Here is a 44,573-nt window from a genome sequence, read left to right on the forward strand (position 1 = left end):
GAAGAATGAGGGCTACAGCAAATAGCGGGACTGCAAGCCCTAAGAAAAACTATCCTTTAGTTTCCAGGCAAAACCGGCGATTTGGTTTATTTTTTGGAGCGCAATGCTTCTGCAAGAAAATAACGGACTTCCTGTGTTACGCTTGTACGCTTCGGGCATCGTTCCTCAGCCCTGCAGGGTACCGCTGCACCCAGGTCTAACTGGCGAAGACAGTATTTCATTTTGAGGTTTTAGAGGCGCAAACGCTGTGCGTAAACCTGATGGCAGCTGCAGCCCCGAAGAATGAGGGCTACAGCAAACAGCGGGACTGCAAGCCCTAAGAAAAACTATCCTTTAGTTTCCAGGCAAAACCGGCGATTTGGTTTATTTTTTGGAGCGCAATGCTTCTGTAAGAAAATAACAGAGTTCCTGTGTTACGCTTGTACGCTTCGGGCATCGTTCCTCAGCCCTGCAGGGTACCGCTGCACTCAGGGCTAATTGGCGAAGACAGTATTTCATTTTAATGGTTTGCAAACCGCACAAACGTTGTTCATAAACCCGATGGCAGCGGCAGCCCCGAAGCATGAGGGCTAAAGCGAACAGCGGGACTGTAGTCCGCCATGAAACGCAGTCCTTTCATTTCCAAAAAACTTGAATTATTGCGTTATTCACCTAACTACCTATAATAATCTCTTTAATCATGTTTCACGTGTAACCTCGTTATCCTTTGTGTAGTCTTACTACTAAACATGGAGCAAAACACTACAGATTTAGCGCTGATCCAAAAGGTATTGAACGGAGAAACCGATCAGTATACTTTATTGGTGAAACGCCATCAGCGGTTTGTGTTTACGCTTGCTTTAAGGTTTTTGAAAAACAGGGAAGACGCAGAGGAAGTTGCCCAGGATTGCTTTGTAAAAGCATATAAAGCCTTGGGCACTTTTAAACAAACGGCCAAGTTTAGCACCTGGCTGTATACCATTACCTATACCACGGCCATGACTTTTTTAAGGAAAAACCGGTTAGATACTACTTCTATAGATGATGAAAGTGCTGTTTTGCAACTCGAAAATCAGACCTCCGATTTCAATGCGAATGGATACGAGAAGCAAGACAGCCATACTTTTTTAAACATAGCCATTGCCCAGCTCTTACCCGATGATGCCGCCATTATTACCCTATTTTATAAGGGCGAGCAGAGTTTGGAAGAAATTGGCCAAACATTGCATATGGAGCCCAACACCATCAAAGTAAAATTGCATAGGGCCAGGCAAAGACTTAAAGAAAAATTACAATTTTTGTTAAAAGATGAAGTAAAGGAGTTACTATGAATACGATAGAACAGCAACTTTGGGATTATATTGATGGAAATCTCGATGAATTTTCGAAAAAGGCGATTGAAGAAAAAATTGAATCCACTGACGAAATTAAAACCCAGTATGAGGAACTGCTAAAACTGAATTCGGTTTTTAATGCGCTCGATCTTGATGAACCTTCCCTGTCTTTTACCAGAAATGTGATGGAAAGTGTGGCCTTAGCGCCTGCCCCTGTAGCGATGAAAACCAAGGTCGACAAAAAGATTATTTACGGAATTAGCAGCTTTTTCATTATCTCATTGTTGTTCTTATTAGGCTATGTGCTTTACAGCTCAAACCAAAGTATGCCTAAATTGGGATTTAATATCAATACGAACTTTAATTTCAATCAATATATCACGCCAACTGTTCTATATAGCTTTTTATTTTTCGATCTGGTGATCGGACTGGTATTTCTTGATCAGTTTTTAAGGAAAAAATCGCTTAGAAGTAAGATCGGCTAAACAGTTCCCGCAGATCAAAATGATTTACGCAGATTTATATCCATCTACGCCTTTCACGAAATTTGCGGGAACTCAACAGAAAAAATGTTAACCAAAGGTTTTTAAAATCTCCAACCCCATTGGCCACTCTCCAAACCCTGAGGCGGAATTAATATGTCCGGCATTACCAATATTGATGAATTCACTTCCCCAATTTTCGGCAAAAAACCTGGCCCTTTCTAAGGGGACCCACTCATCGTTTGAGCTGGCCACAACAATACTTTTGAAATGGAGTTTATCTAAAGGGACATGGTCAAAACCAACGGTATCGAAGGTGTAACGTGGCGCTTCCAAATCGCTGGGCGCAACCAGTAATGCACCTTTTATTTTCTTTTGGTACTCTTTTGCCCAGTTTGCAATTGCGGTACAGCCTAAACTATGACCAATTAAAATTACATCGGCCAGATCATAGCCAGCAAGGGTCCCATCAATGGTTTCAATCCAGTCTTTACTGGCCGGTTTATCCCATTCAAATTGATTGACACGCATAAAGTTGTCTCCGGATTTCTCGAAATGCGTTTGCCAATGATCAGGGCCTGAATTACCCAAACCAGGAATAATAAAGTAGTAGCTCATAAGTGGCGTTATGAATCCAGGTAGAAATGAAATAAAAAAGGCCGCCATCGCAAGAAAGCAGCCTCCTGTGTAAATATGATAAATAAATTAAATTACTTTCACATTAACGGCATTTAAGCCTTTTTTACCGTTAGCAACTTCGTATTGAACTTTGTCGTTTTCACGGATTTCGTCGATAAGACCTGTTGAATGAACAAAAATTTCGCTATCGCCATTCGCAGGGATAATAAAGCCAAAACCTTTAGTTACATTGAAGAATTTTACTGTGCCTTCTTGCATTGTATTAAATATTAAAATTAAGCATGCAAGGTAAGTTTTAATTTTTAAAATCAAAATAAAATTTTAACATTTTTTAACGTTAAGATTTTGTAAATAACAGATTACTAAGGCTTTTTATTTTGCTTTTCCAATCATTGTCAAGGTAATTTCGCTGTTGTGCGGAATCTCTAACGTTGTTCCCGGCGCCACATCAAAAAGGTTTCTAACATAAATATCGGCTATCCCCTGGGCTACCTTTTTTTTGGTCTCAGCATTTTCGGGAAGCACATTATAAACCGTTTTTACATGTATGCCTCCCTGAAAATCGACAATAGCCGAAACCTGGTAAGCAAAATCCTTATAGGCACGATCTATCCGGATAATATATTGTGGAAACATGTAATCGTAAGCCTCTGTTCTGTTATTTGTCCGGTCTACCGTACTGATTTTTTCAACCCTCGCAATTTTGCTTTTAGGGATAAACTGTACCGGGCTTGTAGCGGCAAAAGCACTATCGCTGCTGGCATTAACTTCTGCCGAACGTTTCTCTATAAAAGCAGTGTCGGCTTTGGTTGGTTTTTGGAGTTCTTCGGCTTTCGCTTTTAATTTATTTTTGATATAATCCTGAGCATAAAAAGTCATGTTTACATCCGAACGGATATCCGAGGCGATCACCCTTCCGTCAACCTGGATTCTTTGAAAAACCAAACTGTCTTTACTGATGTGTTTTACCTTAAAAAATTCGGCTGCGAAATTATATACATTGGCGTGATCGTATTGCAGGTAAAAATTCTGCATTCTGTTTTTCTGAGGGCTCCAGGCGGCCATGGTGTCTTCCCTTACCACCTCAATAATCCACGATGGCTTTTGCATAAAACCTTCCCGATTAAAAGAATATCCATCTTTAAACCGCCGCTTTACTTCCACATAACGGATACCCTTTACCGGCTCGAAAGTAAAATCCCTTAATGTTGGGTTGCTGGTTTTAGCACCGTAATTACAGGCAGAAAGTATCAGTACAATAAAAATAAGGTATATTGTATTTTTAATCATTTCAACAAAAATATTGGCTAAAATAAGTTTTTTTACCCAGAGGCAAACATGATTGTTAGGGGGCGCATCTTTATTTATTGACATGTTTTTTCACTAAGATAACATTGGCAACCTTACGCTGTCCTCCATGATCCCATTTTTTATTATCACTTGGATAGTTGATCACGCCACCATCGGGCATTCCATTTACCCATAGAGAGGTAGAACCGCCTCCATCAAAATTCAGGGCGCTTTTACAGCCCAGCCAACGCATTAATTTGGTTAACTCGAACAAACTCATGCCTGCCGAATTTTCATTTCTTCCATCAACTGTCAATAAGATTACCCTACCGTTTGGTTTGATGCCTACGCAGGTACGTGGATGCCGCAAGCGATTAAACCCGGCGGTATCTAAAGTCTCATCAATATTGTTCAAAGTCAATAAAGGCCCGTTTAGCAAAACATTTTGCTCGCTCAGTTTGCTTTCCCAGTCCGTTGTTCCATCCCACTTTTTGATCAAAATTTTTCCGTTATCAATCACTATCGCCGCCTCCTGATGTCTCGCTCTATTTCCATTTTTATCCAAACGATTGGTATTGATCGTTTTTCCTTCCACACGCACGAAATCTACAGCACCTCCGTTTTTTACATCGAAAAAATTACCGTTTATCGCAGCAATAGCGGTATCCCGTAATCCAAAATTACTGGTGGTAAGTAGTTCTTTTTCTTCAGCTCCGATAGCAAAAACGGCCCTACGACCCGTATTTTTTATTTCCAAAAAAGAAATATTTTGATTTGCCGCAAAAAGATTTTCCCGATCAAAGTGGTGACGGAATAAAACCACCTGCCGGGCAATTTTATTTTTACGCCATTTAGCTTTTACTAGGGTAATGGAATCGGCATTTTGGCCAAAGGCTGAGAAACCTGCGGCAAAGAGTGCAAGTGCAAAGAATAGTTTTTTAAACATAACCTGGTTTTGGCATAAAATTAAAAACTGTTAGGTGGTTTAAGTTAAAGCATCAAGAATTATACAAAGCGCTATTTAATAGCGCCGTTATTGCGATCAGCGTGAAACGGAGTCGAGAACCCGAAGGCTTAGCGAAGCTAAATCTACCAAGACAGACCTCTCCCCGCCTGTACGGGCAGCTATTCCACCGCGTTTCAGTCGAGAGGACGAATCGTGAAGTTTGGTGTAAATAAAAAGTGGAGCAATCAATTTAATGATTTGCTCCGCCTTTTTGAATTTCGAATGAGTGAATGCACAATCGCTCTTGATTATTCTTTCATTTTTATTCTTTTATAATTTAATCTCTATTTACTTTTTCGGGTCCAAAATATCTTTAATTCTGATATTTAAATCTTCGTAATGTGCTTTTGTAATGGCATCGCCAGCGGCCGCCCTGGCTCTGGTGGTAGCCAATAAGGTTTTCAATTCTTTTCTAACCAATGGCCTGATATCAGATAAACCAACATTAATTGGGGTTAAGCCATAACTAGCAGCATACTCTGCAGGGAAACCAACCGGAAGTTCATTCTCTTTAGTCATTAAATCCTGTAAACGATCTACATAGGCACGTTGTAAATTACGCTTAAAGGCATCTGCTCTCCCGGCAACAAAAACTGAAGAACGTAAGTCGGTGAATAACTCAGGCAAAGTATATGCTTTTGCTGTACCGTTTTTGGTCTCATTATCTAACAAGCGTGCAATACGGGATGCTGATAGCAAATTTCCTAAAGTATTTGTTTGAACACCTTTAATGCGGTTCAGCAACACACCGTTATCAAATTTGCTTAATTGGTCGTTACTGATTAACCAAAGTGGTGTAGTAAATAATTGCTGATTGAAAAAAGCAACAGCTTCTTTTTGTTTTGCTTTTGGTAAATAGGCGTAAACCGGGCCTTTTTGGTCGTAAGTTTTAAAATTTTCACTTAGTCCACCAACATTTGTAGCCACATGCCCCATGTAACGGTTAAACTGTCCAACAATTTCAGTATAGATCTCTTTTAAATCGCTATAATCTTTTCCTTTTTGATAGGTCCATTTTTCGACGTTTGGAAGGATACGTTTCAAATTAGCAATACCATATGTACTGGCTTTCATCGCATTGTCGCCCAAATCTTCGCTCTGCAAACGAGGGTCTAATGACGTTCCCTGGCGGCCGTAGAAATACAAAGGATTACCCGCATTTTTTAGGGTCCACTGGTCTAAAATTTCTTTTTCCTGTTCTGCGGTTTTGCCTCCAGGGATCCATGAATAGCCCCATTTTACGGCCCATTTATCGTATTCTCCTATCTGAGGGTGAAGTTTCGTTACACCATCGCCAGGTTGTGCGATATAATTGAAACGCGCATAATCCATAATGGATGGTGCTGTACCGTGCTTATCTGTAAACGTTTTTGAACGTAAGGAATCAACCGGGTATGCATAGCTTGAGCCAAAGTTATGTGGCAAGCCTAGCGTATGGCCAATCTCATGTGAAGAAACAAAACGGATCAGTTCACCCATCTGTGCATCGGTAAATTGCGCTTTACGCACATCAGGATTAATGGCTGCTGTTTGTACGAAATACCAGTTACGCAACAGGTTCATCACGTTATGGTACCAACCAATATGCGTTTCCAGAATTTGCCCGGTGCGGGGATCACTAACGTGCGGGCCGTAAGCATTTGCAATATCTGATGCAAAATATCGCACCACCGAATACCTGGAGTCTTCTACACTAAACTGAGGATCTTGTTGAGGTGTTGGTGCTTCTTTACCCATAATGGCATTTTTGAAACCTGCAGCTTCAAAAGCTACCTGCCAATCGTTAATTCCCTGAATTAAATACGGCACCCATTTTTTTGGCGTTGCAGGATCGATATAGATGATAATAGGCTTTACCGGCTCTACTAATTCGCCCCGTTTATAGGCATTTGTGTCTTTGGGAACTAAATTCCAGCGGTGAATGTAGGCTGTACGTTCCGCTTTTTGCGCATTGCTTCCGTAGTCGATTTGAGATTGACCAAAATAACCGACCCTGCTGTCCATTATCCTGGCTTTTACAGGAGTTTTTGGCAGTAATAACATCGATGTATTAAATTCGAAAGTAACGGCACCATTACTGTTATCCGTTGGAGATTCTGCTGCTCGATAGGTTTTAGCTGTTTTTACCTCCACGTTGATCGGGAAGGTTTTTATCGTATCAATGTAAGATCTTGAACCATCGTATGCCATTACTTTATATGCTTTACGGATCTGATCGGTAGCACCAATGGCCATAATATCACCGTTATAAAAGTCGGTAACATCAATTACAACGCCTGTCGTATCTTTATTATAGGCTTTAATTTCAAAACTGGCTAGAATCTGCGCAAGATTAGAGTTTTGTACCGATTCGTACATATCGCTGTTCTGATCGGCTTTAGTTGAATAACTAGGTACGCGGATGTAAACCTGTTTACCTCTACGCTCCCATTTCCATACCTGCTCATTTAATTCTTCTCCACCATATTGCTGGTTGCCCACTTTTACACCGGCAGGTGCTTTTGCCAAACGGGTAACAACCAGCATCTCGCGGTTAATCATCGAATCTGGTATCTCAAAATACCATTTATCGTCAACCTTATGTGTTTTAAATAAACCGTTTGTTGTTCTCGCCTTTGCAGTAATTACCTCGGCAAACGGTTTAATCCCTTCTTTTTTTTGTGCCGCCGCCGGAGCTGCCGTTGGTGTTGTTGGAGTGCTTCCCTTTGTTGTTTTAGATTTTTTCTGGGCATATACCGAACCTGTTCCGGCTACCCCAATTGTTACGACACCTGCTAGGGCAAGTACCTTAAAAATTTTATTCATGCGTGTATAAAGTTAGTTTGCTTGGCGATAAGAGGTTAAAGTTAAAGCGTTGTTACACCACAAATCATTTGTAACACGAAAATTACGCTGATCAGATTCTTTTTTCGAGTCGAACCACTTTAAAATAGACCTGATTATTCCTAAAAATTTCGAGAATGATATTGCTGCCTGCTTTCGACTTAAACATTTCATTAAGATCGTTTAAATAATAGCCATCGATACTTTTAAAGTTTACCCCGATAATTTCGTCATCGGAATATAAACCTGCCTTTTCTGCCGGACTGTTTTCATCTATTTCTCCGATCATTACTCTTTTATATGCTTTCTGATCTAGATACAACACCATCCCCGCCATATCGTGTTCAAAAGGGATTTTCCTGAATCGATTGGATTTAACATAAATAAAACCATCCTGATAGTTAAACTGAATGTTAAATTTCCGAAGAAGATCGGCTCCTATATTTCCATTCCTTTTGGACAAATCGATTTTAGCTGCGATGCGCTTAAAATCAGGGAAGCCGGCAACAACATTTTGAAAAACATGGCCCCCGATATTAAACCTGTTTACACGGCCAACATATCCCTTAATCTGGCCGCTTAAGCTCATCCCTAAATTCGCTTTGATTTTTTTATCCGGTAAAGGGAATGCTGTGCCATTGAGCATTTCGAGTGATAGCGCATGGCTGGCGCCGGTATCCATTAAAAACCTCGCTTCAACTGTTTTTCCGTCAGGAACGTCAATTGTAGTTAAAACATAAGGTTTCTGATTCTCTATTTCGATAGGGATTTTTTTCCCGCGGTACTTAATTTTGGCGCCGCGATCGTAAACAATCAGCCTGTTTTCACTATACCTGATATCGACAATAAAACTATTAAAAAAGCTGAAGCCTAACAAGCCATAAATTTTCAGCCCTAAATGTCCTGAAAGGTTAAATAAGTCTTCTTTTAAAATCGCGGCTGGTATATATTTAATGCTGGCACTGCCTACTTTAACATCAAGACTTTGAGAAACATAAGCATCCACACTTTCCAGGCCAAGGCCGGAAACCTTAATTTTACGGAGCTTACCAAAATTCAACGAATCGATAACAGAGGGATCTGTAATAATCATGGGGCCAACACCGGTATCAAGTACAAAATCATACGGTCCTTTTCCATTCACATACACCGGAATTATCATGAGGTTTTTAATACACTTAAAAGCAATAGACTGTTTTTGCTGGTTTCTTTTCAATAGGAATTCCTGGCCAAAACCAGAAAAAGCAAGAAAGACAAGCACCAGGCAAATGGTCAGTTTGAGTAAACAGATTATTACACGGAGGTTATATTTGGCTAACATTCAACTAAATTTAATAAATTAGTTAATCTTTATGTCTCCTAAATTTAGCACATGTTTCCTTTAAAAAATTTTAATTTTATTTTTATAGCCTTTGTTCTATCACTTTGCTTGTCAACAGGCTGCTCAACCGATAAAATCATTTCAAAAAAAGTAGATTGGGAATTCAAAAATTCACCGGTCATCAAACAATATCAGGTTGGCTTTGCGCTTTATAATCCAACAGATAAAAAAATGATTTTTCAGAAGGATGCAGACCGGTATTTCACCCCTGCTTCTAATACTAAACTGTACACTTTTTTTGCGAGCCTAAAAATGTTGCCTGATTTGATGCCTGCTTTAAAATATACTGAGCGGAATGACTCGTTGGTTTTTTGGGGAACCGGAGACCCTGCTTTTTTACAGTTTGCAGTAAAAGACAAATCCGCCTACAACTTTCTTCTGGCATCAAATAAAAAACTGTTTTTTTCCCCGGGACGATATTCCGGCAATTTCTTTGGCGAGGGCTGGGCCTGGGATGATTACGATTATTATTACCAGCCAGAAATTACCGAAATGCCTATTATGGATAACATGGTTACCTCTACCTATGCCTCCCCTAATAAAATCAATATTGAGCCAAAGGTTTTTATTCCCTGTTTCGAATTAGATTCTACCCGGAGAACTGGCGGTTTTCAGGTAAAAAGAGATTTTTTAACTAACCGCTTTCACTACCCCGCAGTTGCAGTAAAGCCCGGTTATAATCAGCAAAACCCCTATAAAACCAGCGCGCAGGTTACTGTGGAGATACTGGCTGACACTTTGCACAAACCAGTTGGCATCGTAAACTTAAAGATACCACAGGATGCTAAAACCTTACCTGGTGCAAAACGTGATTCGGTTCTAAAGCATATGATGCTGCCTAGCGATAATTTTATTGCCGAACATTTGTTATTGGTTTGCGCGAACCAGATTGGCGATACATTGAGTACCGCAAAAGCCATTGATTACATAACGAAAAACTACCTTTCCTTTCTGCCTGACAAAGTAAAATGGGTTGATGGCTCCGGGCTTTCCCGACAGAATTCATTTACACCACGCGATAATGTCTATCTACTTGATTCTATCTACAGGTTGGTAAACAATCCGGAAAAGCTTTTTGAGCTATTTCCTGCAGGAGGCAAAAGTGGCACTTTAAAAAATGCTTACCCTAAAACCGATAAACCTTTTGTTTTCGGTAAAACGGGTTCGCTTGGCGGTGTCCATAACCAAAGTGGGTACGTACTCACCAAAAAGGGCAAAACATATATTTTTTCTTTTATGAACAATAACTTTATAAAACCAACTGCTGAGGTACGTGCAGAAATGGTGAGGATCATGACCTACATACATGATCATTTTTAAGCATATACAAAAACACCTCACCTATGAAAAAAATTTACCTGTTAATTGGCACTTCTGCACTGCTTATGGTGCTCTCCTGCAAGAAAAATGATTCCCTGACACTTCCTTCTGATCCTCCCACGCCTATCACGCCATATGTGACAGATAATAGTTTTAAGATTGTCAGTTATTTTCCTAGTTACCGGGATCCCGCCGGTATTGCGGATTCGAAATTTAAAATGATTACACACCTGTTTTATGCTTTCCTTAACCCTAATACGGATGGAAGTTTAGTGGCATTAGCACAACCAGGCCGATTTACAACCGTAATCCAGAAAGCAAAAGCAAATGGCGTGAAAACAGGCATTTCCATATCGGGTACAAAAAGTATTTTTGTCACCATGGCTGCATCGGCAACCGCCAGAAACATGTTTGTAAAAAATGTGCTTACTTTTGCCAAAACAAATAATCTGGACGGCATAGATATGGATTGGGAATATCCCAGTACCAGTGATGGATCGGCAGATAATTATGTACTGCTAATGAAGGAACTTTCAGATTCACTACATCAATACCATAAATTTTTAAGTGCAGCCATAACCCCTGGCGTATATGCCGGCAGTATTCGTGACGGATTAAAATCTGAGGTTTTTCCTGTGGTAGATTTCTTTAATATTATGGTTTATGATGGAATTGGTTGGGATAAAAATGAGCCTGTTCAGCATGCATCGTATAACATGGCAGTTGCCAGTTTAAATTATTGGTTAAATACGCGGGGTATGCCAAAGGAAAAAGCCGTTTTAGGCATCCCGGCTTATGGTAAAAATGCCGGTAATTCTGCAAAGGCCTATCGTGATTTTGTAACCGCTGGTGCTGATGTAAGTTTAGATAATGCTCTAATTGATGGCGTTCAGTTTTATTTTAATGGAACGATAACCACCAGGAAAAAAGCCAGACTAGCTAAAGATATTGCAAATGGAATCATGTTCTGGGAGTTTTACCATGATGACAACGGCAATCCATCCATTATCCGTGCCGCAAATGATGAGCTTGGCAGAAATTACAATTGATATGATTCCTGACTTTAAATCGATAGAACAACCTTTTTCAAATACCATCAACATTGAAAATACTTCGTATTTATATTTTGGCGGGACGGCTTACCTGGGCATTCCGCAAAATCAGGATTTCATAGATCTATATATTGAAGGGATAAAAAAGTTTGGTTTAAACAATGGAACAAGCCGCACCAACAATATTCAGTTAGGCATCTACAACGACGCCGAAAAAATAGCCGCAGCACGTTTTGGTGCAGAAAAAGCTTTGATTACTTCGAGTGGTTATTTAGCTGCACAGCTTACGGTTAAAAGTTTGTCTACATTAGGCACGGTAATTTATGCTCCGGCCGCACATCCTGCACTTTGGTTAAACGATCAGCCTACAACCCATCAAACATTTAATGAATGGAAAAAGGAAACCATAAAGCTCATCAATGCTTCCGAAGAGAAAAACTGGGTTTTGATCAGTAATTCCATGAACAATCTTTTCCCTGAAATTTATGATTTTAACTTCCTCACTGATATACATCCGGAAAAAAAGATTATTTTAATTGTGGATGATTCGCATGGTATAGGTATCAATAATAATGGAAGGGGTGCATGGATTAAGCTTCCGGCTAAATCCAATATCGAACGGATTGTTGTGGCCTCAATGGCAAAGGCATTAGGCGTAGATGCCGGATTGGTTTTGGGTTCAAATGCCCTTATTACCAAACTAAAAAGCAGCAATATTTTTATTGGGGCATCACCCCCATCTGCAGCTGGTCTTTTTGCCTTTACCAAGGCCGAAAAAATATACCAACGTGCATGGACAAAATTGCAGGAGAATGTAAAGCTACTTACCGCTGATTTAAGTGAAAAATGGGCATTTGAACCCGCATTTCCTGCATTCCTGACACTAGATTCAAGTTTGGCTGAACGCTTGCTCAGCGAAAAAATCCTGATTTCATCCTTTCCTTACCCTAAACCCGAATCTAAGCCGATAAACAGAATTGTTTTGAGCAGTTGGCATGAGAAAGAAGATATTGAAACGCTGCTGGCAGCTATAAATTTTTAGCCTTTCCTGATCCAATTAATTTTTCAATATTTATGACATGAAAAAATTGTTCGTATTACTGGCTTTAACACTGCTCCTTGCCAATATTGTTTCTGCGCAAACGACTACAGTTTGGATTGTTAGGCATGCCGAAAAAGATAAATCCAATCCCCAGGATACCAATCCCAACCTCTCTGATGAAGGGAAAATCCGGGCAGGAGATTTAGCCACATACCTTAAAAAGGTAAAGTTTGATGTTGCTTTTGCTACACCGACAAAAAGAACACACCAAACGCTAGATTCACTGGTGATTCCGAAAGTAGTTGATTATCAGGACATCAAATCGCTTTTGGATAGTATCAAAACCAGTTATGCTGGCAAAAATGTGATTATTGCCGGCCATTCTAATACCATACTAGAAATTATTGAAGCATTTGGCGGTAAAAAACCTAAAGAGGAATTAACGGACGACGATTACGATTATATTTTCGAATTATCAGTTAAAGGAGATAAAGCGCGGGTAAAAATGGACCAGTTCGGCAGGCCACACCATTTGTAGTTTGTGATATCAGGTATACCACCTAGCAATTGGAGAGTTGAATTTAGTGTAAGACGGTAACATCTTACACTACATAGATAATGTCCCTCAAGAGATCGTCATTCCCAACTCGATTGGGAATCTTAAGACGTTTGCATTAAGATTAGCTTCGCTGAGCAATTCGTGGCTCCCACATGCGCGAGAATGACGATCAACTAATGGAGTCTGTCAACTTGTAGAAGGACTTACAAAAAACCAATCACTACTCAACCAATGAATGCTTAAAGCTTCTCAAATGGAATATCCATTAAATCGTAATTTTTCCAATCGGAGAAATCATAATGCCACCATTCATTTTCCAGCACATTCATCCGGTATTTAGCCATGATGGCGATAAGAAAATCACGGTTTTTCTTTGCTTCCGGAGTTACATTCTCATACTTGGCCGCAGCAGCAGCCGAAAAACTATCATAAGGTGTTGGCATCGGTAGTTCTTTGCCCGTCTTTAAATTAATCAAGGTCAAATCTATCGCACAGCCCCTATTGTGTTTCGACCCTTTTGCCGGATTGGCTACAAAATTTTTATCACTTGCTTTTTTATAAAACTCAACGGTAATGGCATACGGACGGTAGCCATCAAATATTTTTAAGCCATAACCATTTTTATTTAACTCCATCTGGACATTTCGTAATGATTCTACCACCGGTTTCCGGGCGAAAGCCCTCGCCTGCTTATACATTACCTGCTGCATAAAGTTATTGCTGGTGGCGTAGCGGATATCTAATCTGATATTAGGGATGGCTTTCTTAATTTCAACCAATTCATTATTCGGATTCTTTTTTATCGAGGCCTGATATTGAGCATAAGAACTCACTACAACAAGTTTTTTTGCTGTAATGGGTTTTTCTTGGCCATGTACAGCAATCGACACGAACAAAAATAGAGCTAGCAGATTGAATTTTATCATCATAGTATCAAGAGGAATCAGGCATCAATAGCTTTCCCCATTATCCATTTTACATGGTCCATCTTACATTTTTATTGATTCGAAACCACCAATAATTCAAGGTCCTTAAACGGCAAATTAAACATATCAGCCAGATCCTTATTGGTACAGTTACCCTGATAAATATAGAGTGCTTCGCGGATACCCGGGTTATTCCAAACCATATTCATTAAGCCTCCAAGTTCGCCGATATCCAATAATATTGGGGCAAAGATATTGGTCAGCGCATAAGATGCTGTTCGTGGTACACGCGAGGCAATATTTGGCACACAATAGTGAATTACATCGTATTTTCTGAAAACCGGGTTGGCGTGGTTGGTTACCTCCGAAGTTTCAAAACAACCACCCTGATCAATACTTACATCGATCACTACCGAATGTGGTTTCATCCGGGCTACCGTTTCTTCCATTACGATACAGGGACTACGTCCGTGGGTAGCCCTGATAGCGCCTATTACGACATCGCAGGTGATAATCGCCTTGTTCAGAACAATAGGTTGCATTACCGAAGTAAATACCCTGCTGCCCAGATTATTCTGCAGGCGACGTAAACGGTAAATAGAACTGTCAAAAACTTTTACTTCCGCTCCTAAGGCCAAAGCTGTCCTGGCGGCATATTCACCAACCGTTCCGGCACCCAAAATCACAATTTCTGTGGGAGGAACGCCAGTAAAGCCACCTAACATTAAGCCTTTACCTCCGGTTACATTGCTTAAATATTCTGCAGCAATTAAAATAGAAGTCGAACCTACAATTTCGCTCATGGCACGTACCACACTCAGTATATTACCTTCGTCGCGAAGATTTTCAAAACATAACGCATTAATTTTTTTCTGCATCAATGCTTTCAGGTAATCCTGCTTTAGCGTTCCGGTTTGTAGAGAAGAAATGAGTGTTTGTCCCTTATGCATCATTTCAATTTCTTCCAACATGGGAGGTGCAATTTTCACCAGGATATCAGCATCAAAAACTTCCTTTTTATCATAGGCAATTTTGGCACCCTGTTCTGCATACTCGGTATCAGAAAAATTAGCGGCAATACCTGCTCCACTTTCTAAAACAACCCGGTGCCCGTTGTTTACCAACAGGGCAACAGATAATGGAGTTAGCGCAATTCTATTTTCCTGGAAAGAAATTTCTTTGGGTATTCCTATATACAGACTGTTTTTTTTATTCCTGGTTTCTAGCTTTGCCTCCTGCGTTTGTAGTAAACCCTGACGAGCTATATCGGCCATTCCTTCGCGTAATCCTGTAGCCATGTTGAATTAAAATTATGATAGTTTTAGGTCGTTCAAGGTACGCAAAATCTGTTAATTTATTGATAACGAATTGTTATACCTTCGAAAACCGGAATAACCTACGGTTCTCATCAAGCACATTGATCTCGACCTTAACAAAATTTTCAGGCAATAATTCTTCTACCCGCTCCGGCCATTCTATTAAACAAATGCCACCACCATAAAAATATTCTTCATATCCCAAATCGTAGGCTTCGTGAATATCCTTTATTCTGTAGAAGTCGAAATGGAATACCGGTCCGCCAGCGCTTTCATATTCATTAACAATAGAGTAAGTAGGGCTTGAAACTACATCAGCAACACCTAAATGTGTACAGAAATTTTTGATGAAAGTTGTTTTTCCAGCACCCATATCGCCTTCAAAAATGAATATTTTTTGATCACCGGCAAAATCAGAAAGCTGCTGTGCAACAGCAGGTAAATCGGCTAAACTATTTACTTCGATATCCATATTTAAAGAATAAAGGCAAAAGTAATACTAAAATATTTTGCTTTCGTAATGATGAATGATTTTGTTCAAATCATAATTATACCGATTATTACCTGATGAAAAAAATTCACCTCTCCCTCCCAGTAATTATTTTACTGTGTTTTTTCTCTTGCAGAAAAGAAAATACCAAATTAAGTGGCGAAAACAAGTTATTGTCATTCTCTATATTCGGCCAGTTAGCTGATCCTATTATCGATGAAACCATGCACAAAATTACGGTAACAGTTAACCCCACTGCCAACGTGAGTGCTTTAAGTTGCAGTTTTGGCGTTTCGGCAGGTGCATTGGCAACTTTTAATAATATTAAACCGGCCACAAATACGGCTACTATAGATTTCTCTAATCCTGTTACGCTTAATATTTTGGCAGCTGATGGGAATACCAGTACCTGGAGTATTATCGTAAATATTGTTTGGGAAGAATATGGGCTGGGCAGATCAGTAACCTCATCTAAAAGTATTGGAAAAACATTCAAATGGTATTACGATCAAGCCGGAACCGGGATATTTTCAGCAATCAATTGCGGACCAACTGTAGCTACAATGGCTGTTAAATGGGGCGATTCTACTTTTACCAAAACACCAGAGGATGCCCGGAATACCTATCGGTCAACTGGAGGCTGGTGGTATACGAGTGATATTGTAAATTATCTGAATAAATACGGCATAAGTTCTTCTTATACCGCATTACCTGATAATTATCAAACCATCAAGAAATACATTGACAAAAATTACATTGTAATTTTATGCCTTGATAACTATTATTTGCGTTACAATGCGATTGCTGCCCAACATGTAGATAAATATTACAAAGTGAACGCCGCAGCATCTGGCCACTTTATTATTGTAAAAGGCTACAGACAGGTTGATAATCAATTTTATTTCGAAGTTTATGATCCATGGTCCTATGGAGCCACTTATGCCTCAGGTAATCAGTTGAAGGGTGAAAACCGTTACTACAGAAGCGATGACCTGGAAACGGCCACTAACATATGGTGGGATTACGCCATTATTGTTGCTCCTAAAGGGAAAACTGTAGAAAAGTTAAATCAATTGAGTCCTAAGTCACAGTTACTATCTGTAGTGCCTGTACAACATGGTGGGTAATGTGACAAAGAAAAATCCCCAATCAGATATAAATAGATTGGGGATTTTTTTTCCATTTAATCGAACTTCGGTGAATAAGCAATGATGATGAATACAGATTAGCTCTTAAAATATAGGCCAACAATCATTAAGGCCAATGCCATAAACGAGCCAAAAAACCACTTAATCATATCAGTTTTAGCATTCGCCAAATCTTCTTTTGATGCCAAATGGGTTGTTTTATCGACTAGGCTTTTATCAACTTTCGCCTCAATGTAACTGGTCATATTATGTGAGATGTAACAGTAATGCTTCAGTTTAAAAGATAAGTAGCAATTTTATTTTAATAGCTATTTTGAAAGGCAAAAGTAATACATAATTGGATTTATTTTACCTACTATAAATCGTCTCGACCGCAACGCAGTGTAGCGCCCGCCTGTGCGGACAGGCCTGCCCGTACAGGCGGGGAGAGATCTACCACAAGATAGATTTCCCGACTTCGTTGCACTCCGCTCGAAATGACGAAGTCCATCTATACCCTACCTTGGCGAATACGTCACCACCGGAATAATCATTTCCTCCAATGAAATACCTCCATGCTGGAAAGTTTCATTATAATAGTTTACGAACTGATTGTAATTGTTCGGATAAACGAAATAACTATCTTCTCTGGCAAAAATATAACTGCTGCTGATGTTGATCTTAGGCAACAAAGCATCGTGAGGATTTTTAATTAAAAATACTTCTTTCGCGTTAAAATTAAGGTTTCTGCCCTGTTTGTACCTTAAATTAGTATTTGTGCTTCTATCACCGATTACTTTAACCGGTTTTTTCACACGGATGGTGCCATGGTCGGTAGTGATGATTACTTTAACTTTTTTCTGCGAAATTTTCTTCAATAAATCCCAAAGCGGAGAGTGCTCAAACCACGATAAGGTTAACGAGCGGTAAGCTGCATCATCATTGGCCAACTCCCGGATCATCTGCATATCCGTACGCGCATGGCTCAACATATCAACAAAGTTGAACACAATGGCATTGAAATCGTTCTGCAATAAATTATTTGTTTGCTCAACCAGGTCTTTCCCCTGCTCAAAAGTCAGGATTTTATGATAACTGAATTTACAGTCCTTTCGTAAACTGCGCTTAATGTTATCAGCCAGGAAAGCCTCCTCATGCATGTTTTTTCCACCTTCATCATCATCGTTTTGCCAAAGCTGAGGGAAACGTTTTTCCATATCCAAAGGCATCATACCGGAGAAAATTGCATTACGGGCATATTGTGTCGCCGTTGGCAAAATACTCGTGTACATATCTTCTTCATCTATCCTGAAGTATTCTGATATTAATGGATTGATGATTTTCCATTGATCGTATCTTAAATTATCAATCAGGATAAAAAATACCGGTGTACTATCGTTAATAAGCGGAAAAGCTTTTTTCTTTAACAACTCGTTAGAAAGCAACGGAGCGTTATCCCTATCCTTTATCCAGTTGAGGTAATGCTCCTCGATAAATTTGGTAAACTGGGTATTGGCTTCCTGTTTTTGCATGGTTAAAATTTCATGCATCTGCGGATCGTCCAGTTTTTCTAATTCAAGCTCCCAAAAAACGATTTTTTTATAAACATCAATCCACTCGTCATAACTAAGCTTATCGCCCAATGTCATCCCCAAACGGCGAAAATCCTGTTGATAAGCCATCGAGGTTTTTTCACTCACCAGACGCTTGTTGTCGATCAGCTTTTTAATCGTTAGTAAAACCTGCTTAGGATTTACAGGTTTAATCAGATAATCATCAATTTTGCTGCCTATCGCATCCTCCATCAGGTTCTCTTCCTCACTCTTCGTAATCAGCACCACCGGAACATCCGGGTTTAGATTTTTAATGGCAGATAATGTTTCGATGCCGCTCATTCCGGGCATGTTCTCGTCCAAAAAAACCAGATCAAAATGAGATTTTCCAAATGCTTCCAAAGCATCATTCCCATTGGTAAAAGTGGTTACGTGGTAACCTTTATCGTTTAATAATAATATATGAGGTTTTAACAGGTCGATTTCGTCATCGGCCCATAATATTTTCGTTTCTTGCATGTTTTTGTAAAAATAGATCAGTATTGCCGTTTAATTACGGCGGCTAATTTAAACTATAAATAAAAATAGCAATTTTTGTACCGTATCTATCTATTTAACTATTTTTAACGATTGAACAAGAAGAAAATAATAAATGACCCGGTTTACGGTTTCATCAGTATTCCGTCCGAATTGGTTTATGATGTGATCTCCCATCCTTATTTCCAGCGTTTACGGTATATCAAACAGCTTGGGATGACACATCTGGTTTATCCAGGCGCCTTACACACACGTTTTCACCACGCTTTGGGTGCCATGCATTTGATGAATCTGGCCATCAATCTTTTAAAAAGTAAAGGACATACCATAACCGATGGCGAAGAAGAAGCCGCCATTTTGGCCATTTTACTACACGATATTGGTCACGGGCCTTTTTCGCATGCACTGGAGCACTCATTGGTAACCGGTATCAGGCATGAAGATATCTCAGCCAAACTGATGCAGGATCTGAATACACATTTTGATGGACGTTTAACCCATGCCATTGAGATTTTTAACGGTACCTATCCTAAAAAATTTCTTCATCAGTTGATTTCGGGCCAGTTAGATCTGGATAGGATGGATTATTTAAACCGCGACAGTTTTTTTACAGGCGTAAGTGAAGGCGTAATCAGTTTCGACCGCATCATTAAAATGTTCAACGTACATGATGATGACCTGGTGATTGAAGAAAAAGGCATTTATTCTATCGAGAAATTTCTAATTGCCCGCAGGCTGATGTACTGGCAGGTGTACCTGCATAAAACAGTAATATCAGGCGAAATGATCCTGGTAAAATTATTAGAACGTGCTAAAGAATTATCAGCAGCTGGTGAGAACTTATTTGCTTCGCCCTCCTTAAATTATTTCTTAAAAAACGATATTAACGAGGCTAATTTCTTTGCGCAGCACGAAAACCTGGAGCATTTTACCAGCCTTGATGATCAGGATATTTATGCGGCCGTTAAGGTTTGGACCCACCATAATGATAAAATTTTGTCTACTTTATGTAAAATGCTTACTTCCAGAAATCTTTATAAAGTAGAAATGGGGAATGAAAGGGCTAATACCGATCGCGTAAACTTTTTGCAGGATGCGGCCACTAATTTGTTGGAAATTAAGCCTGAAGAAGCCCGGTATTTTGTTTTCACTGATTCCATTCAAAACCGCGCATATAATGCGGGGGTTGGAAATATCAAAATTTTAATGAAAAATAACGATATTGTTGATATTGCAAAGGCTTCTGATTTGTCCAATCTGGAGTCGCTACAAAAAACTGTAGAAAAATATATCCTCTGTTACCCACGAGGGATTTAAGTTTTTTTAACAAAATATTTGACTTTTGCTGCCGTTTTAACTCTTATTATTGTGCAAAATATACACCATTTAACTCATGCAGGTTTTTTTGTTCATATCAATTTAACATATACCTTTGTACGATGCAATTTACTGCCACGCAGATAAGTCAGTTTCTAAACGGTTCCATTGATGGTAACCCTGATGTAGCCGTTACCGAACTTTCTAAAATAGAAGATGGGAAGGAAGGCTCTTTGTCTTTTCTTTCCAACCCGAAGTATGAGAACTTTTTGTATTCTACTCAGGCGTCAGTAGTTATCGTATCAAAAGACTTTTCACCTACCCAGCCTTATACCAGCACGCTAATCCGTGTTGAAAATCCCTACAGTGCTTTTACGATTTTATTGGATAAATACAATGAGGCTGTAAATGCACAAAAAGCACAATCAGGTATTGATAAACTGGCTTTTGTACATCCAACCGCAAAAATAGGTCATAATGTATTTATAGATGCTTTTGCCTATGTTGCGGAAAATGTAGAGATTGCCGATGGCTGCAAAATAAATGCGCAAACCTTTATTGGCGCAAATTCAAAAATTGGCGAGAACAGCACTTTTTTCCCGGGTGTAAAAATTTATCATAATTCGGTAATCGGCAAAAGAGTTATCATCCACGCCAACACCGTTATCGGAAGTGATGGCTTTGGCTTTGCCCCACAAAAAGACGGCACGTATAATAAAATCCCGCAGATTGGGAATGTCATTATTGAAGACGACGTAGAAATTGGTGCAAACACTACTGTGGATCGTGCAACAATGGGATCAACCATTGTAAAAAAAGGAGCCAAAATTGATAATCTGATCCAGATTGCGCACAATGTAGAGATTGGCGAGAACACGGTTTTAGCGGCACAGTCGGGCATATCCGGAAGTACAAAAATTGGCCCTAACAGCGTTGTAGGCGGACAGGTTGGCATAGCCGGACACCTAACCCTGGCAAAGGGAACGCAGATTGGTGCACAGGCGGGTATAAATTTTAATATCACAGAAGAAAATAAACAATGGCATGGAAGTCCGGCGCAGCCATTACGTAACTGGATGCGGGCCTCAGTCATTTTCAAACATCTTCCGGATGTTGAAAAAAGAATAAATAAGCTCGAAGAGGAGTTAAAAAAGCTCATCGCAGAACTGGAAAAGAATACAATACACAATGAACGTTAGACAAAAAACGATTAAACAGGAAATATCAGCATCTGGTGTTGGTTTACACACAGGTGCTAATGTTACTTTAACATTTTGCCCGGCTCCCGAAAATCACGGCTTTAAATTTCAGCGTATTGATTTAGATGGCCACCCGATTATCGAAGCTGACGCAGATAATGTTACCGATACCTCAAGAGGTACTACACTAACCCAGAATGGTGCGAGTGTAAGTACAGTTGAACATGTAATGGCATCGCTGGTGGGTATGGACCTTGATAACATACTGATTAAATTAGATGGTCCGGAAACACCGATTATGGACGGGAGTTCTATTCAGTTTATTGATTTATTGGAAGAAGTAGGAACAGTGGAGCAAAATGCAGATCGCGAGTATTTTACCATTCCACACAACATTACCTATACAGAAGAAGATAGAAAAGTAGAAATTGTAGCCATGCCGTTAGACGATTATCGTTTTACCTGCATGATTGATTATAATTCTCCTGTTTTAGGTAGCCAGCACGCTGGTATTAACACCATCGCAGAGTTTAAGAAAGAAATTGCTTCCTGCCGTACTTTCTGTTTTCTTCATGAACTGGAATATCAGCTATCGCACAATTTAATTAAAGGTGGCGATTTAAATAATGCTATTGTAATCGTAGATAAAGAAGTTACCAGAGATGAATTAAGTCACCTGGCAAAATTATTTAACCGCAAAGATATTGATGTTGCCCCACAAGGGATCTTGAACAACATGGAACTGCGTTACCAGAATGAACCGGCGCGTCATAAACTTTTGGATATGATCGGCGATTTGGCCTTGGTGGGCATGCATTTAAAAGGCCATATCATGGCCGCCCGTCCGGGCCATGCGGCAAACGTTGCCTTTGCCAAAAAAATTAAAGCTGCCATCAAAAAAGAGAAAAACAAAAAAGTGCAGAAGGTATACGATCCGAGTGCAAAACCATTGTTCGATGTAGTGAAGATCATGGAAATTTTGCCTCACCGTCAGCCATTTCTCTTCGTTGATAAAATATTAGAGCTTTCTAAAAACCATGTGGTAGGCGTGAAAAACGTAACCATGAACGAAGAGTTTTTTAAAGGCCACTTTCCCGGTGCTCCGGTATTTCCAGGGGTACTTCAGATAGAGGCCATGGCACAGGTTGGTGGCATCCTTGTTCTTTGTACCGTACCAGATCCGCAGAATTACCTGACCTATTTCCTAAAAATAGATAATGTACGTTTTAGGGCACAGGTACTTCCTGGCGATACCATTGTTTTCCGCTGCGATTTACTAGAACCCATCAGAAGGGGTATTGCCCAGATGAAAGGTGTAGGGATGGTTGGCGAAAAAATCGTGGTAGAAGCCGAAATGATGGCTCAAATTTCAAAAGTTAAACAAGCAGAACCCGCTCAATAATGATACAGCCTTTAGCATATATACACCCTCAGGCAAAAATTGCCGAAAACGTGGTAATTGAACCTTTTGTAGTGATACATAAAGACGTTGTCATTGGCGAGGGAACCTGGATCGGATCGAACGTGACCATTATGGATGGCGCCCGGATCGGTAAAAACTGCCGAATTTTTCCCGGGGCAGTTATCTCAGGCGAGCCTCAGGATTTAAAATTTGCCGGTGAAATCACCACCGCAGAAATTGGCGATAATACCACTATACGAGAGTGTGTTACCGTTAACCGTGGTACTAAAGATAAATGGAAAACCACTATCGGCAGCAATTGCCTAATTCAGGCCTACTCGCACATCGCACATGATTGTGAGGTTGGAAATAACTGCATCTTTTCAAACAGTACCACCCTGGCTGGCCACATTACGATTGGTAACAATGTCGTTTTGGCTGGTTTGGTTGCTATACATCAATTTGTTAAAGTAGGTTCTTATGCTTTTGTAACCGGTGGTTCCTTGGTACGTAAAGACGTGCCACCATATGTTAAAGCTGCACGCGAGCCCCTTTCCTATGCCGGCATCAACTCTGTGGGTTTGCGTAGAAGAGGTTTTACCAACGAGCAGATTGATGAGATTCAGGAAATTTACCGGGTGCTTTTTGTAAAACATAATAACGTAACCAAAGCTTTAGATATGATCGAAGCTGAATTTAAACCTACGGAAATCCGTGATGAAATTGTAGATTTTATCCGCAATTCTAACCGTGGGGTAATGAAGGGCTTTGGCATGGGCAGTTAATAAAGGTAGAAGGCTGAACGGTTTAAAGTGGAAGGTAGAATCCATTGCCTAACTAAATTCAATAGATATTCATGAGTGATTTGACGCTAATCAGAACAGATTCAGACCACGCCGACTTTAGACAATTGGTTGCTCTTCTGGATCAGGATTTAGCCGTTAGAGATGGTGATGATCATGCCTTTTATGCGCAATTTAATCAGGTTGATGCCATTAAAGAGGTTGTTGTGGCTTACCAGCGAGGGCTACCAGTTGCATGTGGCGCGATTAAACCCTTCTCCACAACAGCAGCCGAAGTAAAAAGGATGTTTGTGCATCCCGATTACAGGAAGCAGGGCATAGCTTCTCAAATTGTAACCGAGCTGGAAAATTGGGCCGTAGAACTCGGCTTCACCACAACCATACTCGAAACAGGGAAAAAACAGCCCGAAGCTATCGCGCTTTACCAAAAAATAGGTTATCGCATCACGGACAACTACGGACAATATATCGGCATTGATAACAGCGTTTGCATGACTAAACCGCTCATCGCTAAACCCTAAACGCTTGGTACAAATGAATATTACTTTACAAAATGTTGGCAGAAGGTTTAACAAAGAGTGGATTTTTAGAAATTTGAGTGCTGACTTTACCAAAGGAAACAGTTACGCCATACTTGGACCTAATGGCTCTGGCAAATCAACCTTACTAAGCGTTTTAAACGGTAGCTTATCCCCTTCTGAAGGCAAAATCACCTTTTCAGATGATGCCGAGATCCCTGTCGAAAATATCTACAAATACATCAGCCTTGCCGCTCCCTATCTCGAACTGGTTGAAACATTTACACTAAAAGAGATCGTGGATTTTCATTTCAAGTTTAAAAATTTTGCTACGGGCTTAGATGCTAAAAAGCTAATCGGTATCCTGGGATTAGAAAAAGCAGCAAACAAGCAGATCAAATACTTCTCGTCGGGCATGAAGCAAAGAACCAAACTGGCTTTGGCCTGCTGCACAGATACACCCATTTTATTTTTAGATGAGCCAACCAGTAATTTAGACGTTCAGGGAATAAGTTGGTACCGCGAACTCATTGAAAATTTTGGAAAAGAGCGACTAACGATAATAGGCTCTAATCAGTTGCAAGAGTACGATTTTTGCTCCAATCAAATACAAGTATCTGACTATAAATAAGTTAAGTTTAAATCAATCAATTATACCCTGGTCTGTTTTGTCATACATTTGTACTATAAATATTTTTTTCTAAAAATATTTTGTGATTCAAAAATTATATCTACCTTTGCACCACCAAAAAGAGAAACAATTATTTAATTTATCTCTCTAAGTAAAAGATCAGATTTTCCGGTTTCGGAATTAAAATAAATAGCCATAAAAGGCAAAGAGTTTTTCATAGTTTAGTTTGAGGTTTAGGTTGATTATGCCTTTGGAGTGGTTCCCAAAGGCATTTCTTTTATACGAAGATTTTAACCCTGCCCGCCATTTAGCCATCACCACACCACCCGCTATTTATAAAGCCCCTCGTACGGAAATACTTTGGGATGAACTGCTATTTGTTTTTTCCCCACTGGGAACGCAAAAAAATGGAAACGAAAGCAGCGGGCAACTCTGATTAATGAAGGTTTTACTTTTCAAATCTGTATGCATTTTTTAACTTTGATTCTTAATCCAAAACAAAAACAATATTCACGATCATAAAATGGCAAAGGCATCAGAAGTAAAAACCGGAAATGTGCTTCGTTTTAACGGAGAGTTAGTTAGTGTAGAAGAGTACATACACCGTACGCCAGGAAATTTAAGGGCTTTTTATCAGGCCCGTATGCGTAACGTAAAAACCGGCAAAATTGTAGAATACCGTTTCCGGACAGATGAAGAAGTGACCATTTCCCGGGTAGAAACCAATGACTACCAATATCTTTACGAAGACGGCGATTATTTAGTAGTAATGGATAATGAAACATTTGAACAGCATAACATCCCAAAATTCCTTTTTGGCGACTCAATCAAATTTTTGAAGGAAAGCATGACTTTAACCGTGGCTTTCGAAAGCGATGAGCCGATTGTTGCGCACCTACCGAACAGTGTTGAGCTTGAGGTAACCTATTCTGAACCTGCAGTAAAAGGAGATACAGCAACAAATGCGCTAAAACTGGCAATTGTAGAAACCGGTGCCGAAGTGAGGGTGCCATTATTTGTGAACCAAGGTGACAGGATCAGGATTGATACACGCTATGGTGAATACATGGAAAGGGTAAGATAACGTCCATAAGCCTTATGCCTTAAACCTTTGTCGTTTTTTATCAAAATAGTTTTACCTTTGCCGTCACGAAAAACTGAAATATAAATCCATTTAGGATAACATAATATGGCAAAAGCATCAGAAATTAAAACAGGTAACATTCTTCGTGTAAACAATGAGCTGGTTACTGTTGACGAATGGAATCACCGTACGCCAGGAAAAGGCGGCGCATTTTATACCGGCAAATTCCGTAACATTAAAACAGGCAGAATTGTTGAAGCCCGCATGAATACCGATGAGGCAGTAGAAATCTGCCGTGTAGAAACCAACGATTATCAATACTTATACGAAGAGGGCGATTCATTAATCGTAATGGACAATAATACCTACGAACAATTTAATGTCGAAAAATCCCTATTTGGTTCGGCAATTAAATTCTTAAAAGAAGGCATGAGCATTATTGTATCAATGGAAAGCGACGAAGCCATCATGGCCCAGTTACCTAACTTCGCCGAATTCGAAATTACCTACTCAGAGCCGGCAGTAAAAGGCGATACTTCTACAAACGCTTTAAAAGCGGCGACATTGGAAAATGGTGTTGAAGTTAAAGTTCCGATGTTTGTGAACCAGGGTGATAAAATAAAAATTGATACCCGTACAGGCGAGTACGTTGAGCGTGTTAAATAATTTTAATCAGCACATATAGAGGCCTCTGAAGTTAATGCTTTAGAGGCTTTTTAGTTTATTAAGACCCCGGAGGTTTTAAAAACCTCCGGGGTATGCAAAATATTTCATCTTTTCTTTATGTTGAAAAACCACATCAGAAAACAAGGATTAAAGGATCGCTTATCATTAACTGACGCTACATACGGTGAATTAAACGAAGCACTCCTCAAACAGTTTAAGACGCTAGACTTTAATGGAATTAAAACGATCCATATTTTCTTGCCCATCAAAGAGAAAAAGGAACCAGATACCTTTCTGCTGATCGAATGGCTCAACCAAACCCTGCCGAATATTAAAATCGTTGTGCCTAAGGCAGATTTTGAAACGGCATTGATGACGCATCACGAATATATTGGCGAAGAAGACCTGAAAAAAAACCTTTACCATATTCTGGAACCGCAAAAAGGAAACCTGCATAAAGGTGAAATAGACCTCGTGATCATTCCCCTTTTGGCATTTGATAAACAAGGTTATCGGGTAGGTTATGGCAAAGGTTTCTATGATCGTTTTCTAAACGGTTTAAATGCTCAGAAAATAGGTTTATCTTTGTACCCTGCAGTTGAAAAAATCGATGACGTACATGAACAAGACATTAAACTCGACTTTTGCATTACACCTACAGAAATTATAAAGTTTTAAGCTTACCAGCATGCCACAGGAAATCGTGATTAAAACCGAAAAACAGTACGAAGACAATATGATTGCCGTATTTGAACTTCAGGAAAAAGAAGATTTAACGGCTGAGGACCTGAAACAGATCGAATTGATGTTAAAGGCTGGGGAAAAATACGAAGCTGAACATTTGTAAGGTTCATTAGTTCAATTACCGTTGGTGTGTTGGTCTGAGTGTTTCATAAAAAACCCTATACCCTTACCCGATCCTTCGTCATGTCGACTGAAACGCAGTGGAATGCCCGCCTGTGCGGACAGGCCTGCCCGTACAGGCGGGGAGAGATCTAAATTAAAAGTATGCTTGAGATAGATTTAGCTTCGCTGAGCACTTCGTGGTTCTCGACTGCGTTGCACTTCGCTCGAAATGACGGCTCTGGCGGACAACTCAACACAGGAATACTCCGTGTCTTCCGGCTAAATCTAAGAAGTATGTGATTTCACAAAATCACTTACCAGATAAGTAATCAGCTTCGCCGTTAACTTATTTACCCTTCCATCCAGCATCCGCGTAGCCCCTTCACATATATGTAAATAAGAAAATTTGCTGGCGTTGCTCAAGATGAGTTTTCTAATATCGTTAACCGCAAACCCGGATGGTGTTTCTGCACTCGAAAGTACATGCGCTATACAGTCAAGATCAATTTCCAAACCCGCAACCTCTCCTATTTCACTTATTAAATCGACAAAATCGGTTCCGGTGAGAATATCGTCAAAAAATACCGCCTTTAGCTTAGGGTTATACTCAATCTGGTTTAAAATCGCTTCGTTATTATAATTTTGATGGAGGCCATAAATAAAATAATGATCAAGGTAATTTTCATGTAAAGCATAAGAGAACCCATTTCCGCTATGTCTGCCTTCCAATCCCCTTAGATCAGCATGCGCATCAATGTTTAGCACATCAACCGGGATTTTATTTGCTAACGAAGCCCCTTTGATGATTGGATAAGCATTGTTATGCCCGCCACCAATGATAATCGGGATTTTGCCCGCAGCAATGATTTTCTCAATAATTGGATAAACCAACGCATCAATTGCGGCTACCTTGTCCCGTAAACCTTTTAAGGTAGGTTCGCCAGGCTCGTCAATCTCAAAGTGGCCCAAAACCAAAATCTCCTCGCCATCCAAAAAACAGTTACTCTGGATATTCAAAAAGGCAGTTAAAGCCGGGCGCCATACCGATGCTGCTCCAGCCATACCTGCATTTGCACGTACGCCAATATCTTCGGGGATGCCCAGCAACACAAACTTTGCGCTCGTGTTTGGCAACTCTTCCCATGATGACCAAATAGCCACTTTCTCGCCCAGCTTAGTTTCACCCTCACGGCTGATCACTAAACGATCGATATCGTGTTGAGCATAGATTTTGAAGTTATCCATTATAAAATTCGCCATTTAAAATCACCTGATCCACCTGGCTTTCGCCAAAACTATAGGGCAGATACGCAATTGATGGCATCGGTTTAGTGATCAATAAATTTGCCTTTTTTCCAACCGCGATACTTCCATAATCCCTGCTCAATTCCATTGCTGCAGCACCATTTAATGTTGCAGCATTAATGGCCTGCTCCGGAAACATTTTCATTTTAATGCAAGCTAATGAAACTACAAAGTTCATATTTCCAGAGGGTGTTGAGCCCGGGTTATAATCCGTAGCCAGGGCCACAGGTAACTCAGCCTGAATAAACCCCCTGGCATCGGCAAACGGAATTCCCAGATAAAACGAACAAGATGGCAGCAATGTTACAATGGTATCGGTATTTCTTAATGTTTCGATGGTTTCTTCGTTACTTTCTTCTAAATGATCGACCGAAATGGCCCCGTTTCTAACGGCAACCTCTATTGCTCCCGAAACGGAAAGCTGATTGGCATGGATTTTAGGCTTCAAACCATATTTTGCTCCAGCTTTTAATATCTGATCAGTTTCTGCAACAGAGAAAAAACCTTTTTCACAAAACACATCAATATAATCGGCCAGTTTTTCTGACGCGATCTGGGGCAGCATTTCATTAATAATCAAATCGATGTAGCCTTGATGGTTATCTTTAAACGCCGCCGGATAAGCATGCGCGGCCAAAAAAGTAGCTTTAATCGGGATCGGAAACTGATCCTTTAGCCTGTGGATTACGCGAAGCATCTTGATTTCACTGTCAGCCGTTAATCCATAGCCACTTTTAATCTCCACCGCTCCTGTCCCCTGCAAAATCATCTGTTTTAACCTCAGTGCAGCAAATTGAAACAATTCATCTTCTGATGCTTTTTGTAGCTTGTTTGCTGAATTTAAAATCCCACCTCCTGCCGCAGCAATTTCCTCATAACTTTTACCCTGTATTTTCATGGCAAATTCTTCCTCACGCGAAGCCGCAAATACAATATGCGTATGGCTATCGCACCAGGAGGGAAAAACATAACGGCCTTCCGCACTATAATACGGATGTGCGGTGGAAGATGGAAGATTTCCCATCTCGCCAAAATCTTTAATCAGCCCATCTTCTATTAAAAGCCAGGCATTTTCAAGAATGGGTAAATCATTTAGCTCGTTACCACGCAGCACTAACTTATCTTTAGGATGAAGCCCTACAAGGCCTTTTATATCTGTAATCAGCATTTATTGGCAGGTTAATTGTTGAAACTGGTTAATTGAAAATTAAGATCAGTTAACCCAAAAACTATTCAATTTCCAATAACACCGGACAATGATCAGAATGCATGGCATCCGGTAAAATCCTAACGTTTTTCAAGCGGCTTTCCATTGGTCTGGTAGCCAGATGATAATCGATCCGCCAACCCAGGTTCTTCCCTCTTGATCCTGCACGATAGCTCCACCAGGTATAGTGATGGGGATCTTTATTAAAATGTCGGAAAGTATCAATGAAACCATTATCCAAAAATACCTGCATCCACTCCCGCTCTTCTGGCAAGAAGCCAGATGAATTGGCATTGGATTTAGGGTTGTGGATATCAATAGCGGTATGGCAGATGTTATAATCACCGCTCACAATCAAATTGGGAATCTCTTTACGTAGTTCTCCGATGTAGCCATCAAAAAACCGCATAAATTCATACTTCTTTACCTGTCGGTCGTCTCCACTTGACCCTGAGGGCATATAAAGGCTCATTAAAGAAAAGCTATCAAAGTCAGCTCTTAAAATGCGTCCTTCTTTATCGATCCATTCCTCACCGCAGCCAAATTCTACATGATTGGGTTTAATTCTAGATAAAATGGCTACACCGCTATATCCTTTTTTCTCTGCCGGATACCAATAATGGTGGTAACCCAGCTGCTCAATCAATGCAATAATTTCAGGGATCTGCGACGTCAGCGCCTTTACTTCCTGCAAGCAGACCATATCCGCATCTGTAGCTTGTAACCAGCCAAAAAAGTTTTTGGTACTTGCTGCCCTGATCCCATTCACGTTATAGGAAATAATCTTCATTCAGTAAAATTTCAATTGTTGTGGGCGGTAAATTTAGAAATTAATTGAATAAATGCTTAGTAAATGAGATTTGCTTTCGTTAAATTTGTTTATGAGCATCGAAGAGTTAAAAATAGAGATCGCAAAAAAGGTATTCGAAACAGATGATGAGAACCTTTTATCAGAATTGGACATGCTTTTAAACTACAATGAAAAGGTTGAGCTGGACCAATTACCGAAACATGTTCAGGAGGGAATAAAAAGAGGGTTGAAGCAGGCTAAAGAAGGAAAATTAACACCTCATAACGAGGTAATGAAACGGTATGCGAAATATTTATGAGTTTAAATATATTTTGGACTGATGAAGCAAAAGAAACTTTTGATGCAATTTTTTTCTATATTCTGGATAAATTCAGTGAGCAATCGGCAAAAAAGTTTTTAAAACAAGCAAATAAAATCCTTCAAATAATAAAAGTACAACCTGAAATTTTTGAGGCGTCAATTTTCGATCAATGCAGGAAAGGAAGGATTACGAATCATACGTCCGTGTTCTATGAAATTCAAAATGATCAGATTCTGCTTTTATTCTTTTTCGATAACAGACAAGATCCTGTAATTACATAACCATTTTATCTTTCAACGTTCCCTGAAGCAACTGTTTCTCCAGTTTTCTCGCTTCCCTTTTTTTCAAAACGCTTACTTCCATTTTTACGTCTTGCTTTGGCCGGTCGTTTTTATTGGTTGGCAAAGCGGCAATTTTATCCACCATATCCAAACCCGTCACAATTTCGCCGTAAACAGTATAATTCCGATCTAAATGTGGTGTTCCCCCTATCGTTTTATATACTTGCCGCTGCCATTCCGGAATTTTGAATTTCAGCCTCTTTTCTTCTAAATTATCCAATTGCTGATCGGTAAAAACCTTTCCCTGTACCAGATAAAACTGACTGCCGCTTGATGCCTTGGTGGGATTAACATCATCACCTTCCCTGGCCGCACCCAAAACACCTTTTTTGTGAAATAAGCTATCATTAAATTCTGCCGGAATGGTGTATTTCGGCCCGCCCTCACCCAAAAGCGAATCTGGTTTTGCATTTTTAGAATCCGGATCGCCACCCTGAATCATAAAATTATTGATCACCCTGTGAAATAAAACACCATTGTAGTATCCCGATTTAATTAGTTTCAGAAAGTTATCACGATGCAACGGGGTTTGATTGTACAGTTTGATAATGCATTCCCCAAATTCAGTTTTAATTTTAACGTATTGATTTTTAGGCTTCGCAGCAAAGGCCGAAAGTATAGAAAAGGTGCAAAGGAATAATAATATTTTCTTCATTTAACGGATGTTTAAGGCTAAATTAAAGTAAAAAATGAAATTCAGTAAATAATTACTGGCATTATTCGATTTTTTTTCCTTTACCTTTGTATTAATGAAGTTAAAACAAAAAATAGCACTTTCTTTGGCTGTATTCTATGCAGTTAGTGTTATGGGTTTGGCTTTGAGTCTCCATTTCTGTGGAGGCCAGCTTGAAAATGTTAAACTGTTCAGTAATGAGGTTTCCTGTAAATTCTGTAAGGATATTCCTGCCGAAAAGAAAGATGATCATTGTTGCAAAAACACCCAGGTAACGGTTAAGGTTAAAGATAGTCACCAGGCAGAGGCTCAATTAAAAATGCCAAAGCTCTTTTCTATCCAGCTTTTTCTTCACCCACCGGTTCTAACATTTTTACAAGATATTACCCCGAAATTTTTCAGTAAAATTTCAAATAAAGCGCCACCGCTTTCCTCTCGGGTTTCCCTGCATATTTTCAATTGCATTTTTAGGAATTAGGATTTTGAACAGTAGTTCGTCAATGCATTGTGTTGCATTTTGACGGGCTCAATTCGACATTTTCTTAAATTCTAATTCAAAAAATCATGAAAGCAGTAAAAATATTCAGCATCATCATGCTATTCTTTGCCGTTAATGTTTCGGCGCAAAAAATATCTTCAGCAGATTTACAGGTAACCGGTTTAACCTGCTCTATGTGTTCAAATGCGACACAAAAATCTTTAGAAACCTTAAACTTTATCAGTAGTGTAAAACCTGATTTAAACAAAAACATCTTCGTGCTTACCTTTAAGAAAGATGCAAACATCAATCTTGATTTGGTACGCAAAAAAGTTCAGGATGCCGGTTTTTCAGTTGGTGGCTTAATAGCGAACTTCAATTTTAATGATGTAAAGGTAGATGATAAGGGCCAGGCTATTGTTGATGGCAATGTTTACCGTTTTGTAAACGCAAAGGGCAAAACACTTAACGGAACTGTAAGAGCCAGCATTGTAGATAAAAATTTCATTTCAGGTAACGCATTTAAGAAACAGGCGGCAACCACTAACTCTGATGCTTATGCCAGCGGCATGGGTATGGTTAATGGTAAAAAAACGCGCATTTACCATTTAATCCTTTCTTAAGATGAGGCGGATATTCGTATTGGCACTGTTGATGATCGGCGCCTATACCAATGGTCTTACACAGGAGTTATATGTATTTACAGAGCCTGCCAGTAATATGCCTACCAAATCGATCGGCATCAGAATTACGAACGAAGGTATGTTCAATAACCCTGGTTTTGTGAGCAGGACCATCCCGGAAATAATGATTGGTTTTAATAAAAACCTGATGATGCACGCACAAGGCTTTGTGTCTGATATGGACGGCAGATACCGTTTGGAAGGGGGAAGTTTATACGCAAAATATCGGTTTTTATCATTAGATGAAGCACAGAGCCATTTCAGGGCGTCAGCATTTGGAAGAATTAGTAGCAGCAAAAGGCCAACTTATACCCATGATATCAACCTGGAGGGTGATAACAGTGGCATACAGGGCGGATTGATTTTAACACAGCTGCTACACAAGCTGGCGTTATCGTCAACCCTTGGTTATGCGCATGCTTTCGAAAACACCGACAGACAACTTGCGGGCATGCCGCAGCCGAGGAATATGTTCTCGTATAGTTTATCATCAGGTTATTTGGTTTTACCAGTGGTTTACAAAGATTATAAGCAGCCAAACTTCAATGTATATTTAGAATTGCTGGGCAAAACCGATCCGGGCAGTGGCCAGTCTTATTTAGACATTGCCCCCGCTGTACAAATAATTTTAAACAGTACCACCCGTATCGATTTTGGCTATCGCTTTCAGGCTACCGGAAATATAGATAACCGATACACCAAAAACATGTACCTGCTCCGTGCAGAATTTAATTTCTTTAACATTTTAAAATAAAAAATAACGAAGTATCATGGGTTTCCCATATAAAATGAACACACAACCATGATCGCTTCATTACCCCTAAAAAACCATAAAAGATGAAAAAAATATTAGGATTAGTTGTTCTCATCGCGATCGGAACCACAGCATTCACTTATGCGCAAAACAACACAGATGTAGCCTTAAACCATATGTTAACGGCTTATTACGAGGTAAAAAATGCTTTAGCCACCGATAAAAAGGATGTGGCTATAGAAAAAGTAAAAATTTTATCGGCAAAGGTAGATGCAGTAAACCATAAAAATCTGCCGGCAGAGGAACATAAAATATTTATGGAACAGGCTGCAATCATCAAAAGTAAATCTGCTCAACTAGCCGGTTCTAAAGACATCAAAACACAGCGAAAAGCTTTTGAAGGAATTTCCTATGCGATGATTAAAACCTTAAAGGGTCTAAAATTTAATACACAAACCGTTTACATTCAGCATTGCCCAATGGCTAAGGCAAGTTGGGTAAATGAAAAAGAAAACATCGAAAACCCCTATTATGGAAGCATGATGTTTGATTGTGGCGACATTTCAGAGACCATAAAATCGAAGTAATGAACCTGCATATCAAAAATATGGTGTGCAACCGTTGCAAGATGGTGGTTAAGGCCGAGCTGGAAAAGCTTGGCTTTAAACCGCTATTGGTTGAGCTTGGCGAAGTTACCCTCGCCGAAAATCTAACAACTGACGATAAGATTAAAATTGCAGAGCAACTCACCCGTTTTGGTTTCGAACTGTTGGAAGATAAGAAAACCCAAACAGCAGAACAGATTAAAACTGCCCTCATTAATCTGGTACATTATACTAAAGAACCTCTAAAAATCAACCTTTCTGCCTACCTCAGTAAACATTTAAAACAGGAATATACCAGCTTAAGCAGCATTTTTTCTGAGGTAGAAAATCAAACGATTGAAAAGTATTTTATTGCCCAAAAAATAGAAAAGGCAAAAGAAATGCTTACCTATGGCGAGCTTACTTTGAGCGAAATTGCTTATCAATTGAATTACAGCAGTGTAGCTCACCTATCGGCTCAATTTAAAAAAGTTATCGGAATTACGCCTTCGGCTTATAAACTGACATCAACGGATAGTAGAAAAACACTGGATGATATTTGATGATGTAAAATGGAAGAGGTAAAATGGAGAATGGGCCTAAAGTTATGGTCAATGGTTAGATAGATCATGGTTATGGCCAATCAGCCTATCCTCTAATGGACTACGGACCCAAAAACCTATAATCATTTCGCTATTCATCAATTAACCAATTTAAACCGTTAACCGATTTTAACCCCATCTAAGCCATTTCTTACCATATGTCAATACTGATTGTTTGATTCTCAATTAAATTTGCACCCAAATAAAATCACTAGATATGAAAAAATTATTCTTATTTCTAATCGCTACCACCATTAGCGTGGCATCATTTGCGCAAACAAGCTGGAAAATAGATCCAATGCACTCCTTTGTTAACTTTTCGGTTAAACACATGGGAATTTCATTTGTTGATGGTTCATTCAAAAAATTCGATGGAACAGTTACGGCTGCTAAACCAGATTTAACGGATGCTAAAATCAGCTTTACAGTTGATGTGAATAGCATTACTACCGGTGTGGAGATGAGAGACGGCCACTTAAAAACGGATGATTTTTTTAACGCCGAAAAATTTCCGACAATGAAATTTGAAAGCACTTCTTTCAAAAAATTGAGTGGTAACAATTATGAATTAAGCGGTAAATTAACCATCCGCGACGTAACCAAAGATGTAAAATTTGCTGTGGTATACGGTGGTACCGCTAAAGATCAACAGGGCAATACCAAAGCCGGTTTTGGTGCTACCACAACCATTAACCGTTTAGATTATAATATCAAATATGATCCAACTGGTGCAGGTGTTGCAAAAGATGTTGCGATTAAATTAAACCTGGAGTTTGTTCAGGGAAAATAACACTAAAATCGTCATTCCGGGCTTGTCCCGGAATCTTTCGTTTTAGATAGCCCTTGAAACACCCTTCCGACCGGCCGGGCGGAAGTTTAAAATGACGGTTTAATATCAATTGAATCCATGTCTGCACTATCCCAATTCAGAAACTTTACTCAACGCTTGCCCCAAACGGATTTAATGCCAACGCTTTTTATTGGCCATGGCTCACCAATGAATGGCATCGAAAATAATGAGTTTAGCCAGAGTTGGATAGATCTTGCCAGTCATATTTCTGTACCTAAAGCTGTTTTGGTGGTATCAGCTCATTGGTATACGCATGGCACCTTTGTTACCGCAATGGATTTTCCTGGTACCATTCACGATTTTGGTGGTTTTCCACAGGCGCTTTTCGATGTACAATACCCTGCACCCGGCGATCCGAAACTGGCGGCAGAAATTCCAGGCTTAATTCATTCTACGCCTGTTGATCTTGACCACGACTGGGGTTTGGATCATGGCACCTGGACTGCGGTTAAACACATGTACCCGAATGCCGATATACCCGTTTTGCAATTGAGTATCGATTATACCAAATCGCCAGCGCAACATTATGAAATTGCCAAAGAAATTTATGCCCTCCGAAAAAAAGGCGTGCTGGTGATCGGCAGTGGAAATATGGTGCACAACCTGCGCATGTTAAGCTGGGAAATGATTAATGGAGGTGGTTATGATTGGGCAATAGAAATGAACGATAAGTTTAAAAACCTAATTGCGAATGGCGACCATCAGCCCTTGATCGACTACCGAAACCTTGGCAAAGATGCGATGCTGGCCATTCCTACCCCAGAACATTATTTGCCACTGATTTATACGCTCGGCATGAAAAACGAAAAAGAGGAGGTTTCTTTCTTTAACGATAAAGCTGTTGGCGGCTCGCTAACCATGACTTCGGTTTTGGTGGGGTAATAAGTTTGAATGAAGCGCGAAGCAAAAATGCGTTATCTCGACCATAACACATTGGAGCGGAGAGATCTATCTCAAGAAAGATTTCTCGACTACGTTACACTCCGCTCGAAATGACGACTTTCAGTGGAACAACATAAACTAAAATTCTATAAAACTTTGTGATTATTCTATAACGCTTTTGGCCTTAATAAGCGGTAAATTTGCATAAAGAATTTCATCATGACACATACCTATCAACTCACAGGAATGACTTGTGGCAGTTGCGAAAATAAAGTTAAAAGTAATTTGCTCGTTTTACCAGAGGTAACTGCTGTGGAAGTTTCAAAAGATACCAATTCTGCTACCATCAGCATGGATAAACATATTAGCTTGGATACCCTCCAACAGGCTTTGGGTGGCAGCGAAAGCAAATACCAGATTTCAGCAAGCCAGCATAACGAAACGCTTGAAGAAGCAAAATCTTGGACCGAAACCTACAAACCCATCCTTTTGATATTCGGATATGTAACCGCAATATCGTTGGTGGTGTCCCGGCAGGACAATGCGATCAATTTTATGGTATTTATGCGCATTTTTATGGCAGGATTCTTCCTGACTTTTTCTTTCTTTAAAATGCTCAACTTAAAAGCCTTTGCCGAAAGTTATGCGATGTATGACATCGTGGCTAAAAAATTCGGCACATGGGGTTATATCTATGCTTTTATCGAATTGGGTTTAGGCTTATCCTTTGCATTAAACCTATCGCCTGTTATCGTGAATTGGGTTACCCTGATCGTAATGACCATCAGTATCCTCGGGGTTCTGGAAAGCGTTTTAAACAAGAAAAAAATTCAGTGTGCTTGTTTAGGGGCTGTTTTTAACCTGCCTATGAGTACTGTAACCATTGTGGAAGATGCAATTATGATTGCGATGAGTGCAGCGATGCTGATTTTGATGTAAGCTATTGCCGCTTATACCTAAATTCCGATTTTCGGCTTTTCCCATTAAGCTCGCCTTCAATCCAGGCGAGCATTTCATTTTTGCCTAAGTTTTGATAAACGATTCTTTGCGGAAAATCATGTGCTACATTTTCGAAAATATAAATCTGATCCTTTATAGAAATAAGTTTAAAACATACTTCCTTACCATCATTCTGGTCGGCAACCATTGAACAATAGAAAACCTCATTCCCTATTTTTCTGATCTGTAATGTTTCAGTCAATACGCTATCTCCTTTTGGATTGACGCGATAACTCTCGCCTCTCAATGCTTTATCAGTCCCTCGTCTCCATTGCTCAACAATTTTACTTTTGGACATTTGCATTTCCCATGAGCCCAATACAAATTCAAAGGTTTTTGAAGGATCTTTCTGCGCTTTCACATGACTATAAAGACCAACAAAAAATAAAATCAAGGCGCATAAATAGATTTTTTTCATTTTGTTATGGTATTGGTAATATGTGCTAAGTGGTGTTTTCCGTGCCAGGCATACATGCCCAGCATAATGGACAAAGTAAGTTCTTTATTTTGGGCCGGATGAATGTATTTCCTTTGATAATCTTCTGCTTTCAATGTTCTTAAAAAAGCAACCCAACGCTGATGCAAACCCGTCAACAGCTCAATCGACAATGTAATATCACCATCTCTGGCCTCTTCTGTTTCTGCCCAGCGTTCCTCGTAATATGGCCTGATTACCGGAACGTCTTCTGTAATGGCCTGCTTAAAGCGAATATAGGCGTTAATATGGCTATCCGGAACATGATGAACAACCTGCCGTAAGGTCCATCCTCCCGGACGGTAAGTTTGATTCAATTCTTCATCAGTTAAATGCGCTGTAGCCTTTTTAATTTGGCCTGGTAACGCTTCTATTTCCGATATCCAGGCATCAATTTGCTTTTGATCAAAGATATCAGGCATTACAAACTGACCGATAGGATATTTAAGCTGTTCTAAGTCTATGGAACCAAAATAAGGAGAATTATCGAGTTAAACCCGCGGTCACAACGGAAATGGCATAAAATACGCGGAGTCGGAACCATATTAAATAATAAAATGGGCGTGCATGCTTCACCCAATTCCTTATTTTTCCCATAGCATGATCATTTATGCATAGGTAAAATAAAGGTGCTTTTGCTGTAAAGCAAAAACCGATTTAATCTATTGTTCCATCATTAGCTGACAGTCGCTGTTTTTTTAGCTTAAACCGGTTTATATAAATTTTAGTTAAAATACATGCATTTCATTAAATTTTCATTCATTTAAAGCATATTGCAGCGAAATTCCAATAATAAAAGATGAAAAGATTGTTTTTTGTTTTCGCATTCATAATTCCACTGGTTATACATGCCCAAACCTTAAAAACAGATGTGTTGGTTATCGGTAGTGGCGATGCCGCGTATACTGCATCTTTTCAGGCCTTTAAATCGGGTGTAAAAACCATTCTGCTTACGCAGAAAGAACAATTGGATTTAAATAAAATAGCCCCTGCCCGCAAAGTTTTTTATCAGGGCTTTTTAAAGCGTGAAACCGAAAATGCAAATAGCGTAAATACCACTACACCAAAACCAGATAAAAAAAAGCCGCTAAAAGTAACGGTTGACAGCACATTGCTGTTAAATGTGATTAATAACGTCCCTTACACAGAAATTAAACGGTCAGGAAATGGTTGGGAAGTGAAACTGAGCAAAGATAAAAGCATTAAAGCCAGAGTTGTGGTATTGGCAGATCACCCTGAGAAGTTGATAGCCGCATTAAAGATCACGTCTTTAAATCCTGCATCTTCAAGGCCTTTAAATTATACAGAAAATATTTACCGTACTACCGTAGCCAGCGTTGCTTCAGCAGGAGCCCACTTTTTATCATTGTATAGCTTGTTGATTCCTGATCAGGAAAATCTGCTTTACATCGCAGCCGATCAATTTGAAACCGGAGCGGCAGCCGGGGCAACCGCAGCTTATGCCACATTTTACGACACCAAAACCAGCTTATCAAACCTAAAAAGGATACAGGGCGAATTATTGAGCTATAAACATGCGCTCATGCCTTTTGATGATATAAAAATGGCAGATTCCAATTGGCTAGCCATCCAGAAAGTCGGTATAACGGGTATTATAAAAGCTGAAATTAAGCAAAACAAGGCTTATTTCAATCCTGAAAAAGAAGTAACCTACGATGAGATTAAGCAACCAATTAAGGATTATTATTACAAAGCACAAATCTGGTTCGACGATCATCAGCATATTCCTATTAATTTAGAAAATACCATTTCACTGGTTTGTTATGTGGGCAATAAATCAGTTGAGGCCACAAAATCCGAACTTCAGAAGAAATGGAACAAACATTATAGGTTCGCATCCACCTATGATCTTAAAAAAACTTTAACAAGGCGCGAATTTTCGGTCATTATCAACGAGTATTTGAAACCATTCGATGATGTGAACGTAGACAAAACAGGAAGAGTAATCCGATAATTTACCGGCTACAAAAACTTGTTTTATCAAGAATATGATTAATTTTTCTTTAATTCTTTTGCCTCTGCAACAGATTGATTCGATGGTGTAACATTTCCATTTCCTTCTTAATTTAACCTTGCCATTATCTAAATTGCACCAAACCTAAAATTCATGAAGAAATATTTACTTTTCCTTTTGCTTTGCACAGGCGAATATACTTTTGCGCAACAACTGGCACCTTTAACTGTCGAAAAAATCATGCGCGACCCCAAATGGATGGGTATTTCGCCAACTAATTTCCGCTGGACTGCAGATAGCAAAACCCTTTATTTTAACTGGAACCCCGAAAATAAAGCCAAGGAAGAACTGTTTAAGGTTTCAGCAATAGCTTCCAAACCTGTTAAAGCGGCAGACAAAGAAGATGAAAAACTATTGAGTTTAAACTATAGCTTCAACGCTGATCGTTCTCTTGGTTTAGTAGAAAAAAGCGGTGATATTTATTTACAGAACTTCAGAACTAAAAAGGAAACACGTTTAACCAGCACGCAGGAGCGGGAAAGCAGTCCGGTTTTTTTAACCAACGGCAACATTGTTTATCAGTTGGGTGATAATCTTTATATGCTTGATTTAAAGTCGGCTGAAACCAAACAACTTACCAATTTTGTTAAAGGAAAAAAAGCCGGAAGAGCAGAAAGCAAACCGACGACAGAACAGGATAAATGGCTAAAAGCTCAACAGTCCGACCTTTTCGATATTATTAAAAAACGAAACGCCGAAGTCAAAAACGGCTTCCGCGGTGCAAGAGGCCGCTTTGAAAATGCCTCTGCAGATACCAAACCGTTAAAAGAACTTTACACCGAAGATAAATTCTTAAATGGTGTAATTATTAGCCCCAACGGACGTTTTATCACTTATAAATTAACTACCCCGGCTCCGAATAACCACAATACCATTGTTCCGAATTATGTGACTTCTTCTGGTTATACAGAAGATATCCCCGGAAGGACAAAAGTTGGAGAAAATGAAAATGTATCGCAGGGTTTTATTTATGATACGCAACGTGATACGGTATACGCCATCCAAACTTCGACCATTGCCGGAATAAAAGATCTTCCTGATTACCTGAAAGATTATCCGAAAGAATTAGATACCTTAAAGAAGAAAAATGCCGATCGGCCTGTAAATCTTTTTGGTCCGTTTTGGAATGATAACGGAAGTATAGCAATTGTTGTGGCCACCTCTACCGACAATAAAGACCGCTGGATTTTAAAACTGGATGCTTTAACCGGTCACTTTGCATTAATAGACCGTCAGCGTGACGAAGCCTGGATTGGCGGCCCAGGTATTAGCGGCTTTTACCAGGGGAATACCGGATGGGTGGACAACAACCGTTTTTATTATCAAAGCGAAGCAACAGGTTACTCGCACCTTTATGTAGCCAATGTAAATACCGGGGATAAAAAACAGCTTACTTCTGGTAAATGGGAGGTACAGTCGGTACAATTATCAAAAGATAGAAACACCTTTTATTTTAAAGCGAATAAAGAGCATCCCGGCGTTACCAACTTTTTTAAAATTAGCGCTAATGGCGGTGAACCTGTACAAATTACCACCATGAAGGGTTTAAACGACATTACCCTTTCTCCTGATGAGCAATACCTGGCCATTAATTATTCCTTTATGGATAAACCTGGGGAATTATATCTCCAGCCCAATAAAGCAGGAGCTAAAGCTGTAAAAATTACCCAATCTACATCGGCCGAATTTAATTCTTATAAATGGCGTCAACCAGATCTGGTAAGTTTTAAAAACCGTTATGGTGCAGATGTGTATGCGAGGGTTTATAAATCAGAAAATCCACACCCCAACCATCCTGCTGTGGTTTTTGTTCATGGTGCAGGTTATCTTCAAAACGTCCACTTTGGCTGGAGTACATACTTCCGTGAGTTTATGTTCAATAATTTACTGGCTGATAATGGTTATACTGTAATCGATATCGATTATACCGGAAGTTCGGGCTATGGTCGCGATCACCGTACGGGTATTTACCGCCACATGGGTGGAAAAGATTTAACTGACCAGTCTGATGGGATTAAATTTTTGGTAGATAAATATGGTGTTAATCCAAAGCATGTAGGTTTATACGGCGGATCTTAGGGCGGTTTTATTACGCTGATGGCCATGTTTAATGAATCAGATGTTTTTACCAGTGGCGCCGCTTTACGTTCGGTTACCGATTGGGCACACTATAACCATGGCTACACTTCGAATATTTTAAATGAACCTTTTAACGACCCCATTGCCTACAAAAGAAGTTCTCCGATTTACTTCGCCGATAAATTAAAAGGTAATTTATTAATGGCACATGGCATGGTTGATGTGAATGTGCACTTTCAGGATATTGTACGCCTAACGCAACGTTTAATCGAATTGGGTAAAAATAACTGGGAGCTTGCCGTTTATCCGGTAGAAGACCATGGTTTTATCGAGCCAAGCAGCTGGACGGATGAATACAAAAGGATATTTAAATTGTATGAGAATACGTTGAAGAAATAGTTTCCACTCTGGTCGTCATTTCGAGCGAAGAGGAGCGTAGCCGAGAACCACGAAGTGCTCAGCGAAGCTAAATCTATCTCTATAGATCTCTCCCCGCCTGTACGGGCAGGCCTGTCCGCACAGGCGGGCATTCCACTGCGTTTCAGTCGAGATGACGGCCATTTATTATAAATTCCACAGATGCTTCATACTTCAGTATGACAGAAAGAGAAAAAAATAGAACTCCGCTATACTTCATATAAAAAATATAGTTTTCATCTATATCGTTATCAATAAATACAATTAACTATTAACAGATCGGGGTTGATTGACTAAGCTTTTAGCCCTACCTTTGTGCCAACAAAATTAAAGACAAAAAATTATGGCAATAGTAGGTAAAAAATTCCCAAGTGTTAGTATTGATGCAATGTCAGACATGGGTGATGACTTGAAAATCAATGTATTTGAAGAAGCTGTAAACAAAAATAGCAAAGTGTTATTATTCTGGTATCCAAAAGATTTTACTTTTGTTTGCCCTACAGAATTACACGCATTCCAAGCTGCTTTACCTGAATTCGAAAAAAGAAATACAATCGTTATCGGTGCATCCTGCGATACCAATGAAGTTCACTTCGCCTGGTTAAATACACCTAAAGATAACGGTGGTATTGAAGGTGTTACTTATCCAATCTTAGCAGATACCCACAGGCAATTGTCAGGTATCCTAGATATTTTAGATCAGGAAGTGAACTATGATGAAGAAGGAAACGAATCTTTCTCCGGATCTAACGTAACTTTCAGAGCGACTTACCTAATCGACGAAACCGGTAAAGTTTTCCACGAAAGTGTTAACGATATGCCACTAGGCAGAAACGTTAAAGAATATTTACGTTTAATTGATGCTTACGCCCACGTTCAGAAACATGGCGAGGTTTGTCCGGCAAACTGGGAAGAAGGAAAAGAAGCAATGAACGCAAACAGAACCGGGGTAGCTGAATATTTAGCTGCTAACTAATTAAACAAAACGTTATGTTTTTAGAACTAACAGAAGATAACCTTCAACAATACCTGGCCGATCACTCAAAGGTGATGGTTCAGTACGCTGCATCTTGGTGCGGAAACTGCAGAATCATGAAACCTAAGTTTAAAAAACTGGCTTCGGAAAATGAAGAGGTGGTTTTCTTGATTGTTGATGCCGAAAAACTTCCAAACTCACGCAAGTTTGCTAATGTTGATAATTTACCAACCTTTGCCGCTTTTGAAGGCGGTGCTTTGGTAGATCAGGTACAAACCAACAAAGCGGAAGGCTTAACAGAACTATTTAACAAGATCAAGTAATGAAGATTCCGGTTATAAGACAATTATTTCAAAATACCACTCCTGCACAACTGGAGACCACTTTAGAAGTTTTAGAAGCTTTCTGCGAATTTAGAGGCGTTAGCGAGCATGAAGTTGATGTGGCAGGTGAAATGATCACCAATATCTGCGGTGCATTAGAAGTACACCAGATGGTAAGTGAAGGTGCCGCCGAAAAAGATGCGCTAAATGCTTTTGGCCAAAAAGTGATGGGTTCGATTGACAGATAACCGTCTTAAGCTTTAAGCTGGCTTTTTCGAAATATAAAATTCCCTCGTTGATTTTCATCAACGAGGGAATTTTTGTTTATAAACCATCTCTTGCTACTCTGCTGGGGCTGACTAAAAAGGTACAATGCTAATCTAGTCAGCTTTTTTTTCTATGGCTATAGAATACCTCACCGAACTTATTTTGTTGGCTAACTTTTGATCGACCTTACATGAAATTGGGATTAAAAG

General features: G+C 39.6%; 49 protein-coding genes and 1 pseudogene. 32 read left to right on the top strand and 18 right to left on the bottom strand.

Features of this window, described 5'->3' with window-relative positions; all coding sequences use genetic code 11:
- Positions 1–86: 86 nt before the first annotated feature.
- The gene (locus QZ738_RS06430) at positions 87–221 is read right to left on the bottom strand and encodes a hypothetical protein (protein WP_293785807.1); all 135 of its coding nucleotides are present in this window, start codon (positions 219–221) and stop codon (positions 87–89) included.
- 507 nt (positions 222–728) lie between these two features.
- Here QZ738_RS06430 and QZ738_RS06435 point away from each other — a divergent pair.
- Positions 729–1,310: a sigma-70 family RNA polymerase sigma factor gene (locus QZ738_RS06435; RefSeq protein ID WP_293785809.1), complete on the top strand. Its 582-nt coding sequence runs from the start codon at positions 729–731 to the stop codon at positions 1,308–1,310.
- Positions 1,307–1,798 carry a hypothetical protein gene (locus QZ738_RS06440; protein WP_293785811.1) on the top strand — a complete coding sequence of 164 codons (492 nt, stop codon included), beginning with the start codon at positions 1,307–1,309 and terminating at the stop codon, positions 1,796–1,798. The genes QZ738_RS06435 and QZ738_RS06440 overlap by 4 nt, the downstream gene beginning before the upstream one ends.
- Positions 1,799–1,885: 87 nt before the next feature.
- Here the strand turns inward: QZ738_RS06440 and QZ738_RS06445 are convergent, their stop codons facing one another.
- The 6 genes from QZ738_RS06445 to QZ738_RS06470 all read right to left on the bottom strand — a co-directional run bounded on the left by QZ738_RS06445 (position 1,886) and on the right by QZ738_RS06470 (position 8,874).
- On the bottom strand, positions 1,886–2,413 hold the full coding sequence (locus QZ738_RS06445; RefSeq protein WP_293785813.1) for an alpha/beta hydrolase: 528 nt from the start codon (positions 2,411–2,413) through the stop codon (positions 1,886–1,888).
- Positions 2,414–2,500: 87 nt separating this feature from the next.
- Positions 2,501–2,692, bottom strand: coding sequence for a cold-shock protein (locus tag QZ738_RS06450; RefSeq protein WP_010599196.1), 192 nt, complete (start codon positions 2,690–2,692; stop codon positions 2,501–2,503).
- 114 nt (positions 2,693–2,806) lie between these two features.
- The gene (locus QZ738_RS06455; protein WP_293785815.1) at positions 2,807–3,808 is read right to left on the bottom strand and encodes a hypothetical protein; all 1,002 of its coding nucleotides are present in this window, start codon (positions 3,806–3,808) and stop codon (positions 2,807–2,809) included.
- Entirely contained in the window at positions 3,795–4,670 is an 876-nt protein-coding gene (locus QZ738_RS06460) for a phosphodiester glycosidase family protein (RefSeq protein ID WP_293785817.1), read from the bottom strand. The genes QZ738_RS06455 and QZ738_RS06460 overlap by 14 nt, the downstream gene beginning before the upstream one ends.
- Positions 4,671–5,018: 348 nt before the next feature.
- A complete protein-coding gene (locus tag QZ738_RS06465; RefSeq protein ID WP_293785819.1) occupies positions 5,019–7,535 on the bottom strand; it encodes a zinc-dependent metalloprotease in 2,517 nt (838 codons plus the stop codon).
- A 91-nt stretch (positions 7,536–7,626) separates the two neighbouring features.
- Entirely contained in the window at positions 7,627–8,874 is a 1,248-nt protein-coding gene (locus tag QZ738_RS06470) for an aspartyl protease family protein (protein ID WP_293785821.1), read from the bottom strand.
- A 51-nt stretch (positions 8,875–8,925) separates the two neighbouring features.
- Between QZ738_RS06470 and QZ738_RS06475 the strand changes: the two genes are divergently transcribed.
- From QZ738_RS06475 to QZ738_RS06490, 4 genes are read left to right on the top strand one after another with little or no spacing between them, the layout of a single operon-like run.
- Positions 8,926–10,254 (top strand): D-alanyl-D-alanine carboxypeptidase/D-alanyl-D-alanine-endopeptidase, encoded by a 1,329-nt coding sequence (locus QZ738_RS06475; RefSeq protein ID WP_293785823.1) that lies wholly within the window; start codon positions 8,926–8,928, stop codon positions 10,252–10,254.
- Between the two features lie 23 nt (positions 10,255–10,277).
- Positions 10,278–11,303 (top strand): glycosyl hydrolase family 18 protein, encoded by a 1,026-nt coding sequence (locus tag QZ738_RS06480; protein WP_293785825.1) that lies wholly within the window; start codon positions 10,278–10,280, stop codon positions 11,301–11,303.
- Positions 11,236–12,348, top strand: coding sequence for an aminotransferase class I/II-fold pyridoxal phosphate-dependent enzyme (locus QZ738_RS06485; RefSeq protein WP_293785827.1), 1,113 nt, complete (start codon positions 11,236–11,238; stop codon positions 12,346–12,348). The genes QZ738_RS06480 and QZ738_RS06485 overlap by 68 nt, the downstream gene beginning before the upstream one ends.
- Before the next feature lie 37 nt (positions 12,349–12,385).
- Positions 12,386–12,886, top strand: coding sequence for a phosphoglycerate mutase family protein (locus tag QZ738_RS06490; protein ID WP_293785829.1), 501 nt, complete (start codon positions 12,386–12,388; stop codon positions 12,884–12,886).
- A 260-nt stretch (positions 12,887–13,146) separates the two neighbouring features.
- Here the strand turns inward: QZ738_RS06490 and QZ738_RS06495 are convergent, their stop codons facing one another.
- From QZ738_RS06495 to tsaE, 3 genes are all read right to left on the bottom strand, one after another.
- Entirely contained in the window at positions 13,147–13,836 is a 690-nt protein-coding gene (locus tag QZ738_RS06495) for a M15 family metallopeptidase (protein ID WP_293785831.1), read from the bottom strand.
- Between the two features lie 68 nt (positions 13,837–13,904).
- Positions 13,905–15,131, bottom strand: coding sequence for an alanine dehydrogenase (locus tag QZ738_RS06500; protein ID WP_293785833.1), 1,227 nt, complete (start codon positions 15,129–15,131; stop codon positions 13,905–13,907).
- Between the two features lie 73 nt (positions 15,132–15,204).
- Positions 15,205–15,621: a tRNA (adenosine(37)-N6)-threonylcarbamoyltransferase complex ATPase subunit type 1 TsaE gene (gene tsaE, locus QZ738_RS06505; protein ID WP_293785835.1), complete on the bottom strand. Its 417-nt coding sequence runs from the start codon at positions 15,619–15,621 to the stop codon at positions 15,205–15,207.
- A gap of 95 nt (positions 15,622–15,716) precedes the next feature.
- Here tsaE and QZ738_RS06510 point away from each other — a divergent pair, with 95 nt between their 5' ends.
- On the top strand, positions 15,717–16,766 hold the full coding sequence (locus QZ738_RS06510) for a C39 family peptidase (RefSeq protein ID WP_293785837.1): 1,050 nt from the start codon (positions 15,717–15,719) through the stop codon (positions 16,764–16,766).
- A gap of 98 nt (positions 16,767–16,864) precedes the next feature.
- On the opposite strand, the gene QZ738_RS06515 is transcribed toward QZ738_RS06510, so the two are convergent.
- Together QZ738_RS06515 and QZ738_RS06520 are read right to left on the bottom strand one after the other, a co-directional pair.
- Positions 16,865–17,032, bottom strand: coding sequence for a hypothetical protein (locus QZ738_RS06515; protein WP_293785839.1), 168 nt, complete (start codon positions 17,030–17,032; stop codon positions 16,865–16,867).
- Between the two features lie 252 nt (positions 17,033–17,284).
- Entirely contained in the window at positions 17,285–18,838 is a 1,554-nt protein-coding gene (locus QZ738_RS06520) for a PglZ domain-containing protein (protein WP_293785841.1), read from the bottom strand.
- A 111-nt stretch (positions 18,839–18,949) separates the two neighbouring features.
- Here QZ738_RS06520 and QZ738_RS06525 point away from each other — a divergent pair, with 111 nt between their 5' ends.
- The 10 genes from QZ738_RS06525 (at position 18,950) to QZ738_RS06570 (ending at position 27,323) form a co-directional block, all read left to right on the top strand.
- Complete coding sequence (locus QZ738_RS06525) at positions 18,950–20,173, top strand: HD domain-containing protein (protein ID WP_293785843.1); 1,224 nt, start codon at positions 18,950–18,952, stop codon at positions 20,171–20,173.
- Positions 20,174–20,295: 122 nt separating this feature from the next.
- Positions 20,296–21,372, top strand: coding sequence for a UDP-3-O-(3-hydroxymyristoyl)glucosamine N-acyltransferase (gene lpxD / locus QZ738_RS06530; protein ID WP_293785845.1), 1,077 nt, complete (start codon positions 20,296–20,298; stop codon positions 21,370–21,372).
- Complete coding sequence (locus tag QZ738_RS06535) at positions 21,362–22,774, top strand: bifunctional UDP-3-O-[3-hydroxymyristoyl] N-acetylglucosamine deacetylase/3-hydroxyacyl-ACP dehydratase (RefSeq protein ID WP_293785847.1); 1,413 nt, start codon at positions 21,362–21,364, stop codon at positions 22,772–22,774. The genes lpxD and QZ738_RS06535 overlap by 11 nt, the downstream gene beginning before the upstream one ends.
- Positions 22,774–23,559, top strand: coding sequence for an acyl-ACP--UDP-N-acetylglucosamine O-acyltransferase (gene lpxA, locus QZ738_RS06540; protein WP_090983430.1), 786 nt, complete (start codon positions 22,774–22,776; stop codon positions 23,557–23,559). The genes QZ738_RS06535 and lpxA overlap by 1 nt, the downstream gene beginning before the upstream one ends.
- A gap of 71 nt (positions 23,560–23,630) precedes the next feature.
- The gene (locus QZ738_RS06545) at positions 23,631–24,098 is read left to right on the top strand and encodes a GNAT family N-acetyltransferase (protein WP_293785849.1); all 468 of its coding nucleotides are present in this window, start codon (positions 23,631–23,633) and stop codon (positions 24,096–24,098) included.
- 13 nt (positions 24,099–24,111) lie between these two features.
- On the top strand, positions 24,112–24,726 hold the full coding sequence (locus tag QZ738_RS06550; protein ID WP_293785851.1) for an ABC transporter ATP-binding protein: 615 nt from the start codon (positions 24,112–24,114) through the stop codon (positions 24,724–24,726).
- A gap of 523 nt (positions 24,727–25,249) precedes the next feature.
- Positions 25,250–25,810 (top strand): elongation factor P, encoded by a 561-nt coding sequence (gene efp / locus QZ738_RS06555; RefSeq protein WP_293785853.1) that lies wholly within the window; start codon positions 25,250–25,252, stop codon positions 25,808–25,810.
- A gap of 105 nt (positions 25,811–25,915) precedes the next feature.
- Entirely contained in the window at positions 25,916–26,476 is a 561-nt protein-coding gene (gene efp / locus QZ738_RS06560) for an elongation factor P (RefSeq protein ID WP_090983422.1), read from the top strand.
- 117 nt (positions 26,477–26,593) lie between these two features.
- Positions 26,594–27,154: a 5-formyltetrahydrofolate cyclo-ligase gene (locus tag QZ738_RS06565; RefSeq protein WP_293785855.1), complete on the top strand. Its 561-nt coding sequence runs from the start codon at positions 26,594–26,596 to the stop codon at positions 27,152–27,154.
- A gap of 10 nt (positions 27,155–27,164) precedes the next feature.
- Complete coding sequence (locus QZ738_RS06570; RefSeq protein WP_167354761.1) at positions 27,165–27,323, top strand: hypothetical protein; 159 nt, start codon at positions 27,165–27,167, stop codon at positions 27,321–27,323.
- A 284-nt stretch (positions 27,324–27,607) separates the two neighbouring features.
- Here QZ738_RS06570 and QZ738_RS06575 read toward each other — a convergent pair whose 3' ends face one another.
- From QZ738_RS06575 to QZ738_RS06585, 3 genes are all read right to left on the bottom strand, one after another.
- Positions 27,608–28,567 carry an arginase family protein gene (locus tag QZ738_RS06575; protein WP_293785857.1) on the bottom strand — a complete coding sequence of 320 codons (960 nt, stop codon included), beginning with the start codon at positions 28,565–28,567 and terminating at the stop codon, positions 27,608–27,610.
- Positions 28,560–29,795: an imidazolonepropionase gene (gene hutI / locus QZ738_RS06580; RefSeq protein WP_293785859.1), complete on the bottom strand. Its 1,236-nt coding sequence runs from the start codon at positions 29,793–29,795 to the stop codon at positions 28,560–28,562. The genes QZ738_RS06575 and hutI overlap by 8 nt, the downstream gene beginning before the upstream one ends.
- 61 nt (positions 29,796–29,856) lie before the next feature.
- Positions 29,857–30,624, bottom strand: a complete 768-nt coding sequence (locus QZ738_RS06585) for an exodeoxyribonuclease III (RefSeq protein WP_293785861.1) — start codon at positions 30,622–30,624, stop codon at positions 29,857–29,859.
- A gap of 91 nt (positions 30,625–30,715) precedes the next feature.
- Here QZ738_RS06585 and QZ738_RS06590 point away from each other — a divergent pair, with 91 nt between their 5' ends.
- Together QZ738_RS06590 and QZ738_RS06595 are read left to right on the top strand one after the other, a co-directional pair.
- Complete coding sequence (locus tag QZ738_RS06590) at positions 30,716–30,943, top strand: hypothetical protein (protein WP_293785863.1); 228 nt, start codon at positions 30,716–30,718, stop codon at positions 30,941–30,943.
- Entirely contained in the window at positions 30,940–31,227 is a 288-nt protein-coding gene (locus tag QZ738_RS06595) for a type II toxin-antitoxin system RelE/ParE family toxin (RefSeq protein ID WP_293785865.1), read from the top strand. Before QZ738_RS06590 ends, QZ738_RS06595 begins: the two co-directional genes overlap by 4 nt.
- Here the strand turns inward: QZ738_RS06595 and QZ738_RS06600 are convergent.
- Positions 31,220–31,942, bottom strand: coding sequence for a peptidylprolyl isomerase (locus QZ738_RS06600; RefSeq protein ID WP_293785867.1), 723 nt, complete (start codon positions 31,940–31,942; stop codon positions 31,220–31,222). The genes QZ738_RS06595 and QZ738_RS06600 overlap by 8 nt on opposite strands.
- Before the next feature lie 94 nt (positions 31,943–32,036).
- Here QZ738_RS06600 and QZ738_RS06605 point away from each other — a divergent pair, with 94 nt between their 5' ends.
- From QZ738_RS06605 to QZ738_RS06640, 8 genes are all read left to right on the top strand, one after another.
- Positions 32,037–32,438: a hypothetical protein gene (locus QZ738_RS06605; protein ID WP_293785869.1), complete on the top strand. Its 402-nt coding sequence runs from the start codon at positions 32,037–32,039 to the stop codon at positions 32,436–32,438.
- Positions 32,439–32,524: 86 nt separating this feature from the next.
- Positions 32,525–33,061 carry a heavy-metal-associated domain-containing protein gene (locus QZ738_RS06610; protein WP_293785871.1) on the top strand — a complete coding sequence of 179 codons (537 nt, stop codon included), beginning with the start codon at positions 32,525–32,527 and terminating at the stop codon, positions 33,059–33,061.
- 1 nt (position 33,062) lies between these two features.
- Positions 33,063–33,875 (top strand): hypothetical protein, encoded by an 813-nt coding sequence (locus tag QZ738_RS06615; protein ID WP_293785873.1) that lies wholly within the window; start codon positions 33,063–33,065, stop codon positions 33,873–33,875.
- A gap of 83 nt (positions 33,876–33,958) precedes the next feature.
- Positions 33,959–34,462 carry a DUF3347 domain-containing protein gene (locus tag QZ738_RS06620; RefSeq protein WP_293785875.1) on the top strand — a complete coding sequence of 168 codons (504 nt, stop codon included), beginning with the start codon at positions 33,959–33,961 and terminating at the stop codon, positions 34,460–34,462.
- Positions 34,462–35,022 carry an AraC family transcriptional regulator gene (locus QZ738_RS06625; protein WP_293785877.1) on the top strand — a complete coding sequence of 187 codons (561 nt, stop codon included), beginning with the start codon at positions 34,462–34,464 and terminating at the stop codon, positions 35,020–35,022. Before QZ738_RS06620 ends, QZ738_RS06625 begins: the two co-directional genes overlap by 1 nt.
- Positions 35,023–35,278: 256 nt before the next feature.
- Positions 35,279–35,851: a YceI family protein gene (locus tag QZ738_RS06630; RefSeq protein WP_293785879.1), complete on the top strand. Its 573-nt coding sequence runs from the start codon at positions 35,279–35,281 to the stop codon at positions 35,849–35,851.
- A gap of 117 nt (positions 35,852–35,968) precedes the next feature.
- The gene (gene ygiD / locus QZ738_RS06635; protein WP_293785881.1) at positions 35,969–36,793 is read left to right on the top strand and encodes a 4,5-DOPA dioxygenase extradiol; all 825 of its coding nucleotides are present in this window, start codon (positions 35,969–35,971) and stop codon (positions 36,791–36,793) included.
- Between the two features lie 219 nt (positions 36,794–37,012).
- A complete protein-coding gene (locus QZ738_RS06640; protein WP_293785883.1) occupies positions 37,013–37,732 on the top strand; it encodes a heavy-metal-associated domain-containing protein in 720 nt (239 codons plus the stop codon).
- Position 37,733: 1 nt separating this feature from the next.
- Here the strand turns inward: QZ738_RS06640 and QZ738_RS06645 are convergent, their stop codons facing one another.
- Together QZ738_RS06645 and QZ738_RS06650 are read right to left on the bottom strand one after the other, a co-directional pair.
- Positions 37,734–38,210: a DUF6265 family protein gene (locus QZ738_RS06645; RefSeq protein ID WP_293785884.1), complete on the bottom strand. Its 477-nt coding sequence runs from the start codon at positions 38,208–38,210 to the stop codon at positions 37,734–37,736.
- Complete coding sequence (locus tag QZ738_RS06650; RefSeq protein WP_293785887.1) at positions 38,207–38,731, bottom strand: YfiT family bacillithiol transferase; 525 nt, start codon at positions 38,729–38,731, stop codon at positions 38,207–38,209. The genes QZ738_RS06645 and QZ738_RS06650 overlap by 4 nt, the downstream gene beginning before the upstream one ends.
- 335 nt (positions 38,732–39,066) lie before the next feature.
- Between QZ738_RS06650 and QZ738_RS06655 the strand changes: the two genes are divergently transcribed.
- The 5 genes and pseudogenes from QZ738_RS06655 to QZ738_RS06675 all read left to right on the top strand — a co-directional run bounded on the left by QZ738_RS06655 (position 39,067) and on the right by QZ738_RS06675 (position 44,345).
- Complete coding sequence (locus QZ738_RS06655) at positions 39,067–40,242, top strand: hypothetical protein (protein WP_293785885.1); 1,176 nt, start codon at positions 39,067–39,069, stop codon at positions 40,240–40,242.
- Positions 40,243–40,842: 600 nt separating this feature from the next.
- Positions 40,843–42,780 (top strand): annotated as a pseudogene (locus tag QZ738_RS06660) (prolyl oligopeptidase family serine peptidase).
- A 361-nt stretch (positions 42,781–43,141) separates the two neighbouring features.
- Entirely contained in the window at positions 43,142–43,774 is a 633-nt protein-coding gene (locus QZ738_RS06665; RefSeq protein WP_039479644.1) for a peroxiredoxin, read from the top strand.
- A 14-nt stretch (positions 43,775–43,788) separates the two neighbouring features.
- Positions 43,789–44,097 carry a co-chaperone YbbN gene (locus tag QZ738_RS06670; protein WP_293785886.1) on the top strand — a complete coding sequence of 103 codons (309 nt, stop codon included), beginning with the start codon at positions 43,789–43,791 and terminating at the stop codon, positions 44,095–44,097.
- Positions 44,097–44,345, top strand: coding sequence for a hypothetical protein (locus tag QZ738_RS06675; RefSeq protein WP_010599336.1), 249 nt, complete (start codon positions 44,097–44,099; stop codon positions 44,343–44,345). Before QZ738_RS06670 ends, QZ738_RS06675 begins: the two co-directional genes overlap by 1 nt.
- Positions 44,346–44,573: the final 228 nt, after the last annotated feature.

This window comes from uncultured Pedobacter sp. (genome assembly GCF_913776295.1).
Classification (GTDB): Bacteria; Bacteroidota; Bacteroidia; order Sphingobacteriales; family Sphingobacteriaceae; genus Pedobacter.

Excerpts from the sequence above, each read along its gene's own strand:
- QZ738_RS06430 (WP_293785807.1), bottom strand. The coding sequence starts at position 221 with ATGAAATACTGTCTTCGCCAGTTAGACCTGGGTGCAGCGGTACCCTGC.
- QZ738_RS06435 (WP_293785809.1), top strand. The coding sequence starts at position 729 with ATGGAGCAAAACACTACAGATTTAGCGCTGATCCAAAAGGTATTGAAC.
- QZ738_RS06440 (WP_293785811.1), top strand. The coding sequence starts at position 1,307 with ATGAATACGATAGAACAGCAACTTTGGGATTATATTGATGGAAATCTC.
- QZ738_RS06445 (WP_293785813.1), bottom strand. The coding sequence starts at position 2,413 with ATGAGCTACTACTTTATTATTCCTGGTTTGGGTAATTCAGGCCCTGAT.
- QZ738_RS06450 (WP_010599196.1), bottom strand. The coding sequence starts at position 2,692 with ATGCAAGAAGGCACAGTAAAATTCTTCAATGTAACTAAAGGTTTTGGC.
- QZ738_RS06455 (WP_293785815.1), bottom strand. The coding sequence starts at position 3,808 with ATGTCAATAAATAAAGATGCGCCCCCTAACAATCATGTTTGCCTCTGG.
- QZ738_RS06460 (WP_293785817.1), bottom strand. The coding sequence starts at position 4,670 with ATGTTTAAAAAACTATTCTTTGCACTTGCACTCTTTGCCGCAGGTTTC.
- QZ738_RS06465 (WP_293785819.1), bottom strand. The coding sequence starts at position 7,535 with ATGAATAAAATTTTTAAGGTACTTGCCCTAGCAGGTGTCGTAACAATT.
- QZ738_RS06470 (WP_293785821.1), bottom strand. The coding sequence starts at position 8,874 with ATGTTAGCCAAATATAACCTCCGTGTAATAATCTGTTTACTCAAACTG.
- QZ738_RS06475 (WP_293785823.1), top strand. The coding sequence starts at position 8,926 with ATGTTTCCTTTAAAAAATTTTAATTTTATTTTTATAGCCTTTGTTCTA.
- QZ738_RS06480 (WP_293785825.1), top strand. The coding sequence starts at position 10,278 with ATGAAAAAAATTTACCTGTTAATTGGCACTTCTGCACTGCTTATGGTG.
- QZ738_RS06485 (WP_293785827.1), top strand. The coding sequence starts at position 11,236 with ATGATGACAACGGCAATCCATCCATTATCCGTGCCGCAAATGATGAGC.
- QZ738_RS06490 (WP_293785829.1), top strand. The coding sequence starts at position 12,386 with ATGAAAAAATTGTTCGTATTACTGGCTTTAACACTGCTCCTTGCCAAT.
- QZ738_RS06495 (WP_293785831.1), bottom strand. The coding sequence starts at position 13,836 with ATGATGATAAAATTCAATCTGCTAGCTCTATTTTTGTTCGTGTCGATT.
- QZ738_RS06500 (WP_293785833.1), bottom strand. The coding sequence starts at position 15,131 with ATGGCTACAGGATTACGCGAAGGAATGGCCGATATAGCTCGTCAGGGT.
- tsaE (WP_293785835.1), bottom strand. The coding sequence starts at position 15,621 with ATGGATATCGAAGTAAATAGTTTAGCCGATTTACCTGCTGTTGCACAG.
- QZ738_RS06510 (WP_293785837.1), top strand. The coding sequence starts at position 15,717 with ATGAAAAAAATTCACCTCTCCCTCCCAGTAATTATTTTACTGTGTTTT.
- QZ738_RS06515 (WP_293785839.1), bottom strand. The coding sequence starts at position 17,032 with ATGACCAGTTACATTGAGGCGAAAGTTGATAAAAGCCTAGTCGATAAA.
- QZ738_RS06520 (WP_293785841.1), bottom strand. The coding sequence starts at position 18,838 with ATGCAAGAAACGAAAATATTATGGGCCGATGACGAAATCGACCTGTTA.
- lpxD (WP_293785845.1), top strand. The coding sequence starts at position 20,296 with ATGCAATTTACTGCCACGCAGATAAGTCAGTTTCTAAACGGTTCCATT.
- QZ738_RS06535 (WP_293785847.1), top strand. The coding sequence starts at position 21,362 with ATGAACGTTAGACAAAAAACGATTAAACAGGAAATATCAGCATCTGGT.
- lpxA (WP_090983430.1), top strand. The coding sequence starts at position 22,774 with ATGATACAGCCTTTAGCATATATACACCCTCAGGCAAAAATTGCCGAA.
- QZ738_RS06545 (WP_293785849.1), top strand. The coding sequence starts at position 23,631 with ATGAGTGATTTGACGCTAATCAGAACAGATTCAGACCACGCCGACTTT.
- QZ738_RS06550 (WP_293785851.1), top strand. The coding sequence starts at position 24,112 with ATGAATATTACTTTACAAAATGTTGGCAGAAGGTTTAACAAAGAGTGG.
- efp (WP_293785853.1), top strand. The coding sequence starts at position 25,250 with ATGGCAAAGGCATCAGAAGTAAAAACCGGAAATGTGCTTCGTTTTAAC.
- efp (WP_090983422.1), top strand. The coding sequence starts at position 25,916 with ATGGCAAAAGCATCAGAAATTAAAACAGGTAACATTCTTCGTGTAAAC.
- QZ738_RS06565 (WP_293785855.1), top strand. The coding sequence starts at position 26,594 with ATGTTGAAAAACCACATCAGAAAACAAGGATTAAAGGATCGCTTATCA.
- QZ738_RS06570 (WP_167354761.1), top strand. The coding sequence starts at position 27,165 with ATGCCACAGGAAATCGTGATTAAAACCGAAAAACAGTACGAAGACAAT.
- QZ738_RS06575 (WP_293785857.1), bottom strand. The coding sequence starts at position 28,567 with ATGGATAACTTCAAAATCTATGCTCAACACGATATCGATCGTTTAGTG.
- hutI (WP_293785859.1), bottom strand. The coding sequence starts at position 29,795 with ATGCTGATTACAGATATAAAAGGCCTTGTAGGGCTTCATCCTAAAGAT.
- QZ738_RS06585 (WP_293785861.1), bottom strand. The coding sequence starts at position 30,624 with ATGAAGATTATTTCCTATAACGTGAATGGGATCAGGGCAGCAAGTACC.
- QZ738_RS06590 (WP_293785863.1), top strand. The coding sequence starts at position 30,716 with ATGAGCATCGAAGAGTTAAAAATAGAGATCGCAAAAAAGGTATTCGAA.
- QZ738_RS06595 (WP_293785865.1), top strand. The coding sequence starts at position 30,940 with ATGAGTTTAAATATATTTTGGACTGATGAAGCAAAAGAAACTTTTGAT.
- QZ738_RS06600 (WP_293785867.1), bottom strand. The coding sequence starts at position 31,942 with ATGAAGAAAATATTATTATTCCTTTGCACCTTTTCTATACTTTCGGCC.
- QZ738_RS06605 (WP_293785869.1), top strand. The coding sequence starts at position 32,037 with ATGAAGTTAAAACAAAAAATAGCACTTTCTTTGGCTGTATTCTATGCA.
- QZ738_RS06610 (WP_293785871.1), top strand. The coding sequence starts at position 32,525 with ATGAAAGCAGTAAAAATATTCAGCATCATCATGCTATTCTTTGCCGTT.
- QZ738_RS06615 (WP_293785873.1), top strand. The coding sequence starts at position 33,063 with ATGAGGCGGATATTCGTATTGGCACTGTTGATGATCGGCGCCTATACC.
- QZ738_RS06620 (WP_293785875.1), top strand. The coding sequence starts at position 33,959 with ATGAAAAAAATATTAGGATTAGTTGTTCTCATCGCGATCGGAACCACA.
- QZ738_RS06625 (WP_293785877.1), top strand. The coding sequence starts at position 34,462 with ATGAACCTGCATATCAAAAATATGGTGTGCAACCGTTGCAAGATGGTG.
- QZ738_RS06630 (WP_293785879.1), top strand. The coding sequence starts at position 35,279 with ATGAAAAAATTATTCTTATTTCTAATCGCTACCACCATTAGCGTGGCA.
- ygiD (WP_293785881.1), top strand. The coding sequence starts at position 35,969 with ATGTCTGCACTATCCCAATTCAGAAACTTTACTCAACGCTTGCCCCAA.
- QZ738_RS06640 (WP_293785883.1), top strand. The coding sequence starts at position 37,013 with ATGACACATACCTATCAACTCACAGGAATGACTTGTGGCAGTTGCGAA.
- QZ738_RS06645 (WP_293785884.1), bottom strand. The coding sequence starts at position 38,210 with ATGAAAAAAATCTATTTATGCGCCTTGATTTTATTTTTTGTTGGTCTT.
- QZ738_RS06655 (WP_293785885.1), top strand. The coding sequence starts at position 39,067 with ATGAAAAGATTGTTTTTTGTTTTCGCATTCATAATTCCACTGGTTATA.
- QZ738_RS06665 (WP_039479644.1), top strand. The coding sequence starts at position 43,142 with ATGGCAATAGTAGGTAAAAAATTCCCAAGTGTTAGTATTGATGCAATG.
- QZ738_RS06670 (WP_293785886.1), top strand. The coding sequence starts at position 43,789 with ATGTTTTTAGAACTAACAGAAGATAACCTTCAACAATACCTGGCCGAT.
- QZ738_RS06675 (WP_010599336.1), top strand. The coding sequence starts at position 44,097 with ATGAAGATTCCGGTTATAAGACAATTATTTCAAAATACCACTCCTGCA.